Genomic DNA, 57,671 nt, shown 5'->3' on the forward strand with positions numbered 1-57,671 from the left:
GTACCAGCGCACGCTGGCGAAGTGGCACTTCTGGTTGTCGATGATCGGCACCAACGTCACGTTCTTCGCCATGCTGGCGCTCGGGTACCTGGGTATGCCACGCCGGTATGCCTCCTACGAGCTGGATTCGGCGATCGCGCCGCTTTCCAGTATCACGACGCTACACCAGGTGGCCACGCTCGGTGCACTCTTTCTCCTGATCGGTCAGCTGATCTTCGTCTGGAACGTCGTCCAGTCGTGGCTCGAAGGGCCACAGGTCCGTGACGACGATCCGTGGAATCTCCGACAGAACGGCCTGTTTACCCGCGAATTCGACTGGCTCGGAACGAAAATCGACCGACTGCCGGTGACCGACGGCGGAGACGACGAGTCGGAGACGTCCCCACGGAGTGGTCCGGACGATTAGCCGGGCAAAACGAGATTTAGCAGCGCCACCACTAACCCGGCCAGTCCCATCCGGGCGGCCGAGACGTACCACCGCTGGCCCGAGATCGAGCCCATGTAGGCACCGAACGTGCTCAGGACGCCGACGCCGAGGACGACGGCCACGATGGCCGCCTCGAACATCGTCAGGATCGCGTCCGTCCCGGCGACGACGAACGGCGACAGCGGGACGAGCACCCCGATCAGTGGGCCGAGGCCGCTCGACGTGGCGTGGAGCAGGCGCGCCCCTCGCTGTTGGCTCTCGATGCGCGTGTCGTCGAGGTCGGTCAGCATCGCGCGCTCGATGCGCCTGATCTCCGCGCGCGTCTCGGCGCGTTCGATCTCCCAGACGCTCCAGACGGCCGACGTACCCAGGCCCACCGCCGCGCCCAGGCCGATCTTGACGACGGTGAACCCCTCCGTGACGCCGGAGAGGACCGCGCCGATGACGACGCCGATGCACGTCAGGGTGCCGTCGAACCCGTTGGAGACGAAATACCGCCGCGAGATCGACAGTACGTCCTCGTTGCCCAGCAGGCGACGGACACGCTGGCCCAGCTCCACCGCGATCACCCGTCCTGGTGGGTCGGTCGCTCCTCGACGAGCGTGTCGCCACAGCCCACCTCGTCGACGGAGTGGACGGTCCCACCGAGTTCCTCGACGGTCGATTCGAGGTCGTCGAAGTCCAGATCCGTCCCCTCGACGGTGAGCTTGACGTTCTGCACTTCCTGATCGAGTTCGATCAGCGAGCCGGTAGCGCCCTCGACGCTGTCGACGGCGGCGATCTGTTCGGTGAACGCGAGCAACGACGGTTCGTGTGGCTTCAACACGTCGATGACGAGTCTGCGGACGGCGACCATACCCGGACGTGACACCGCGACGTACCTAAATCCCGACCCCGTCGCCGGGCGACGCGGGGACGCGCCGAATCGGGCTACACCTATACGGCTGCCCGTCGATAGGTGAATACGATGTTCGAACGGATCCTGGTGCCGACCGACCGCAGCGACCCGGCGCGGCGGGCGATCGAACAGGCCGCCGACCTGGCGACCCGATACGGCGCGACCGTCACCGTCTTGAACGTCGTCGACACACGCGAACTCGACGGTGACTCCGAGGACGACGAGCGCACACAGGCAGCCCGGACGGAACTGAAAGAGTCCCTCGACGACGCCGACTTCGACATGCCGATCGAGGCGGTCGTCCGGGCCGGCATCCCGAGCGAGGAGATTCTGGACTACGCCGACGAAGCGGGAGCCGACCTGCTCGTGATGGGGACCCACGGTCGGACCGGCGTGCGCCGCTACCTGCTGGGTAGCGTCGCCGAGAAGGTCGTCCGGCTGTCGGACGTGCCGGTCCTCAGCGTCCACCCCGCGGAGGTCGACGTCGGATCGGTTCCCTACGAGCGCATCCTCGTCCCGACCGACGGGAGCGACGGGGCCAGCGTGGCCGTCGACTGCGCGACGGACCTCGCGACGACCTACGGCGCGGAACTACACGCCGTGTCGGTCGTCGACACCGGTGCGATGGCCCCCGACGTGCAGTTCGACGTGATCATGGACCAGCTCCAGAACCGGGCCCAGACCGCCGTCGAGACCGTGACGGCGGCCGCGAGCAAGGCCGGAGTGGAGGACACGCAGACGGCCATGCTGGAGGGCCGAGCGCACGACGCGATCGAGTCCTACGCCGAGGACGAACGGATCGACCTGATCGTGATGGGGACCCACGGCCGGAGCGGGCTGGACCGGTACCTGCTGGGCAGCGTCGCCGAGAAACTCGTCCGGACGGCCTCGGTCCCCGTGCTCACCGTCCGGATGCCCGACGCGGAGTGACCCGGCGGCCGAAACTCCGATTGCCCCCCGCCGCCCAGGGCGGGTATGGTAGGTCGAGACGCGCTCGACGGGCGCGACGAACCGGCACGCGGCCCCGACGACCACGCCGAACTGCTCTCGGAACTGGACTCCCACGACCTGGCCTTCGCCGTCGCCGCCGAGGAGACCGGCGAGAGCGATCCCTTCGAGTTCGACCCCGACGCCGACCCCGACGACACCTTCCCCCAGTCGGTCGCCAGCGGCGGCCCCACGCCGGAGGGTGTCATCTGCTGGACGCGCGTCGCACCGGACAGTTTCGACCCCGACCGCACGCTCGCCCTCGAAGTCGCGACCGATCCCGGGTTCACCGACCCCGTCTACCGCGGCCTGGTCGACGACGCCGAGTCGATCCTCGCCCACGACTACACTGTCAAAGTCGACCTCGACGGCCACCTCGAGCCCGACAGCGAGTACCACTACCGCTTCGTCTACGACGGCGTCGCCAGCCGACCCGGGCGGTGTCAGACCCTACCTGCGCCCGACGCCTCGCCCGACTCGCTCCGGGTCGCCGTCCTCACGTGTCAGAACTACCTCAACGGCTACTTCCCGGCCTACCACTACGTCGCCGAGGCGGACCTGGACTTTCTCGTCCACCTCGGTGACTTCATCTACGAGTCCGGTGCCGGCGAGTTCAAGGGGCTGGGCTCGCCCGAGTTCGAGGGTCGGGACTTCGACCTCCCCAGCGGCTACGACCGTGTGCGAACCCTCGAGGATTACCGCTATCTCTACCGGACCTACCGTGCCGACGACTTCCTGCAGGCGGCCCTGGAATCCCACACGCTGATCGCCGGCTGGGACGACCACGAGATGGTCAACGACATCTACTGGGACGCCGAGACCGACGCGCCGGCCGGCGACCACCCCCGCGGCGACGACCCGGCGTTCATGACCCAGCTCACCGCCGACGCGATGCACGCCTGGTGGGAGTTCATGCCCGCCCGCATCGACTACGATCCCGCTGGCGACTCCCTGCAGGACCGGTTCCAGCTCTGGCGCGATTTCGAGTTCGGCGACCTCGTGACCCTCGTGCTGACCGACGAGCGGCTCTTCCGGGACCCGCCCCGCGAGGCAATCCCCACGCCCGACAACGTCGGGCCCCACCGCGAACCGCCCGGCCGGACCATGCTCGGTGACGAACAGCGCGAGTGGTTGATCGACACCGTCACCGGATCGGAGACCACCTGGACCGTCTGGGCCGACGAAGTCCTGACCGTGCCCTTCCGGATCGGCTCCGGCCCGCTGTCGGTCTATCCCGTCCAGGGCGGCTGGGACGGCTACACCCGCGAGCGTCAGACCATCTCCGAGGCCATCGCGGCGGCCGACGTGGACAACTACGTCACCCTCACCGGCGACATGCACTGCTACGTCGCCGCGTACGTGCAGGCCTCCTATCCGGGCCGGGTCACCGGTGGCACCGGCGTCGCGCAGGGCGAACCTATCGGCGTCGAGTTCATGACGCCCGCGCTGACCTCGCTCAACGCCGCCGAAGCGCTCCACCTCACCGACGGCGTCCGCGGCAAGATTACCGAACCGCTGGTCTCGAACCTCGTCACCGGCATGAACCCACACATCGAGTTCTTCGACAGCCACAACTGGGGCTACTCCGTCGTCGAGTTCACCCCCGAGGAGTGTACCTACGTCGGCTACTCCGTGGACAAGACCGTCGACTCGCCCGACGCCGACCGCGAGGTCGTCGCCGCCTACCGAGTCCCCGAGGGCGTCGTCAACCTCGTCGATGTGACCGACGAGTACCGGTGACGGTCTCCGCCATCGAGCGCGGCGAGTCCGGCCCCCGTCGATCCGGTTTTATTCACACCTGCCCAACCTGGGGCCACATCTCGTTCACTTCCCGAGAACGGCTCTTTTGATTACGCGACGCCCGCTAGCCCGTCGTCCAGTCGGTCCAGCACGTCGGACAGGTCGGCCCCCTCACGCTCGACCCGTCGTAACTCTGCCAGCACGTCCGGATCGAGCGGCGGTCCGCGGCCGAACGCGGCCCCGCCGGTCGCGGTCGCCCGGAGGACCCACCGCGCCAGCGACACGACCGGCGGGAAGCCCACGTCCGTGAGAACCACGGCGACCCGCCAGGCCTGCTCGCGCCCCTCCCTGAGTCCGAGCAGCGAGAGTCGCTCGTCCAGCCGACCGAGCGCGTCGTCCACGTCCGCGACCCCAGCCGCGTACACCCCGGCTAGCGCGGTCTGCTGGGCGTCGACGAGGCGCGACAGCACCTCGTTCACCGCACGGTGGTCCGCCCGCTTCGCCGCCCTGTCGGGATCGATCCCCACGTCCCGGAGCGTGAGCGCCAGGTCGTAGTTGATGTGGGCGTTGATGCCCAGGAAGGCATCCTGCATCACCAGGGCGTCGTCCCGGATCGCAGTCCCGAAGGCGATCCGCCAGGGGTCGGGCACGGCCCCGAGTTCGCCGCGCTCGAAGGCCAGGAACGCCCGCCGGTAGTAGTTCGCGAACGCCGCGGTGTAGGCCCGCATCCACTCGGCGTCCGCGAAGCCGCCACGCTCGATCCGCGCGCGGATGCGCTCGGTCATGCGGGTGTAGATCGTCAGGAAGACCGCTCGGCGGTCGTCGCGGTCCCGGAGCAGTGTTTCGAGTCGGCGCAGGCGCTCGGCGGCGTCCTCGACCGATCCGAAGGCACCCTGCGCGACGGCGACCAGGCCCTCGTCGGGCGTGTCGGGTGGCTCGTACTGCTCGACGTCGTGACGGAGGGCGCGGACCATCCCCCGGATCCGCCGGGCGTCGAGCAGGCGGGCGACGTCGCCGTACGCCGACACCGTGGGAAGCGGCGCGGTCATCGCTGGAACCTCACAGCGACGACTGATAGCTGTGTGGGAGTGTAGACGGCGTCCGCGAGGCCACCGGTGTCAGCGGTCGGACTCGGTCGCCGGGTCGGGGGCAGGACTCGAACCGCCGTCCGTCTCCGCTGCCGGGGCGGTGTCACTGTCGGCTGCGGTCGGTGGTGAATCGGGCTCTCCTGCCGGTCCGACCTGGCCGGTCGCGTCGATCGTGGTCGAGATCGACGATCCATCCTCGTCGTCGTCGGTCGCCGTCGGGGTCGGTGAGCCGTCCTCGTCGTCACCGTCGACCTCGAAGTCGGCCACGTCGTCGTGGAGTTCGTCCGCGAGTTGTGACAGCTGTTCGATGTTCGCCGCCGCCTCGGACAGCGAGGACGCCTGCTCCTCGGACGCGGCGGACACGTTCGTCGCTTCGGCGGCGGTCTGCTGACTGACGTTCGAGACCTCGTCGACCATCGAGACGACCTCTTCGGCCGAGGCCGCCTGATCGTCCGTCGCGTTACCGATCTCCGTGATGCCGCGTTCGGCTTCGTCGACGGCAGTGGCGATCTCCTCGAACATCTGAACGGCGTTCTGGATCGTGTCGGCACCGGTCCGGACCCGCTCGGTCATCTCCTCGATACCCGCGACGGTCTCGTCGGTCGTCCCCTGGATCGTCTCGATCCGGCTCTCGATCCTGGCGGTCGCGTCGCTGGCCTCACCCGCGAGGGTCTTGATCTCGCTGGCGACGACGCCGAAGCCCTCGCCGGCCTCGCCCGCCCGGGCCGCCTCGATCGAAGCGTTCAGCGCCAGGATGTTCGTCTGTTCGGCGATGTCCGCGATCAGGTCGACGACCTCGCCGATCTCGGCCATCTCGTCGTCGAGCGTCTCGACCTTCCGGGTGGCGCGTTCGGCTTGTGACTCGATCGCTTCGATCTCGGCCGTCGCGGTGGCCGCGTGTTCCCGCCCGGTCTCGCCGCGTTCGACGGCCGTTCCCGCCGTCGCCGACACCTCCTCGGCGGAGGAGGCGATCTCCTCGACGGTCGCCGACACGTCGTTCATCTCGTTGGCGACCGTCTGGAGTCGCTCGCTCTGGACGTCGGTACCCTGTGAGATCTCCTCGATCGACTCGGCGACGTCCTCGCTGGCGGCCTCGATCTCCTCGGCACTGGCCGACACCTGCTCGCTCGACCGCGCCACCTCGTCGGCGATTGCCTGGACACTGCCGATGCTGGCCCGCAGCCGCTCGACGCCCTCGGCGAAGTCACCGAGGACCCGCCCGTACTCACCGGGATAGTCGGTATCGATGGTCCGGTCGAGCCGACCCCGCTTCAGGTCGTCACTGGCCCGCGAGATCTGCTCGAAACTCTCGGACAACCGGTCGGTCCCGCGCTCGAAGTCCGCGAGAATCGCCCCGTACCGGCCGGGTCGGTCGGTGTCGACGGACTGGTCGAGCCGGCCCTGCCGGAACGCCTCGCTGGCGGTTTCGATCTCGTCGAAACTCCCGGTGAGCTGGTCGGTCCCGTCGTCCAGACTCGCCATGATGTCACCGTACGTTCCCGGGTAGTCGGTGTCGACGTCCCGTCGTAACGTCCCGGTTTCGAGGCCGCTGCTGACCGTACGCAGGTCCGTGAACACGCCGTCGAGGATGCGCTCCATGTCGCCGAAGGCGCTCACCATCCGTCCGATCTCGTCGTCCATCTCGCGCTCCTGGGTGTCGGTGTCGAGGTTCCCCTCGCTGATGGCCACGGCGGACTCGGCCAAGCGGTCGAGCGGCGGCGTGATGTGGCGGTCGAGGAGGATGCCGATCCCGAGCGCCGTGAGAAAGGCCACGACCGTGAGCGCGAGCAGTTCCAGCTGTGTCGTCTGCGCGGTGCTGTCGGCAGCCGCGATCTGTGCCTCCATGTCCGCCTGGGCCGCGCGTTCGATCGCGTGGGCCTGTGTCTCCATCTCCGTCCGGAGCTGGTCCATCGCGGCCAACTTCTCGTCGGCGAGTTCGTCGTTGCCGGCCGCTTTCGCCTCGAAGAACTCGGCACCGAGCCGATCGTACTCCTCGTGGGTCTGCTGTAACTCGTCGAGCCGTGTCCGTTGCTCCCCATCGACGTCCATGTCCGTCGAGACGTCCTCGAAGTGTGCCGTGGCGTCGTAGAAGTCCGCACGCGCCCTCGAACGATCGAGCCGTGCGGCCTGTACGGCGACCTGCTGTTTCTCGATGGCGACGACCATCATCGCCGCGTGATCCATGTCCTTCCCGTCCTGGCCGACGGCGTGTACTTCCCGGTCGAGCTCACCGACGCTCTGATACCCGAGCAGCCCCGTCACGCCGACGAGCAGTGCGACGAGGAGAAACGCCGCGAGCAACTTCGGCCGGAGATCCAGCCTATCGATCTTCAGTCGTTCCAGTAGACGCATGCTCGAACCCCACCGTCTACTCATGTCAAAGGAGATACTAACAGGTTAACCCCGAACGACTCGGTGGGGGTTACGTGTCTAACCCTGCGTTCTCAGTAGCGAAAACCGTGCTCCGGATCGAGGACCGTCTCCAGCAGTGTCCGGTGGGCGGCCTGCAGGTGATTGTAGACCGCGGGACTGGAGATCTCGAAACTCTCCGCGAGATCTTCGCCCGTCACTTTGCGCGGCGTCTCGTAGTAGCCGCCGTAGTAGGCCGCGTTGAGGATCTCGTGCTGGCGGTCCGTCAGGCGGTCCGTGACGGTCGCGGTGTCGGTCCCCTCCGGGCTCGTGGTCTGTCGCTGTGCGAGCAGGTCGATGTCCGGGTACCGCGACGTGATCGAATCGAGTAGCGGACGTGGGGACGCGGTCGCGGGTAACGCCACGCGGACCGTCGTCCCGTCGGCCGTCGTCGTCGATTCCAGCAGTCGCCCGCCGTGTTTGACCACGTCCGACGGGAGAAACGGCCGCTTGATCCACAGACTCAACTGTCCGTGCTCGACGGTCCCGAACCACTCGGCGTCGACGACGCTCGCGGTCGACCGCGCCCGTTCGAGTACTCGTTCGGCGTCACCGCGCTCGACAGTCACGAGACAGCGCACCGCGTCGCTCGTACTCTCGGCGACCGTGTCGTACCGGATCGCCGCGTCGGCCTCGGTCGCGAGTCGTTGCAGGGGGTACGTCGCGTCGGACAGCGCGAATTCGAGTTCGAGGAACTCCCGGTTCGTGGCCTCGTAGCGATGTTCGAGGATCCGACTGTAGTTCACCACCAGCGACGTGACGTCGGTGAGGAGGTCCTCGTACAGCTGGCCGAACGCGTCTTCGGTCGCCGAGTACGCCGTCAGCACGCCGTAGAGCACCTCGTCGTAGACTAGCGGAATGCACACGACCGACCTGAGCCCGGCGGAGAGCGCTTCTTTCGCCCAGGCGTCGTCGAGGACGTGCTCTGAGACGTTCGAGAGCGTGTACGTCTCGTGACTCGCGGCCGCCCGCTGTGCGGGGACGCGACCGTCCGACTCGTCGGTCCCGACCGAATCGAGATACCCGCCGTCGTCGCCCGCCCACGCCACCGGTTCGAGGTCCGTGTCCCGTCCCCTCGGCCGCCCGATCCAGACGAAATCGATCGGCTCCGTCCGGCGGAGTTCCTCACACACGCCCGCGTCCAGCGCCGCCTGGCTCTCGCTGTCCGCGATCCGCCGCTGGATCCCCTGGATCACGTCGATCACTCCTCGCAACTCGTCGACTTTCGTCTGCTGGGTCGACAGCTCCCGTGTGATCTCGGTCCGCACTCTGTCGCTGTGGTGGCGCTGGAAGGCCGATTCCGCGTTCGCCGCCGCCACCTCGATGAGGTCCAGGTCCACGTCGTCGAACGCTCTCTCACCGGTGGTGCACGCCAGCGTGACCCCGAAGTCACCGATGGGGACGATCAGCGCCTGGTTCAGCGCGGCGTGCGTGCCGTCTCCGATCTCCCCACCGTCGAAGATGCGGGACTCACCGTTCCGGTAGGCCTCCCAGATCGGGTTCTCCCCCGGATCGACGGGGCCCGGCGCGATCGGAGCGTCGACCGACGACGACCTGGCCGCCGGCTGGAGCCGCCCCGTCTCCTCGTCGAACCGCTTGACGCTGACGTATCCGAACCCGAAGGCACGTTCGACGAACTCGACCAGGAAGGTCGCGATCTCCGGGAGCGAACTCGGCGGGTAGAACTCGCGCGTCGCGGTGTGCAGTTCCCGCAGGACGCGCTCCCGTTTCTCGAGTGCCCCCACCCGTCGCTTGCGGTCGGTGACGTCCGTCGTGACCCCGACCATTCGCTGTCCGTCCGTGTCGTCGAGGACCTTCCCCCGAGCGTGGACCCAGCGGTCGCCGCGTCCGGTCCGGACTCTGTACTCCACGTCGAACCGCGCTCCGTCCTCCCGTGCGGCCCGCAGTCCGTCCTCGACGGCCGGTCGGTCCGCCGGGTGAATCCGCTCCATGTACGTCTCGAGGCTGTCGGTCCCCGGATCGACGCCGAACAGATCGGTGATCGTTCCGAAGGGCCTGAGGGTGTCGCCATCCTCGAGTACCCAGACGCCGGTCTCGGTCTCCTCCAGGGCGATGTGCAGGCGCTGTTTCGCCTCGCGCAACTCCCGCTCGCGGCGCTCTTCGGTCGTGATGTCCTGTGACATGCCCATCGCGGCGAAGACCCGACCGTCGTCGCTGCGGACCGGGACGATCCGGAATCGGTAGTCGCGGTCACCGATCGATCCGGTGAACGTCCTGTGTTCTCCGTCGAGTGCGGCGGCGTAATTCGGCACCAACAGCGTGGCGAGGTCCGACGGCAGGGCCGTCTCGACGGACCGTCCCACCAGTTCGGACGGGGTCGTGCTCGCCTCTTCGATCGGTGTCCCGCCGACGGTCGTGTACCGGAGGTCCGCGTCGACCAGCGCGACCGCGCCGTTGGGGACGTTCTCCACGAGCGTCCGGTACCGGTTCCGGGACTCCTCGAGCTTCCGCTCCCGGGTCTTCCGGTCGGTGATGTCCTGGATGGTACCGCGCGCACCGACCAGGCGCCCCTCCTCGTCGGTCCAGGGCTTGCCGATCGACCGGACCCACCGCACTTCGTCGCTGGCGGTCACGATTCGCAACTCCAGATCGTAGCGCTCGCCGTCGCGTGCGAGCGCCTCGTAGGCCCGTTCCATCCGCCCACGGTCCTCGGGGTGGTAGAACGCCAGTCCGCTGTCGACAGACGGCTCGTAGTCCGTCGGCAGGTCGTGGATGCGGTAGACCTCGTCCGTCCAGGTCAGCGTCTCAGACCGGAAGTCGACCTCCCATCCGCCGACGTCGGCGACGGCCTGTACGTCCCTGAGGAACTCCCTGTTCCGCCGGAGTTCCCGTTCCCGAGCTTTCCGGTCGGTGATGTCCTGTGTCACCCCGATCGCCGCACAGACGCTCCCGTCCTCGGTCGACACGGGATGCGTCCGATGGACGAGGACCCGATCCGCCACCGTCGTCTCGGTCGTCACCGACTCGCCAGCGAGCGTTCGGCGGTACGTCTCCACGAACTCCGTCCGGTCACCCGACGTGACGTCGCTCACCTTCGCCCCCTCGACGCTCCGTGGCGTCTCCGGTAGTCCGTCGAACAACTCCCCGCGGGCCAGCCGGTACCGGAGCGACTCGTCGACGAGCGTGACGGCTCCGTTCGGAAAGTGATCGAAGAGCGTCTCGTACCGCTGATCGTCTACGGGACGATCCGAGACGTGCCGCTCCGTCACGTCGACGAACTGGTCGATGCGTCCGCCGGCGAGCGGTCCCGTCGATACCTCGTGGCCGTGATGCCGGACCCATCGCTCCTCGCAGGTTTCTGTCGCCAGTACGTGATAGCAGGTGCCGTCCGGTCCGCACCCGTCGTTCGAGGCGGGGAACCGGGCCGGCGCTTCGAGTCGGGGCCGGATCCACGACTCGAGCACCGCCGTGCGCTCGGTCCCGACGGCCTCCTCGGCGTCGAAGCCGAAGTACTCGCCGACGCGATCGCCGGCCCAGGTCACGGTGTCGTCGGCGTCGGTGACGACGACACCGGTGTCGGCGGCCCCGAACAGCGACCGGACGAGATCCGGGTCACTGGCGAGCGATCGTAGCGGCGACGCGGCGGACTTCTCTCTCGTGTGTTCGTCACTCATTCGTCTCCACTCCAGTCTGTCTCTCGACGCTGCTCTGGTGAGAGACGCGGGTAAAGTACAAAAACCCGTGCCCCGATCCACTGGTCGACAGGCCGGCTCCTGGGTGGGAATCGTACGGTGACGCCGGCACCAGCCGCCGTCGCGAGCCGACTCACGCGTCCTGCTCGTGGACCTTCGCTAGCACCGCCGACGCCGCCACCGAGACGACGCCGGCCGATTCGAGCGTCTCGGCGAACGCCTCGGAGTCGTAGTAGGAGAGCGCCTCGGCCAGTCGGTCGTCGGCGACTTCCTGCAGGACGACGACGGTGTTCTCGTCGTCGGCCGGCCGGAACGCCTGCGTACCCAGCGACCCGTGGGCCGCCCGCCGATCGGCGTTGTCCTCGTGGTGGCGCTCCCACTGCCCGTAGTCCTCGATCTCGTGTTCCGCGTAGATGTACGCCATACCGACCGTGCGAGCGGCAGGGACAAAGGCTGTGGCCTCGCCGACCGGAGCGAGCGCCCGGGTCGGCCGAGAACGTGACACGCGAGCGGAAAGATTGAGGGCGCGGAGCGCGAAAACACGGGTATGGTGACGGATCTGGGTGAGACGGTCGGCTCGGCAACACGGGTCGCGGCCGCAGGAGTGGTGTATCTGGTGACCGTCCTCGTCGCGGTCGTGCTGCCGGTCTCCCTGTTCGCGGCGGCGATCACGTACGCGGGGGTGGCCAACGCCGAACGGGACCTCGGACTGGCCTTCACCGTCGGCTTTTTCATCCTGTTGACGCTGGTAGTGCTGGCCATCCTCGTCCGCCGAAACGGTCCGGGCGTTCGCCGACGGTTGCGGCGGGAGCCCGGGCGGTACCTCGCTGGCCGCCCGCCGGCGACGAACGGTGCCGAAGCGACCGCGGCCGCGACGCTTCGTCGCCTCGCCCAGCAGGTCACCCTCCCGGTGCCGGCGCTGCGCGTCGTCGAGACCGACGCTCCGCTTTGTTACTCGCTCCGGTGGACCGTGTCGGACCCCGAGGCCGTCGACGAGGCCGTCGGTTCGGGGGTGCTCGGCCCACCCGCCGACGGTCACGGAGACGACGACTGGGACGTGGCGGTTTTCGACACCGTGGATCCCGTGCCGCTGCTGGACGACGGCGGTCCGGGGCTCCCGGCACCGCTCGCGGCCGAGACCGTGATCGTCGTTTCGACCGGTTCGCTGGACGCCCTCGACGAGACGGAGACGCGGGCCGTGCTGGCCCACGAAGTCGCCCACCTCCGGAACGGCGATCCGGGGCTGGTCGCCCGGCTCCTGTGGCCGCTGTTCTGGACGCGCAACCTCGTTGCGGGCACGCAGTCACACCCTGAGATCGACGCCGGTATCGACCGGCCCGACCTCGACGTGGCGCTGTTGCGCGTCCTCGCCGCGGTGGTCCGGCCGCTGGGTTGGCTCGCCGTCGTGATCGTCACGCGGGACCGGGAGCGCCGCGCCGACGACGGTGCCGCCGCCATCACCGGCGACCCGGCCGCGCTGGCCAGCGCGCTCGAAACCCTCTCGGACCCGTCACGACCGACCGTCGACCTCCGTGCCGCCTCGGCGCTGAACGTCCTCCCGCAGACCCGCCCCGACGCCGGACGCCTCGCCCGGGCGTCCCACCCGGCCACGACGGCGCGAATCGAGCGACTGCGGGCGATGGCGGCGGCCGCCTGAGACCGGGAACCCGTCGGTGTTAACCCGACGCGCGTTCGAGTTCGAAGCCGTCGTAGTCGTCGCGGGCGACCCGGGCACAGATCTCCCGGTAATTGTCGAGGCCGCCGGGGAAGGGGGTGAACACCTGCGTCTTCCCGGGGACGTTCGCGCCGCGGTACCAGGACTTGGCCTGGGAGAACAGCATGTTCTCGGCCAGCATGTTGGTGTTCTGGACCCACTGGTCTTCGGATTCCCGACGCGCCTCGATGCGGTCGTAGCCGTGCTCGTCCATGTACCTGATGCAGTCGGCGATCCACTCGACGTGTTGCTCGATGGACAGCGGCATGTTCGTCAGCACGGACGGGCTCTGTGGCCCGGTGATCGTGAACAGGTTCGGGAACCCGCTGGTCATGAGGCCGAGGTAGGTCCGCGGTCCGGCCTCCCACTTCTCTTCGATGGTCTGGTCGTTCTTCCCCTCGATGTCCATCGCGAGGATCGCGCCGGTCATCGCGTCGAACCCGGTCGCGAACACGAGCACGTCGAGGGGGTAGTGATCGGCCGTGGTCCGGATTCCGTCGGCCGTCACCCGTTCGATGGGGTGCTCGTCCACGTCCACGAGGGACACGTCGTCGCGGTTGTAGGTCCCGTAGTAGTCGTTGTAATCCATCGGCGGGCGCTTCGAGCCGTAGGGGTGGTCCGTCGGGACGAGTTTCTCGGCGGTCTCGGGGTCGTCGACTTTCCCGCGGATCTTCTCGCGGATGAACGCCGAGACCACCTCGTTCAACTCGGGGTTCGACAGGATCGACCCCGGCTCGAAACTGTGGAGAAAGCGGAAGCCGCCTTGCTGCCAGCGCTCCTCGAGAACGTCCCGGATCTCGTCCTCGGAGAGCCCGTAGTCGGTCTCGTGTTCGTGGTCGAACGGCATGCCCAGGCGGGAGTCCCGGGCCTGCTCCCAGATGTCGTCGTAGTTCTCGCGGATCTCGTCGTACTCGTCGTCCTCCAGCGGCCGGTTCCGGGCCGGCACCGCGTAGTTGGGCGTCCGCTGGAAGACGGTCAGGTGGTCGGCCTGGCCGCCGACCTCCGAGATGAACTGGATGCCGGTCGAGCCGGTGCCGATCACGCCGACGTGGTCGTCGCCGAAGTCGATCTCCCCGTCGGGCCACCGCGCCGTGTGGTACCACTCGCCCTCGAACGCGTCGAGCCCGTCGAAGTCCGGCAGGAACGGCTCGGAGAGACACCCGACCGCGGTGACGAAGTATCGGGTCGTGACACGCTCGCCGTCGGCCAGCTCGACGCTCCAGGTCGCCGTCTCGTCGTCGTAGGTCGCCGACGTGACCTCCCGCTCGAACGCGATATTTCGGTGCAGATCCAGCCGGTCGGCCACCCACTGCAGGTAGTCGAGGATCTCGGGCTGTTCCGGGTAGCGCTCGCTCCACTCCCACTCCCGGTGCAGACCCTCGTCGAAGGAGAAGCAATAGATGTGGCTCTCACTGTCACAGCGGGCACCCGGGTACGTGTTCCAGTACCACGTCCCGCCGACTTCCGCGCCTTTCTCGTAGACGCGGACGTCCAGCCCCTGTTCGCGCAGTTTGTGCAACATGTAGAGCCCGGAGAAACCCGCGCCGATCACGACGGCGTCGACGTCGACGTTCCCGTCCCCCCCGTCCGTGTCTGTCTCAGCGGCTGACACTGTGTATCACTGCCCATATCCAATGGCTGGCACCAATTAAAGCCACTCCACCAGAACATCGGACGTATATCAGTGGGCGGCGAGCGGACCGGCCATCCCACCCGCCTCGCGAGACGCCGCCGGCACGCTTCAGTCGTCGTCCCCGTCGAGTTCCGCTTGCCACTCCTGGACTCTCGTCATCAACTCGACCGGTGGCGTCTCGTTCACGTCGAGGTCCCGCAACTGGTCGAGCACCGCCTCGACCTCGGGGTCGAGCGCCGAATCGTCTGCACTCTCGCCGGCCGCTTCCCCGCCGTCGGCCGTCGCTCGTTCGTCCGCGGCCGCCGCTCCCTCGAAACTCCCCGACGAGAGATCGAAGACGGCCTGGACCGGTTCGCCGCCGCCGCTGCCTTTCGCCTCGATGGCCTCCTCCTCGCGGAGCCGCTCCAGCACGTCCCGCGAGCGCTCGACGACCGGGTCGGGGACGCCGGCCAGGTCCGCGACGTGAATCCCGTAGGACCGGTCGGTCGGGCCGTCCCGCACGGTCCGCAGGAAGGTCACGTCGCCGTCCGACTCGTCTGCAGCCACGTGGACGTTGGCCACTCGCTCCAGGTGGTCGGCCAGCCCCGTGAGTTCGTGGTAGTGGGTCGCGAAGAGGGTCTTCGCACGGACCTGGTTGTGGATGTACTCCGTCGCGGCCCACGCGATAGAGATGCCGTCGTAGGTCGCGGTTCCGCGGCCCACCTCGTCGAGGATCACCAGCGATTCGTCGGTCGCCGAGTGCAGGATGTTGCTCAACTCCTGCATCTCGACCATGAACGTCGAGCGGCCCTGGGCCAACTCGTCTAGCGCGCCCACGCGGGTGAAGATCCCGTCGACCAGCCCGACCCGTGCCGACTCCGCGGGGACGAAACTCCCGACCTGTGCGAGCAGGGTGATCAGCGCCGCCTGGCGCATGTAAGTGGACTTCCCGCTCATGTTCGGCCCCGTAACGATCAAGAAGCGCCGGTCGTCGTCCATCGCGAGGTCGTTGGGGACGAACGAGGTGGTCTGTTCGACGACGGGGTGGCGACCCTGCCGGATGTCCAGGTCCCGGCCCTCGACCAGTTCCGGCCGGGTCCAGTCGTTGCGGACGGCGTGGGCTGCGAGACTCCCGAGTGCGTCGAGTTCCGCCAGCGCCCGCCCCACGTCCTGCAGGAGCGTCGCCCGGTCGGCCACCCGTTCCCGGAGGTCCTGGAACAGTTCGTACTCCAGGTCTCCCCGTTGCTCCTCCAGGCGCAGGATCTCCCGTTCTTTCGCCTCCAGTTCGGGAATCGTGAACCGCTCGGAGTTTTTCAGCGTCTTGATCGCCTCGTACGCGTCGGGCACGTCGTCGGCCTCGCTCTTGCCGACCTGGATGTAGTATCCATCAGTTTTGTTCCGGTCGACCTGCAGGTGGGTGATGCCGTGACGCTGTTTCTCCCGCCGATCGAGCGTCTCGATCCACTCTTTGGCGGCCTCGTGTCGCTCGATGATCTCGTCGAGTTCGTCGTCGTACCCCTGCTGGAACAGGCCGCCCTGCGTGACCGTACCGGGCGGATCGTCGGTCAGGGCCTCGTCCAGTTCGGCGGCGAGGTCGGCGGCGGCATCCCGGTCGGCCCCGGCGACGATGTCGCTCAGCGGCGATTCCGCCAACCGTTCGGTCCCGTCGATCACCTCGGCCGCCCGGGGCAGGAGTGCGAGCGTCTCGGCGACCCGCAGGAGGTCGCCCGCGTCGGCGCTCCTCGAGGCCGCCCGGCTGGCCAGCCGTTCGAGGTCGTACGCGCCGCCGAGGACTTCCCGGAGTTCCTCGCGGGCCATGGCGGCCTCGGTGAGGGCCGCGACCGCGGACTGCCGTCGCTCCAGTTCCCGGCGGGACCGCCGCGGTCTGACGAGCCACTGCTGGAGGAGCCGCCCACCCGCGCTGGTGACGGTGTGGTCGACGGTCGCGAACAGGGAGCCCGACCGGTCGCCCTGCATAGTTTCGGTGAGTTCGAGGTTGCGCTGGGTCGTCGCGTCCAGTTCGACGTGGTCGCTCCCGCTGTAGGTCTGCAGGCGTGTTACCGAGGCCAGCGCGCCCTGGCCGGTCTCTTCGACGTAGGCAAGCACCGCGCCGGCCGCCCGGATCGCCGCCGTGTCGTCGTCGATGCCGACGCTCTCGGTGGTATCGTCGCCGAACTGCTCGCGGACAGTGTGACGAGCCCGTCCCGGTGCGAACGACTCCGCCGCGTGCAGGGTCAGCGTCGCCGTCGTCCGCTCGCGGACCCGGTCCAGCAGAGCCTCGTCGGCCCGCACGTCCGGGCCGGGCAGCACCTCCGCGGGGTCGAACTTGTACAGTTCCGTCAGGAGCGCCCCCTCACTGTCCTCGCCGTCGACGCTGGTCACGAAGAACTGTCCCGTCGTCACGTCCGCGGCGGCGACGCCGTAGCCGTCGTCCTCGCGGACGACGGCGGCGAGATACTGGGCGTCGTCGTCGGTCGTCTCGATCAGCGTCCCCGGCGTCACGACGCGGGTGATCGCCCGCTCGTGGCCGTCCGCTGTCTCGTGCTGGTCCGCGACCGCCACCCGGTAGCCGCGCTCGACCAGCGCCGTCAGGTAGGGCGTGAGGTCGTCGACCGGAACGCCAGCCATGGGATAAGACGACCCGTGCGAGGACTTCTGTGACACCTTGAGATCCAGTTCGTCGGCCACGGTCTCGGCGTCCTCGCCGAAGAACTCGTAGAAGTCGCCACACTGCATCGCCAGCAGATCCGCCTCCGTCTCCTCTTTGAGGGCGAGAAACTCCCCGACGATACCCGTCGCCTCGGTCATACCTCTCCGTGGGAGCGACACCGGATAAAACGCTGTGGGTCCGGCCGCGGGCGCAGTATAATTTCAACAACGAAAAAACGTAATAAATAAACTCCCTACCGGGTCGAGGGGCCGGGGCGCCACCGGATCGCCTTCGAGTACCCGCCGCTCCAGCAGTCCCTCTCGGCCGGCGACACGCTCGATCTGCGGATCTACATCTCCGACTGGATCTACCTGGATGCCGAGGGCCGCGGCGAGGTCACGATCGACCCCGCCGCCTCACGGATTACGATCCCACAGCGTCCCCGGTAGCCCATCCCGGCCCCGCGGACCCCCACTGGTCCGTTCGGGTCCGGTCGGCACGCTCCGCCTGCGGTCGCGCTGTCTCGACCTCGACGCTCTTCTCGGACGACTCGACGCCAGCCATCGACGCGACGCTCGATATCGACCGGCTGTGATCGAGAAAATTTCACCTAATCGCATATAAAATGCCGAAAATAGCAGGCAGATATAAACACTTAATTGGATTCGTTTTTGAACGTTGTCGATGGGTATCATGGGAGCGGATCGCAATGCGGACGAACGGGGTACAGATGCGGGGCGGGTGAACCGACGACGGTTCCTCGGGGCCTCGGGGGCGGCCCTGACGGCGCTCGCGACCGGTGTGGGGACGGCGACGGCGTCGTTCGGGTCGGGCGTCACCACCGAGGACTACACCATCGACTCGTGGGACGGGACGGAACTGGAGGCGACGCTGTACACGCCCGACGCGAACGAGCCACAGCCGGCGGTCCTGATGACCCACGGGTGGGGTGCGTTCCGTGAATCACCGCTGACGGCACCCAAGGCGAAATACCACGCCAAGCGGGGGTACAACGTCCTGACCTACGACTCGCGCGGGTTCGGGAGTTCACAGGGGACCGTCGGCCTCGACGGGCCCAACGAGATCAAGGACGCCCAGCGGCTGGTCGACTGGCTGGCCAACCGGCCGGAGGTGGCACTCGACGCCACCGACGACCCGAAGGTCGGCATGGACGGCGTCTCCTACGCCGGTGGCATCCAGCTGTCGGCGGCGGCGGCCGACGACCGGATCGACGCGGTCGTCCCGCGGATCACCTGGAACGACCTGCAGTACTCGCTGGCACCCAACGGCGTCATCAAGATCGGCTGGCTGTCGATCCTGCTCGGGCTCGGAGGGCTCAGCTCGAACCTGATCGGGCCGGACACCAATATCGACCCGCGGCTGTACGACTGGTACGAGCAGGCGCTGCAGACCAACGACCTGCCGCCAGGCATCCTCGAAGCCAACGAACTCCGGTCGTTCCCCTACTTCGAGAACTACGACACGCCGACCTTCCTCGTGCAGGCGTGGGACGACTCGCTGTTCAAGCCCATCGAGGCCGTCCGGACCTACCGGGCCCTGCAGGACCGGGGCGTCGAGTCCCGGTTGGCCTTCTACGAGGGCGGCCACGCCCCCGAAGAGATCTTCGTGCCGTTCGACCAGCGCGGGTACATGAACGGCCTCGCCAACACGTGGTTCGACCGCCACCTCCGGGGAGAGAGCACCGACATCGCGCAGTCGAACACCTACCTCAAACAGCGTGAGGAGTTCCGGACCGAAGACCAGTTCCCGCCGTCCGATACCGAGTTCGTCACGTACGACCTCGGCAACGCGGAGGCGAACGGCGACGACCGGATCGAGCAGTGGAGTTTCTGGTACGACTCGAACGTCACCTACACCTGGGACGTGCGCGACCGCGCCGAGTGGTACGGCACGCCACAGATCGACCTGTCGCTGGACGTGCACGGCCCCGAGGCTCGCATCTTCGTCAACGTGCTCCGGAACGGCGATCCGATCAACGGCATCGGGGAGGCCTACCGGGTCGAGGGCTCGGGCGTCTCCCGAATCAACTTCGAGTTCCCGACCCTCCAGCGGTTCGTCTCGACGAGTGACCGGCTGGGCCTCCAGATCGAGGTCTCCAGTCCGTACTACCTGGACTCCCGCGAGTCCGAGGGCGTCACGATTCGGCCCGGCGAGTCCAGCGTTCGCCTGCCACAGCGCCCGCGGTAGCGGCCCGGCAGCGTTCTTCCGGGTTCACTGCTCGCGGACAGTGACGCCGGTAACCTCGAAGCGTGCGCCCGAGCGGTCCGCGCCGTCGGCGACGCGAATCCGCCAGCCGTGGGCGTCCACGATGTCCTCGACGATGGCCAGTCCCAGCCCCATCCCACCGTCGCTTCCGGCGGTCCCGTACTCGAAGAGGTGGTCGCGCTGGTCGACGGGAATCCCGGGCCCGTCGTCTTCGACGTAGAAGCCGTCGGGCTGTCCGTCGTCGTAGAGCAGGCCGACGCGAACGGAGACGGTCGGGGCCGAGGCGTCGTCGCGGTCGCCGTGTTCCACGGCGTCATCGGACTCTGTCCGATGGCCTGCCGAGGTCTCCTCGGCAACGTCACCGGAACTCTGCGAGTTCCGGTTGCCTGTCGAGCCATGCTCGACAGCGTCCTGACGAGCCTGCGAGTCAGGGCTCGTGGAGCCGTGCTCCACGGCGTTGCGAAAGCAGTTCTCGAACAGCTGCTGGAGGCGGCTCCCGTCGGCGCGGACGGGGCAGTCGCTCGCGACCGTCAGCGTGGCGTCGCCCGTCTCGACGACCTCCCAGGCGGCGCGGGCGGTCCGGTCGAGTCGGACCAGTTGGGTGTCCTGCACCGCGGTCCCCTGGCGGGCCAGCGCGAGCAGGTCGTCGACGATGGTCTCCATCCGGTCGAGGGCACCGTCGACGTGTTCGAGGTGGCGATCGTCACCGTGCTCCTGGGCGAGTTCCAGCCGACCGCGTGCGACTTCGAGCGGGTTCCGGAGGTCGTGGGAGACGACGCTGGCGAACCGTTCGAGCCGCTCGTTCTGCCGTTCGAGTTCCGCCTCCCGGCGCGTCCGTTCGGTGATGTCGCGCATGACGCCGACGGTGCCGTGGAACTCCCCGTCGACCGACCGGAGCGTGACGTGGACCTCGTAGGTCCGGTCCCGTCCGTCGGGTGTCGTCAGCGTGACCTCGAACCGCCCCGGCGCGTCGGTGTCGGAATCGAGGAGCCGGGCGACCGTCTCCAGGTAGCGGTTGACCGCCTCCCAGCCGAACACCTCCGCGTCGAGCAGCTCGGCGTAGGACCGCCCGATCAGGTCCGCCCGGTCGATCCCGAACACCTCCGTGGCGCGCTCGTTGGTCGTCTCGACGATCCCGTCGGCATCGAACACGAAGAGCACGTCGGGGACGGTCTCGAAGATCCGCTTGTAGCGTTCGAGTTCCCGTTTGCGGGTCCGCCGGTTGATGTCGCGGACGACGCCGACCGACCCGGCGAACGCCCCATCGTCGTCCCGGATGGGCGCGAGCGACACCTCGCAGGGCACTCGCTCGTCGGCCGCGGTGACCAGGTCGATCTCGACGGTCTCGTGTGTCCCGCCGCCGTTCGCGAACAGGCGCTGCAGGGCCGCGTCGGCGGTCGCCACCGAGTCCGGCGTCGTGAACCGTTCGACGCTCGAACCCACGAGGTCCCCGCTCTCGTAGCCCACCCGCTCGGCCATGGCCCCGTTGTACATCTGGAGGGTCCCGTCCGCGTCGAGCACGTACATCGGATCGCCGGCGGTCTCGACGAGCGTTCGGTAGTGGTCGATCCGTGCCTGTTCGGCGTCGGAACCGTTCCCCGTGGGACCGTCCCCGGACCCGCGCTCGACGGCCGCCTCGACCGCCGCCGCGAGCCGACCGCCCGGATCCGACTCCGCCGCGAGGTTGACGTACGCGGCCACGTCGGCCTCGACCGCCGCGGCCGCCAGCCGCTCGCTTCCGTCCGACGCGACCAGGACGACGGGAAGCGCCGGTTCGACGGCGCAGACGGCGGCCACGCCGCGTCGCCACGCGCCGTTCGGCCCGTCGCAGGTCACGACGACGCAGTCGGGTCTGGTGTCCGCCACTACCCGACGGAGCGCCGCGACCGTCGCTACCCGTTCGACCGCGTACCCGTTCAGTAGATCCCCGAGGTCGGGCACGGCGCCCGCGAGGTCGGCAGCTACCACTGCCGGAGCTGTATCGTCTGTCGTCACCAGTCTTGCTTGCCAGTCTTGCCGACCCCGTTGAATGTTTTCCGGATTCGACTGCGCGAAAAAATGCCGGAGGTATCAGCCTACTCGGTGGTCAGGTCGTCCCGTACCGCCAGCGTCCGCTCCGCCACCCTCGTGGCGTCGTCGGCCAGCAGTCTCACCGTCGGTTCACGACCGACGCCACCCCGGTCGACGACCGCGACGGGCGACCCGTCGGCCCGCTCGAACGCCGTCCCGGCCAGCCACCGCTGGATCGACCCCGGCGCGTCGGGCGCGTCGTCGCTCTCGACCGTGACGACTTCGCCGTCCAGGTCGGCCAGCGCCGCCGCCACGTCGTCGTCGAACCGGCAGTTCACCGCGAACCGCCTGGCGGCGTCGAACTCCCGGCAGGCGATCAAAAAGTGCGCGACGTGACTCGACGCGCCGAAACGAACCCCCCGGTTGGGCCGGACACCCGAGAGCGTCCGCGTGATCTTGCCTTCGACAGCAGCCGTCTCGTCGGGGCGTTCGGCGTAAGGGGTCGCACCGACGACGTTCATCCCGACCTCGGGCACCAACCGTGACACGTCGCGGTCGACGAACCGCTCGACGACCTCGGTGACGCGCTCGGCCGTCGATTCGCGGGCGGCGCGGTCCCGGGACTCGACCATGTGGTGGACGCTGCCCGGGCCTTCGCCCACGTCCAGCGGGTAGCGCACGGCTCGCGCGAGCAGGTCGACGCCGGCCTCGACGGCCGTCGTGAGATCATCGCCACGGGACAGACGGGCCGCGATGGCGCTGGAGAGGGTACAGCCCGACCCGTGGGTCGCGTCGGTCTCGACGCGTGGATGTCGGAACGTCTCGACGGTCTCGTCGGTTACCAGCACGTCGACGACCTCCTCGCGGTCGCCGATCTCGACGTGGCCGCCCTTGACAAGCGCGGCAGTTGCGCCGAGGTCACACAGTTGCTCGCCCACTGTCCGCATGTCGTCCTCGGTCTCGGGGTCGATACCCGTCAGAACTGCCGCCTCGTCGGCGTTGGGCGTCACGAGTGTCGCCGCACCGATCAGGTCCTCGTACGCTGACTCCGCCTCGGGTTCGAGCAGGCGGTCGCCCGAGGCCGCGACCATCACCGGGTCGACCACGAGATTCGGGAGGCGGTCGGCGTACCCCTCGACCGTCTCGACGACTTCGGCGGTCCCGAGCATCCCCGTCTTCACCGCGTGCACGTCGAAGTCGTCGAGGACTGCCTCGATCTGGGCCTCGAGCTCCGCGACCGGCAGCAGGTGTGTCCCCTCGACGCCGCGGGTGTTCTGTGCCGTAACGCTCGTGATCGCACTGGTCCCGAACGCCCCGCAGGCTTCCATCGTCTTCAGGTCCGCCTGGATGCCCGCGCCACCGCCGGAGTCGCTGCCGGCGACGGTCATCGCGACCGGCCGAGACTCCGGTGCCGCTCGTCGTTTCATACCCCGACATCCGGCCGGCACGCACTAAGTTGCTAGCGGTAGCCACCGTCGATGGCTGGCGAGCGTCGCCACCTTATGCATCCTAGTATGCTAACAATATTCCATACAACATTCAGCACAATGCTTATATTTGACAACGGCTCCCATACGGGTAAGGCGCGATGGCCGGAGTGTGGTGACACACGTCGACCGCGCGTGAACACAACAATGGCAGAACCAGCAGAACGGATCGACACCGAGATCGACGAGAAGTACGGCGAGTTCGAGACCGACGACGGCGACCTGATCGTCTACGACCGCGACGACAAGTCGGCCTGGGTCCAATCAAACACAGTCACGCCGGTCGAGCAGTAATCACTCCAGTTTCCCGGCGTACTCCTCCATGGCCGCCCAGAAGGGGTCCCGCCCGGGGTGGTCTTTGTCTTCCCCGTCGACGGCCAGTCCCGACCCCGCGACGACCTCGCCCACGTCGGCGGCCGGAATCCCCTCGTCCTCCAGTGCCGCGAGCACGTCGTCGACGCCCGACGGGTCGACCGTCGTCAGGAGCGTCCCTTCGCTGATCGAGATCCAGGGATCGATCTCGAAGAACTCACAGGCCTCGACGACGCCGGGCTGGACCGGCACCGCGTCCCGCTCGATCTCGATGCGGACGTCCGCCGCCCGCGCCATCTCGAACAGGCCGCCGTAGATCCCACACTCCGTAGCGTCGTGCATCGCCGTCACCGGCCCCGCGGCGGCGGCCGTCAACGCGTCCCTGACGGGACTCATGTCGTAGAAGCGGTCCTGTGCGGCCTGCAGCGTGTCGGCGTCGACGGCCTCGGCCAGCAGTGGTTCGTACTGGATCGAGAGGAGTCCTGTGGCCTCGATGGCCGGCCCCTTCGTGGCGATCACACGGTCGCCCTCGCGGGCCCCGTCGGGCCGGACGAGGTCGTCGGGGTCGCCGACGGCCAGCGGCGTCGCGCCGCCGACCATCGGGTAGTTACAGCCGGCGTATCGGCCGGTGTGGCCCGTGACGATGGAGACGCCCAACTCCTTGGCTTCCTCGTCGAAGGTCGTCCAGACGGTCTCGAACTCGTCGTCGGTGATCTCCGGCGGGAGGTTGAAGTCGACGCTGAGGTGGGTCGGCGGGATCCCCGAGACAGCCACGTCGCTCATGAGGATGTGAAAGGCGAACCAGGCCGCCCGCTCGAAGCCCAGCGAGGGCATGACGAACACGGGGTCGGTCGCCATCGCGACGACCTGCTCGCCGATCCGGATGGCCCCGAAGTCCACGCCGTGTTGCGGGCCGAGGATCTCGTCGTCGCGGTCGGCTCCCAGGTGCGGGTAGATGTGTGCGTCGAAAAACTCCCGGTCGACCTTGCCCAGGTCTGTCATACAGAGTGGTACAACCCGGTGGACTTAGCGATGACGGTGGTCCCGGTCACAGCGCGGTCGCGGCGGAACTACTATGTCGAACCCTGAATCAGGGAACAGGTAGTAGCGATGTCACGTTACTTCGAGTTCTCCTCGTACACGGACGACATCGCACCGGATTACGACGGCAAAGTCGCCGTCGTGATCGTCGGCCTGTCGCTGGTGCCGGCACTGGGGGCCGTCGCGATCGCGGCCGGTATCGACCTGCTGACGGGCGATTTCGTCGACGCGATCTGGTACGGCGGCGTCGGCCGCGCGCGGGCGCGCGCTCGTCCTCCTCCCGCTCGCGGGGCTGCTCCCGGCGACCGTCGCCCGACGGATCGCGGTCCCCGTGGTCGACACAGGTGCGTGGAACAAGGCCGCGCCACTGGTGGGTGCGTTCGCCGTTCTCTCGGGAATTTTCCTGGGATCGTTCCTGGAACTGCTGGGCGCGACGAGGCTGTCGACCTACCTCGTCGTCGGCGGCGCAGTCGTGGTCCTCGTGCTCTTCGTGAACGCGCTGGTCCTCGGAACTGGGATCGACTTCTCGTGGGTCGGGACCGTCGCCGCGGTCGTCGCGACCGTCGCCGCCATCGTCCTGCTCGCGCTCCCGATCACCTGGTGGTCCTCGGCCGACGGCTCGATCTGGGCGCTGTACCAGACGCTCGTCCGTGTGTTCTTCCAGGGCCTGCTCCCACTCGTGTTCCTGACCTCCTACCTGTACGACGTGTGGCGCAACGCCGAGGCCGGGATGACGCCCGCGGTCAACGCCATGGCCGGCTTCGTGTCGCTCGTCACGGTCGCCCCGGTCGCGCTCGAACGGGTCGTCGTCAGGCTCGGGACGGTGTTGAAATTCTTCACCGAGGAGAGCGAATCGAGTGCCTGACCCCGCGGCCCCGTCGCCGTCGCGGCCGCCTCCCACCGAATCGCGCCCTTTTCCCGTTCCCGGACCCTGGCACGGCTATGTCCGACACCACCGGCGACGAGCGGATCACCGTCTACTCCGACTACGTCTGTCCCTTCTGCTATCTCGGTCGGCACTCCCTGATCGAGTATCAGGACGAGCGCGACGTCGACCTCGTGATCGACTGGCACCCCTTCGACCTCCGGGCCGGCAAGCGCAACCCCGACGGGAGCATCGACCACGACGTCGACGACGGCAAAGACGAGGACTACTACGAGCAGGCCAAAGAGAACGTCCGCCGCCTGCAGGACGAGTACGACGTGGAGATGGACCTCGCCCTCTCCCGCGACATCGACTCGCTCGCCGCTCAGCTCGCCTCGGTTCGCGTCCGCGACGAGCACGACTACGACACGTGGCTCGACTTCGACTGGGCGATCTTCGAGGCGCTCTGGACCGAGGGCCGGGACATCGGTGAGCCCGACGTGCTGGCCGACCTCGCCGAGGACACTGGCGTCGATCCCGAAACGGTCCGTGCGGCCCTCGACGACGAGGCCCTCCGCGAGCGCGTCCGCTCGCTGTTCGACGACGCGAAACGGCAGGGCGTCAGCGGCGTGCCGACCTTCGCATACGACGGATACGCCGCCCGCGGCGCGGTCCCGCCCGAACAGCTGCGACGGCTGGTCGAGGGGACCTGAACCACGACGACCGGCAGGTGCCACGTGACCGGCAGCGTCCGTGGATGCCAACATGTTGGGCAAACGCTGACTCCCGGGGCGGCCGTTCGTTTCGTATGGAACTCGAGGAGAGAATCCCAATCGATCTTCCGGACCACACGAAGCTGACGCCGCTGTTTTACCTGTTCGTCGCGATTCCGACGGTGCTGGGGCTTGCCCACCACGTCGACCACGTCGTCCGGGGGAACCACGTCGGCTGGCCGCTCACCGCGCAGGTGAACCCGTTCACGTACAGCCTCGCCATCTACCCGCTCCTGGGAATCAGTCTGTACCTGTCACTGACCGACCGCGTCGACGCCCGGTACTGGGCGGGCTTCTTCGCGTTCAGTGCCGGCATGCTCGCGTACTTTCACGTCAGTCCGTGGGCGGTCGAACCGCCACAGGACGTGATGGTGCCGTACGAGAACCCGCTTCTGGGGTATCTCGCGTTCGGCATCGTCCTCGCACTCATCGCCTCGGTCTGTCTCGGGTCGGTGTACGGGGCACTCCTGTGGTACCGGGGCGATTCGTGACGCCGACCGTCCGCGTGTCGCCCTCGCGACACCACGACGGTTGCGGCCGAAGTCGGGCTCAACGCTTTTGCCTACCTGGACCCACCTATGGCCGTGATCCGCGCACGCTTTCGCATCGTCCTTCCCGCGGATATCTGGGTCGCGGACGTGTCGACGTCGTTTCCCGACGCGACCCTCCGGTTGCTCACGGGCGTTCCCAGAGGCGACCATGCCCTGGAACTGGGGGAGATACGGGCCGAAAACCCCGGTGTCGTCGCCGACGCGATCCGGAACCATCCCGACATCTCGAACTACGAGGCAGTGTTCGCGGACGACCGGCGCGCCATCGGCCAGTACGAGGCCGTCGAGCAGGGGCTCTACGAGTTCCTCTGGGCGTCCTCGCTCCCGCCGGAGTTCCCGGTCGTCGTCGAGGACGGCGAGATGGAGTTCGACCTGACCGCGACCCGGGACCAGTTCGACGCCTTCGGGGCGGTACTGGACGACAGCGGTCGCGAGTACGACCTCCTGACGGTCGTCCACACCGAAGACGACGGCGACCTGCTCACCGAGCGCCAGCAGGAGTTCCTGCGCGGCGCACAGCGTCTGGGCTACTTCGAGGTACCGCGCGAGTGTACGCTGGCGGAACTGGCCACCGAACTCGGTGTCGACAAGTCGACGGCGAGCGAGACGATCCGCCGTGGAACCGCTCGTGTCGTCGCACAGTACCTGTTCGGACGCGACTGACGAGCGAGTCGGGAGGTGACGTCCCGTGACGCCGGGGGCTCCCTGGCGACGGCGGACCCACAGACTCGTCCATCTCCTGTTCGCGGTCGCACTCGGCACGTTCGTCTACTCACCGCTCCGAACGGTGGCGGTGGCGGTCCTCGTCGTCCAACTGCTCGTGTTTCCGGGGCTGTTGCTCTCCGGCATACTCCTGTGGAAGGGCCCACGGATTCGGCAGTGGTACCGTGACCGGTGAGCGGCGAGGACACGTGGCCGCCCGGTGGCGACGGTCCGCTCTACAGCTCCTCGTCCTCGGAGCGAAGCGGCTCGCTCAGCCGGTCCTCGGTCTCCTCCTCCAGCTTGTACCGCTGGACCTTCTGGGTGGCGCTCCGTGGCAGTTCCTCCACGAAGAACACCCGACGAGGGTGGGCGTAGGTCGGGACGTAATCCAGTGTGAACTCCCGGAGTTCCCCCTCGCTCACGTCCGCGTCCTCCGAGAGGACGACGTACGCGACGGGCGCCTCGCCTTTCACCTCGTGGGGTGCGCCGACGACGGCGGCCTCCTCCACGTCGGGGTGTTCGTAGAGGGCGTCCTCGACCTCCGCGGGGTAGATGTTCTCCCCGCCGGCGATGATCATGTCGTCGGCGCGGTCGACGATCCAGAAGTAGCCGTCCCGATCGACGCGGGCGATGTCTTTCGTGTAGAAGTAGCCCTCGTCGTCGAACACCTGCTCGTTCTTCTGGGGGCGGTCGTAGTATCCCTCGAAGACGTTTGGACCGCGGATCGCGATCTCGCCGGTGACGCTCGCTTCGTCCTCGAAGTCGAGGTCGTCGTCCGGGAACGGCTCCAGTTGGTCGGTCGTCACCTTCGTCTCTCTCGTGTCGGGGTCGACGAGCTTGATCTCCACGCCGTCGAGGACGGGCCCGACACAGCCGGCGGCCTTCCGGACGCCACGCGAGGGTTCGACCGTGCCGGCGGGACTGGTCTCGGTCATCCCCCAGCCCTCGACCATCGGCACGTCCCACTCCGCCATGATCTCCCGGCGGGTGGCGTCCGCCAGGGGCGCGGCCGCGCAGGTCACTGTCTCCAGACTGGAGAGGTCGTACTGCTCGGGGTTCTCGCGGTACTCCCGGAACATCATCGTGTACATCGCGGGGACGCCCGCGAACTGGGTCACGTCGTTGTCCTGAATACCGTTCAACATCGGTTCGGGTTCGGGCTGTGCGACCAGTACCATCGTCGACCCGCTGTAGAGCCCGGAGCCCAGCAGGGCGTTCAGCCCGTAGATGTGGAACAGCGGCAGGACGAGCAGGAAGGTGTCGTCCGGATCGAGCGGGAGGCCGCCGTTGTCGTACGCTTCGACGGTCGACAGCAGGTTCTCGTGTGTGAGCTGGACGCCTTTGGGCTTGCCCGTCGTCCCGCTAGTGTAGGGCTGGACCGCCACGTCCTCGAACTCGCGGTCGACGCCTTCGGCCTCGCGGTCGAACGTCTCCGCGTGGTCGGCGATGGCGTGGGAGTAGTTGACCACGCCGTCGTCGGAGACGCCCGGCAGGAACAGCGTCCCGACCTCTGCGGCCGCCGCCAGGCTCTGGACCTCGTCGGCCAGGAAGGGTGAGCCAAAGAGGACGTCGATGCCCGCATCCTGGATGACGAAGGTCAGCGTCTCGGGGTCCATCCGGAGGTTCAGCGGGACCGGGATCGCGCCGGCCTTGATCGTCCCGAAGTAGCTCTTGGGGAATCGTGGTGTGTTCGGGATGAAGAGGCCCACCCGGTCGCCCGCCTCGACGCCGTGGTCGACGAGCATGTTCGCGACCTGATTGGCCTCCGCCTCCAGTTCGTCGAAACTCGTCTCTAGCCCCTGGAAGACGAACGCTGTTTGCTCCCCGTACCTGTCCGCCGCCATCGACGGCAGGTCGCCCATGTGTGCCAGTTGGTCACCATTGTAATACTCCATGCCTGTCATCATCTCTCTCACACACCATAAGCGAGGGGGCCCACTCACACGGTCGAGGCTCACTGCTCCAGGTCGGCGGCCGCCGCCCGGAGGTCCTCGCGCGTGTTGACGTTCCGGAGCGACTCCAGCGTGGCGTGGGCCTCGATTTCGGCTTCCGGGACGAACACCCAGTCGAGGTCGTTCAGTGCGGCGAAGACCGCCCGCTGGTCCCTGACGAGTGCGGCTTCACACGCGGCGACGGTCGCGTCGGTCCGGTAGACCGCCTGCAGGGGTTGATCGCGCCCGTCGACGCGCGGGACCGCGGCGTCGTGATCCTGGGCCCGATCGAGGAGGTGCGCGACCAGCGCGGGCGCGACGAAGGGCATGTCACAGGCCACGACGACCGCGAACTCGGTGTCGACCGCCCGCAGGCCAGTCAGGATGCCCGTCATCGGCCCTCGGTCGGGCTCGTCGTCCTCGGCGAGGGTCACGGGGTGGTCGTAGCCCGCCAGCGCGTCCGCGATGGCGGGCCGCTGGTCGAGGCGGCAGTTGACGACCAGTCGGTCGATCACGGGCGCGAGGCGGTCGGCGACCCGGCGGAGCATAGGGGTGCCCGCGAGGTCGGCGACGGCCTTGTCGCCGTCCCCGAACCGCGTGGAGTACCCGCCCGCGACGACCAGCCCCGTTCGCATGGCCGGCGGTACGAACCCGGTCCACAAGAAGGCCGCCCCGAACGGTCGACCGCGACCCGCTGGCCATCCGGAGGGCATATGCCGTCCGCGACACTGCGGTCGTCCATGGACGCGGCGCTTGGCCCACCCGAGACGATGACGGACCGGGCCGACGAGCTGACGCCGATGATGTCGCAGTACTTCGAGCTGTGTTCGGCGTACGAGGACTCCCTGGTCCTCTTTCAGGTGGGGGATTTCTACGAAGCCTTCTGTGACGCGGCCGAACGCGTCTCGCGACTCTGTGAGATTACACTCACGAAGCGGGAGGATTCGACCGGCGAGTACCCGATGGCCGGCATCCCCATCGACAACGCCGAGAGTTATATCGAGACTCTGCTGGACGCAGGGTATCGCGTGGCCGTCGCCGACCAGGTGCAAGACCCCGACGAAACCACCGGCGTCGTCGACCGCGCGGTCACTCGCATCGTTACCCCTGGGACGCTCACCGAAGACGAACTCCTCCGGACCGACGACAACAACTTCGTCGCCTGTCTCGCCCGCTCGGTGGACCGATTCGGCCTCGCCCTGCTGGACGTGTCGACGGGCGACTTCTACGTCACCAGCACGACAGACGAGTCCGCCGTCGCCGACGAACTCGGCCGTTTCTCCCCCGCCGAGGCGGTCGTCGGTCCCGACGCCCCGACCGACCCCTTCGATTCGGACTGCATGGTGACGCCCCACGACCGCTCTGCCTTCGAGGGAGACAGTCCCGAACGGCTGGTCGAGTCGTACTTCGGCGACCCCGGGACGGTCCTCGGGAACGCGGCCGAAGTTCGAGCCTGCGGCGCGTTGCTGGATTACGCCGAGTACACACGGGGGAGCGAGGGCGACGACACCGACGGCGAGCGCGGCCAGCTGGACTACCTCAACCACGTCACCCGCTACGACCCGCGCGAGTACATGTTGCTGGACCGGGTGGCCCTGGAGAGCCTGGAACTGTTCGATCGCCGGGCGGTCCACGGCCGCGCGGGCGCGACGCTCGTGGCAGTGCTGGACGAGACCGCCTGTGCGCTGGGGAGCCGCGAGTTGAACGACTGGCTCCGACGGCCGCTGATCGAACGCGACCGCATCGAGGCCCGCCACGACGCGGTCGAGGAACTCGCCGGCGACGTGCGGACCCGCGAGCGCCTCCACGATCTCCTGCGGGACGTGTACGACGTGGAGCGACTGATCTCGCGGGTCTCGCGTGCCCGCGCCAACGCCCGCGACCTCCGTTCGCTGAAAGATACCCTCGACGTGGTGCCCGAGATCGAGGCCGCACTCGACGACGCCGACTGTACCACGCTCCGGGAAAGCCGGTCCGACCTCGATCCGCTGGAGGATATCCGGGATCTGATCGGACGTGCGATCCGTGTGGAACCGCCCATCGAAGTCACCGAGGGCGGCGTCATCGCCGAGGGGTACGACGAGCGCCTCGACGAGTTGCGCGAGACCGAACGCTCCGGCAAGGAGTGGATCGACTCGCTGGAAGCCCAGGAACGGGAACGGACCGGCATCGACTCGCTGAACGTGGGCCACAACTCCGTCCACGGCTACTACATCGAAGTCACGAACGCCAACCTCGACGCGGTGCCCGACGACTACACGCGCCGGCAGACGCTGAAAAATTCCGAACGGTTCTACACGCCCGAACTCAAGGCCCGCGAGGACGAGATCATCCAGGCTGAACAGCGGGCCGACGACCTCGAATACGACCTGTTCCGGGAGGTCCGGGACACCGTCGCGGCGGAGTCCGAACGCGTGCAGGCGCTGGCCGACACCCTCGCGCGCCTGGACGTGCTGGTTTCTTTTGCCACCGTCGCCGCCGAGTACGACTACGCCCGCCCCACGTTCGTCGACGACCCGAAACGAACCGAGATCGAGGGTGGCCGCCATCCGGTCGTCGAGCGCACCCAGCCATCTTTCGTCCCGAACGACACCCGCCTCGACGCCGAGAACTTCTTCGCCGTCATCACTGGCCCCAACATGAGCGGGAAGTCCACCTACATGCGGCAGGTGGCGCTGATTCAACTCCTGGCCCAGGCCGGCAGTTTCGTCCCCGCCGCCGACGCTTCCCTCTCGCTGGTCGACCGGGTGTTCACCCGGGTCGGTGCCAGCGACGACATCGCCGGCGGGAAGTCGACGTTCATGGTCGAGATGACCGAACTCGCCGAGATCCTGGCAGACGCCACCGACCGCTCGCTCGTCCTCCTGGACGAGGTGGGGCGGGGGACCAGCACCACCGACGGTCTCGCCATCGCCCGCGCGGTAACCGAGTACGTTCACGACGAGATCGGCGCGCGAACGCTCTTCGCCACCCACCATCACGAACTCACCGACGCCGCCGACACACTGGATGGGGTGTCCAACCTGCACTTTGCAGCGGACCAGGACGGACGGGACGTGGTCTTCGACCACGAGATCCGCGACGGACCTGCCGCCGCCTCCTACGGCGTCGAGGTCGCCCGCGAGGCCGGAGTCCCGGACGCCGTCGTGGAGCGCTCCCGGGAACTGCTCGACGCGGCCGACTCGAACGATACCCACGACGGAACGAAGGCGACGAACGGCCATCGACCGGCCGCTGCGAACGGCGTGAGTGGTGGCGAGGCGAGTCCGGACGACGTGGACGGCGGTCTGTCCGAGACGATTCGCGAGCAGAACCTCGCCACGACGACACCGATGGAGGCGCTGGCGCTGTTACAGGACCTCCAGGAGCGGGTCGGTGAGGAGTGAAGATCGGCGTTCGACGCGGCACCGCTGGCCCGGACCGGACGCGGGGGCCTTCGGACTGGCCGTGACGGGTCAGACGGCCGGACTGCCGGAGGTTCCGTCGTCGGTCGTCGCGTCACCGGCGTCGACGGCGTCCGGACCCGTCTCGAACGCCTGGGTGTTCTGCCAGACGAAGTAGAGATAGGGAGTCTTCGCCACCACGTCGAGGTACGCGACGACCAGGCTGAGGCCCACGCCCGACATGAGGCCGAAGCCGGCCGGCCCGATCAGCCAGACGTTCGGGTACGCGAGCCAGAGGAGACCGACGTGGTTCTGGAGGAGTTTGAACAGCCCCTTGCGTTTCGGGTCGTCCGGGACGAACCGGGGCAACACGGCGTAGAGGACGAGCAACAGCGACGCGTGGCCGAATCCCGACAGACCGAGGAACACCCACTTCGTGAGGCCGGTCGTCACCGTCGCGACCGCGCCCATCAGGATCATCACGCCGTCGGCCGCCGCCAGGCCGACGATCCACCGGCGGGGTGCGCTGGCGACGTGTCCGATGTACCCGACGAGTATCGGCGTCGTGAGCAGCCAGTCGACGTACCGGGGCAAGACGATGCTCTGCTCCCCGATCGTGAGCGTCCCGACGTCGAAGAACATCACCACGTAGGACACCCCGGCGATGGTCGGGATGGCGAGGAGGTACTTGAACGCGCCCCGCTCGGCGAGGTCGGGGTCGTCGGTGAGCAGTCGCCACCCGATCCAGATGCCGACGCCGAACCCGAGGACGGCGATCGCGTAGAAGACGGCCACCGGATCGACGGGGAGCGCGACCATCATCGCTCACCTCCGTCGGTGACGGCGGCACTGTGACGGCGTCTGGTGTCGCCCGTCAGGTCGAAGCGATCGATCTCGGCGATCAACTCGTTCGCGGTCGTCTCGAAGCCACTCATCGTGTCCGTGATCTCGTCGACAGCACTCGCCTGGTTCGTGACGGCATCCGCGATGGACTCGGCCGACGTCTCCGTCTCACGGCTGCGCTCGGTCACCTCGTTGATCCCTGCCGCGGTCGTCTCGACGGTCTGTGCCTGGTCGTCGGTGGCGTCGCTGATCTCGAACACACCATCGTTGATGTCCTCTATCGAGTCGGCGATCGCCTCCAGTTCGCTGAGCGCATCCTCGACGGTCTCGACCCCGTCCTGGACGCGGGCTCTGGTCGTCCGGACCGACGCGGCGGCTTCGTCCGTCTCCGTCTGGACCTGTTCGACCATCGCCGCGATCTCGTCGGCCCGTTGCTGGGTCTCCTCGGCCAGTTGTTTCACCTCGTCGGCGACGACGGCGAATCCGTCACCGGCCCCGTCGCCGGTGCCACCTTCGCCGGCACGGGCCGCCTCGATCGAGGCGTTCAGCGCCAGGATGTTCGTCTGTTCGGCGATGTCGCGGATGATCGCCACGATGTCGGTGATCTCGTCGGCACTGTCGGCCAGCGTCTCGATCTGTGCGACCGTCTCGGCGGTCTCCTGCTGAATCCGCTCCATCTCCTCGATCGCGCCGGTCGCGGCCGTCCGCGCCTGATCGCTGGCCGCGGTCGCCTCCTCGCTCCGGCCCGCGAGGTCGTCCGCGGTCGCTGCGATCTCTTCGGCGGCGGCCGACATGGTGTCGATGTCCCCGGCCGTCGCCTCCAGTTTCTCCCGCTGTGCCCGTGCCTCGTCGGTGATCCCGGCCGCCGTCCCGGCGGCGTCGTCGACGTTCCGCTCGATCCGCCCGGCCACCTCGGCCACCGTCCGCGCCTCGTCCTGAATCTCGGTGGCGAACGACTGCACGTCTTCGAACGCGGCGGTGAGGTCGTCCATCGTCGCGTTGAACTCGCGGCCGATCGTGGCCAGCGCCTCGTGATCGGTCTCGACGTCGATCCGACGCGTCAGGTCGCCGTCCGCCACCGCCTGCATCGTCTCGGCGTACTGCTCGGCCGCCGTCTTGTACTCGGTCGCCAGTTCGGCCGCCTCTTCACGGGCCTGCTCTGCCTCCCGGCGGGCCGCGTTCGCCTCCTGCTCCGCGGACTCTGACTCCCGTTTTGCCGCTTCCAGGTCGCCGATCCGGGTCGCCAGTGATCCACGCATCTCGTCGAGTGCCACGTACAACTCGCCGATCTCGTCCACCCGTTCGGTCTCGACTCGTGCCTCGAAGTCCCCGTTCGCGATCTCGCCCGCCTGCTCCTCCAGTTCGGACACGGCCGCGATCGTCGCCGTCCCAGTCACGGATCCCAGCGCCAACAGCCCGGAGAGGCCGGCCGTGACCGTCGCCGCGAGGTTTCCCGTACTCACGGCGACGACGACGATCAACAACCCCGTTATTCCGTACCCGAGAAACAGCTTCAGCCCGAAACTCCGACGGATTCGTTCAAACATGGCTGACTGTTGGCTTCCCACATCTTATGCTTCCGCCCGTGATTATCACGAACTATTATAGCTCCGCGATACGGACAAAATCAAACCCGGCCGTCCGTGGGCGAAACGGGTCGTCTACGGACCGATCAGTCGGTACGGGTGCTCGGCGACGGCTCCAGCGCGACGAACTCCATGCCCTGCTCGGCGAGCAGTTGCCGCGCCCGGTCGGTCACCGAGGGCGCGACCAGAATCCCACGAACGTCGGCGTCGGCGTGGAGGTCCCGCTCCAGCGCGTCGACGTACCGGCCGAGTTGGCCCACGGCGTCCGGGCCGACCCGCCTGCGTTTCAACTCCACGACGACCCGCCGACCCTGTGTGTCCTCGCCGAAGATGTCCACCGCGCCCGCGGGCGTCTCCCGCTCGGTCGCCAGCGGGGTGAACCCCGCCTCGACGAGGCCGGGGTCGTCGAGGATGCGCTCGCGGAGGTCCGCCTCGGTGCCCTCCAGCGCGAGTTCCCGCTCGTCGGTCACGTCGTAGGCGGTGACCTGCAGGATCTCCTCGAAGCGGACCAGCAACTCCTCTTCGGGCGTCGAGCGCAGGCTGTGGAGTTCGAGGCGGCCGTCGGTCAGCCGGCCCTCCTGGGTCGAACCCGGCGGTTGCCAGTTCACGGGCTGGTGGCCCTCGTCGGTGTGGACCAGCGTCGTCCCGTCGGGCTTGCAGACGACGAGGCGGTCGCCCGGGCCGAGGTGGCTCGACGCCCGTCCGTCGTACTCCACAGTACAGGTACCGAAGACCGACACCACGTCCTCGCGCTCGAAGGCCGCCGCGACCGCCTCCCGAGCGTCGGCGGGCGTCGGACTCGCGAGTGTTACCACTCCGGCCGCGTCCCCGGCCTCGGCACTCCCGTCACCCTGTTCGGTCACTGCCCGTCCGTAGTCGCGGTCGGCGGATAAGCGCGTCGAGACCGACTCCCGTCAGTCGTCCCACCCCTCCGGATCGACGTCGGGCCCGAGGTGGACCGTCCGTCCCTCGGCGTGCCAAGACCGGACCTCGCTGGCGAGGAACGACCGGGCCGTGGGGGGTGAGAGGCGGTCGTCGCGGACCATCGCCAGCGCGGCGGCTTTCAGCCCGGCGACGCGGCCGCGCAGGAACTCCCCGTCGGGCTCCACACGGTCGGGATCGACGCCCACCAGCGCGCCGTCTCGGGGACGCACCGTGTCCCGCCCTGGCAGGCCGAACCAGGCCGCGAGGTACGGCTGGACGGTCCCGTCGACCGCGACGACGTAGCAGGCGTCGTAGGTCTGCCAGTCGACGTGCGTGGCGAGCAGGTGGTCGAAGGATCGGTCGGTCGCCAGCGGGTCCGGATCGACACCGGTTAGCGAACCGGTGCCGGCGGTGGGATCGAACCGGCTCCCCGGTCGGATCGCGGCGAGTGAGGCCGCCAGGAGCCACTCGTGGGCACCCCAGTGTGCGTAGTGGAGGTCGTACCGGCCGTTCGTCCGTTCGTAGGCGACGAGTGCGCGCTGTCCCACGGTGGTCACGACCCGGGCTGGTCCCGTTCTCGGATAAAAGGGTCAGGGCTCGACCAGTTCGAGGTCGGCGACGGCGTCGCGGGCGCGCTCGCGGAGGTCGTCGGGTTCGCGCTCGCGGAGTCGGTCCAGTCGCGCGCTGGTCTCGGCCTGGGCCGGGGCGAAGCGGTTACAGCCCGCGGGGATCGTCGAGTCGATGAACGTCCCGATCGCTCTGGCCCGTTCGGTGATGTCGTTCTTGTCCATCGTGAGGAGGGGGCGGAACACGGGCAGGTCGGTGATCGGGTCGGTGGCGCTCAGGTTCTGGGTGGTCTGACTCGACTTCTGACCGATGGCCTCGCCGGTGACGATGCCGGCCGCACCCACGTCGAGGGCGACCTCCTCGGCCACCGCGAGACAGAACCGGCGGAAGGCCAGCATCCGTCCCTGTTCGAGGCTGTCGGCCAGCAGTTCGACCGTCTCACCGCCGGGGACCACTCGAAGGGGTTCCCGGAAGTTTGGCGCGTACGAGCCCAGCGTCCGAACCGTCTCGACGGCGCGGGCGCGGTGGTCCTGGCCGCCGTACTCTCCGAGATCGACGTACACCGGGACGACGGGACAGCCCTTCCGCATGATCTCGTAGACCGCGACCGGCGAGTCGATGCCCCCGCTGACCAGCGCGACGACCGGCCGTTGGCTGCCCAGCGGGAGACCACCTGGTCCCGGAAACTCCGTCAGGTACAGGAACGCGGCGTCCTCGCGGACTTCGACGTTGACCGTGAAGTCGGGGTCGTCCAGGTCCACTTCGGGCTCGAAGTCGCCCTCGACGGCGTCCCAGATCGCCTGCCCGCCCTCGCGGCCGAGGTCTTCGCTGTCCATCGGAAAGGTGTCACCCGCGCGACGCGCGTCGACGGCGAAGCTCCCGCCGTCGTAGTGGGTCCGGGCGGTCTCGGCCATCGCGTCGACGATGGCCTCCGGCTCGGCCGGGAGCGTCCGAGCAGGGCTGGCCGAGACGACGCCGAACGCGTCGGCGGCCACCTCGGCGGCCGCCGTGGGCTCGTCGGTCCACACGAGCGGTCTGGTCGGTCGTCGCTCCACGTCGCCGTCCACGCCGCGGTCGGCGAGCAGCGCCTCGATGTTCTCGACCAGGCGCTCTTCCATGCCGCGACGGACGCGACTGCTCTTCGTACTCATGTCCCCGTAGCGGACGACGACCGTCTCAGCGCCCGGCGGCTCCATGTCCGGGCAGAGACGGTTGGGAGTTAAATTCCTGTTGTCGTCGGTGCGGGCCGTAGCCGTGTCGGCGGGCGTCAGCGCAACGCCGCGTAGACGACGCCGAGGACGCCGCCGTACACGACGTGCCAGACGAGACTCGGCACCGCGAAGTTCGGCAACGGCGGTGCCTTCGGGAACCCGACCGCGCCCAGCCACACCGGCATCACCAGCGCCGCGAGCAGAACCCACGTCAGGACGCCCCAGGCCAGGCCCGTCCCGACGACGGCGGTCGCCGAGTCCTCCGGGATCGGTGCGAACCGCAGGATCGCCGCGAACACGACGCCCAGCACTGCGCCGTGTGCGACGTGGACGGCGATGCCCGCCACGCCGCCCGAGAGTCCGTACAGTGCCGGGATCGCAGCCGTGATCGTCGGCGGGTTCATCGCGACGACCAGCGCCGCCATCACCGCCGCACCGACGATGCCACCCGCGACGCCGGCCTGCCAGTCTGCCACACCCGTTCCACGCTCCGTGATCGTGTCTGTTTCGGTCGCCATCGCGTCCGGAACGTCGACGGGGGAGTACGTAACGCCACCCCGCGTCTGTGCCTGTGTTACAGTCGCGCACGAGCGGAAAAATACGCCCGTACCCGGCGACGACGAACCACGCACGGACGCTGGCGGGAATCTAGCCTCGGTCGCCCGTTGGTACCCCGTCGTCGGCCGGTCGCGTCCCGATCGACACGGACGCAGCGCACCGTTGACCGCCCGGCTGTCGATCGATTCTTGCTGATCCCCTTCGAAGCTATGGCAGGTTTTGGCTTATCAGCGTCTCTACGCGACGAGCCCAACTGGTTGGGCAAGGATGTTTTAACTATCTAAACCTAATTATACTATGCATCATGCCACAACCTGGTCCGGAGAGCATTTGGCTGTGGATTGGCACCGCACTGATGGCGTTGGGTACGCTGGCCTTCATCGGTATGGGCTGGAACGAGAAAGACGCACAGAAGCAGGAATACTATATCATCACGATATTCATCCCGGCCATCGCGGCCACGTCGTACTTCTCGATGGCCATGGGATTCGGGCTCACGGAGGTGACGGTCGCCGGTGAGGTTCTGGACATCTACTGGGCCCGGTACGCGGACTGGCTGTTCACCACGCCGTTGCTGCTGCTCGACCTGGCGCTGCTCGCCGGGGCAGACCGCAACACCATTTCGACGCTCGTCGGGCTGGACGTCGGAATGATCATCACGGGCCTGGTTGCCGCGCTGACCACCGCGAGCGTCGCGATGCGCATCGCCTGGTGGGGCATCAGCTGTGGCTTCTTCCTGGTCCTGCTGTACGTCCTCGTCAGCCGGCTGACCGCGCAGGCGGCCGAGCGGCCTGGCGACGTGGGTAACCTGTTCAGCACGCTCAGGAACGTGGTGATCCTGCTGTGGCTCGCCTACCCGATCGTGTGGATCGTCGGGACCGAAGGCCTCGGCCTCGTCCCGCTCTACACCGAGACGGCCGCGTTCATGGTGCTCGACGTGCTGGCCAAGGTCGGATTCGGCTTCCTGCTGCTCCGCAGCCGGAGCGTCCTCGACCAGGCCACCACTGACGCACCCGAAGCGACTGCCGCCGACTAACCACCGACCACGTGCGGTTTTTTGATACCCGGAACCCGCCGATACCACACCAACCACTAACCACCCCGCCCTGGATACCACTACTATGATCGAATCCGACATTCGCGCTCCCGGGGAGGCCCGCCCCGATGAGTGACGGGGTCGCCCTCGTCGCGCTCACCTATCTGGAGTTTCACCTCCTGTTCGTCCTGCCACCGATCGCCGCCTTGCTCGTCCTCGCCGGACCCGTCGAGCGGCCCTACGCCGGCCCGTTCGGCGTGGCACTGCTCTCGGTAGTCGCCGTCGTCTACACGACGCCGTGGGACAACCACCTCATCGCCACCGGCGTCTGGGCTTACGGCGAGGGGACCGTCCGCTTCCGGATCTGGCACGCGCCCATCGAGGAGTACCTCTTTTTCGTCCTCCAGCCCGTGCTGACGAGTCTCTGGCTCGCGCGCCTCCGGACCCGCAGTGACCACGAGTTCGGGATCTCCGTCCCACAGCGCGCGCTGGGCCTGCTCGGCGGCGGCCTCGTCGCCGCGCTGGGCCTGTTCTTCTTCGCCGAATCGACCTACTACCTCGGAACCCTGCTGCTGTGGGCCAGCCCGGTTCTGACCGTCCAGTGGGCCTTCGGCTGGCCCGTCCTCTGGGAACGTCGCCGCACGCTCGCACTCGGCATCGGTATCCCCACCGCCTACCTCGCGGCCATCGACCGCATCGCCATCGAACTCGGCATCTGGACCTTCGACGAGGCGTTCATGACCGGGCTCGCCGTCTTCGGGCTCCCCATCGAGGAACTGCTCTTCTTCGCGCTGACGAACGTCTTCCTCGTCCAGGGCCTGCTGCTGTTCTGGTGGGTGACCGACCGCTGGGAACAGGTCCGGACGGTCTGGAACCGCCGAACACCGACCGGCTCATGATCCGAACCGTACCCGGCCTCGACCTCGACGGCTCGATTCGGGACACGCTGACCCGGGGCGTCCTCTGGCCGTCGTGGGTCGTCACTGCCGCCCTCGTCGTGCCCTTTCTCTTCGGCGTCACCGTCCCGCCGGTCGTCCAGTACGTCCCGCTGGTCGCCAGCGTCCTCGTCCTCGGGTTGCCCCACGGCGCGATCGACCATCTCGCGCTCCCCCGCGTCCGGGGCGACGACCCTACGCTCCGCGCCATCGCCGGCGTGTTCGCCCTCTACGGCGTCCTCGGGGTCGCCTACGCCGCCGTCTGGTTTTTCCTCCCCGCGGCCGCGTTCGTCTTCTTCATCCTGCTGACCTGGGCCCACTGGGGGCAGGGCGACCTCTACGCACTGCTGGCCGTCGCCGACGTGGACTACCTCGACACTCGCCTCCGGCGCGCGCTCGCGGTCGTCGTCCGCGGCGGGTTGCCGATGCTCGTCCCGCTCGTCTTCTTCCCGGGCTGGTATCGCCGGGTCGCGGACGCCCTCGTCTCGCTGTTCGCACTCGCTTCGACGGCGCAACTGGAGTGGGCCTTCCAGTTCGAGACGCGACTGGTGCTCGGCGCCGTCTACGGCCTGGTCGTGTTCGGGTATCTGACGATGGGCTATCTCGGGTCCACCGTCGGGCGCTCGACCTGGGCCGTCGACGCGGCCGAGACGCTGCTTTTGATCACCTTCTTCGCCGTCGTTCCCCCCGTGCTCGCCGTCGGCGTCTACTTCTGCGTCTGGCACGCCTACCGCCACATCGCCCGCCTGCTCCCGCTCGAACCGAACTCCCGGGCCGCGCTCGACGACCACCGGCTCCGCCCCGCACTGGCTCGCTTCGCTCGGGAAGCCACGCCGCTGACGCTGGCCTCGATCGTCCTGCTCGCCGGGTTCTCCCTGCTGGTCCCGAACCCGCCCGCCGATCTTCTCGGGTGGATCGGGCTCTATCTGGTCCTCATCGCCGTGCTGACCCTGCCACACGTCGCCGTCGTGACGCTCATGGACCGCGAGCAAGGGGTGTGGACTACCGGTCGGTGACCGCCCGCAACTGCGCCCGCGCGTACTGCTGTGATGCGTTCAGCGGAACCGCCCCGGTCACCTGCACGTAGACGTTCGACTGCTGGGCGTCGACGGCCGTCTCGGTCAGCGACGTGGTCGCGAACGCCCGGTCCCCGACGCTGGCGTTCGTCGTGTTGATCCCGTCTCCCTCGTATGTCTCGCGCTGGGCGGCCAGGAACGCTCGGGCGTCTGCGGGCGACTCGAACACCAGCAGCGCGATCTGGAGGTTCGCACTCCCGTTTTGCAGTTCCAACACGCGTCCCGACTCCATCCCTGCGGGTGCGGCACCCGGCGCGCGCGTGCCGTTTGCTTCCCAGTTGGTGAACTGCTCCGCCGACAACAGGGACTCGCTCGCCGGTTCGTGGTACTCCGTCGTGCTCGGCGTCCCGTCGCCTGGCGACCCGCTACACCCTGCCAGCACGAGGAGGACGGCCACGGCACCGACCACTACGACCGATCGACTGCCACTCTCCATGGGCTACCCGTAGCCGCCCACCTCGTAAAAACGTGGTCGCCGTTTCGCTCGCCGTGGCACCGCTCCCGCCCCCGCGTCACTCCCGCCACAGTCGACCGGCGATACCGCCGGCGACTCCCGCCAGCGCCGCGAGGACCCCCAGTCCCGGCCCCGTTCCCGCCGTCGTACTCGGTGCCGCGTCGGTCGTCGACGCCGGGGTCTCTGCTCGCGTCACCGTCTCGACCGCCGTCGTGGTCCCGACCGACTCCGAGGCCGTGAGCGCGAACGTCCCGACGACGCCGGCGTGGTCCGAGGGCCAGACCTGCACCGCCTCTCCGCCCGTCCGGTAGGCGACTCGATCCGCTGGCCGGTGGCCGACGCGACCCGCGCCCGTCGTGGACACGTCGCCACGGACGAGGAGGCAGTCGACGCGACTGTCAAGCCGTGAATCGGCATTCTGGAGACTCGCGTTCTGACAGCAGGTGAACCCGTCCCGCTCGGGGTTCCGTGCCGCGTACGCGTCTGTCAGTTCCGCCGTCAACCGCTCGTAGGCCGCGGTCTCCGCGCCGGGGCCGCTGTTGAAGTCGCCGCCGACGATCACCGGCCGGTCGGTCGGCAACTGCGCGAGCAACTCCGTGGCCTGCTGGCGACGCAGCGACTTCGAGACCGACGACAGGTGCGTCGAGACGACGGTGACCGTCTCGCCGCCCACCGTCACGTCCGCGGCACAGAACCCGCGCTGGACCGAGAGGCTCCCGAGGCCCGGAATCGGGATCGGGACGCCGAAGGCCGCCTCGTACGTCGTCGTCGCGGTCGCCGTGGCGTCGCGGTCGCTCCGGACCAGCACGGCGTCCCGGTCGGTGAGGCGCACGTCGACCTCGCCGTCGTCGGTCTCCGCGGGGAGTTCCACGTCAGTCGTCACCGCCGACGCGGCCACCTCGTAGTCCAGCCCCCGCTCTGCCAGCGCCGACTGGACCGCCGCAAGCAGGTCGACGACGACAGTTTCGGCCTGCTCCGGCGAGTCCGTCCCGAAGTCGCTCGGGCGCTGGACCCTGAGCGTGGCGGCCTCCTGGAGCGCCACGGCGTCCGCACCGCTGGCTTCGATCTCGGCCGCGATGGCCTCGGCCCGCGTCGTGACGAGGGCGGGATCGACCTCGCCAAGGAGCTCACCGGCGATCCGCCGGACGTCGTCGAGCGAGCGCGCGTCGAACAGGGCGAAGAGGTCGACGCCGAGGTAGACGTTCCTTGTCAGGACCGTCAGTCCGGGAGTCTGGGACGCTGACCGGGCTGATGCCCCGCCCGTAGCGACCGCACCTGCGCCCAGTCCGACGATGCCGCCCAGCACTGTGCGTCGGCTGACCGACCTGTCGTCTGCCGGTGGTACCATTACCGACAGGTTCGGTTCCCGTCACACCTGAAGGTACTGGCTGGATCGTCCGCCGTAGACTCGCCGCCGGCCCGGCCGGATTCGCGGATTTCGATGGTGTGTCAACTGTTAAGCCGACTCCGTGACACCTGTCCCCGATGGATCGGCGCAGCGTCCTGCGCTCGCTCACAGTTGCAGGTCTGGGTGGACTCGCCGGCTGTTTCGGACTCGGCGGTGACGGCGACGAGCCGATCGGCCGTCGCGTACAGAACCGCAAGGCGGCCGAGCCACGCGGCTATCGCGTGGACTTCCACGACCAGGCCGACACGCTCGGGCAGGTGGCTCGCTCGGGGACGACCGGCCGGTCGTTCGATACGGTCACCAACAGCCGGTCCGAGACCGAGTGGGACCGCATGAAGCGTAACGATATGGAGTACACCCGGCAGTTGATGGACGAGAACCGGACCAGCGTGACGAAGTTGCGCCCCTACGTCGAGCGCACGCTGGCGTCGGACGACCCGAAGACCGAGCCATGGCCCCACGCCATCGCCTGGGGCATCGGGAACGGTCTGAACGATCACTCCGGGGTTGCCAGCAGTTACGACGCGGCGCTGATCACCGTTCCGCTGGTCGATCACTTCGCGGACCTGCTGTTCGACCGCCGCGACCGGATCGAGACCTGGACCGTCGCCGCGGCCGAACCGCCCACGCTCGGCGAGTTCAGACATCTCGCCGCCGCGATGGCCTACGAGACCGACGACGGGTCGTGGACGGTCAGGTACCTGGAGCCGACGCTTGGCTGTCTCGGCGACGTGTGTAGCACCCCCGACTTTTTCGAGTCGTCGTTGCGCCCGCCCGACGAGAGCCTCTACGCCCGGCGGGGGGCGACCGACTTCGTGACCGGCCCGGAGTTCCGGAAAGCCCAGCGGCTGGCCGACCGCAGGTACATCCAGGAGGACGACGAAGCCAGCCGTGGCGACTGGAACCAGAAGGCCATCTCCGGGGCCGTCTGTTCGTCGATGACGAACCTCGTCGACACCGCCGGGAACGACATGGACATGGGCGAAGCGCCGCCGGCCGGCATCGAGACCGTCACGTCCCGCTCGTTCGGCCGGTCGCTGGAAGACGACTTCGACAGCTTCGACTACGACACCATGCGCCGGATGGAGTTCGTCGGCCGCGCGATCACCCTGACCTTCGAACAACGGCGGTGGTACCAGCCCCTCGGGCTCGACGGCACCCTCGACGACCCCGAACTCTACGTCCTCAACGAGGACGAGGTCCGGTACGCCTGGAACAACTACGACCAGTGGGACCACGTCCCCGAGGTCGTCGAGGCGGCGAGCGAGGCGGCCTGAGGGCTACGACCGGCCAAAACAGGCGGCCAGCGGTGCTGTGCGGTCGCTGTGCCGGAGCGGTTGGAGTTGCCGTGCGGGGCGGCGGCTGTGGCGGATGCCGTGCGGAAAGAAACGAGCGCAGCAGCCGCGAGCGCGCCACGCGCGCTCGCGGCAGTTTTTCCCCAAGTTTTTGCGCAGGGGGTCGCCAGCGGCGACTCCCTGACGGAAAAAGTGGGCGTTAAAAAGTGGGGGCCTACTTAGCGCGTCCGCGGCCGCCGTTGTTGCTCGGGCGGTTGTGTTCGGTGCCCTTGCCCTTCTTGTCGAGCCCACGGTTGGACTGCCCGGCGTTGGTCAGGCCGCGGTAGGCCCGGCCGCGCTGGGAGTCGTCACAGATCCAGTTGAGGTCGTCGTCGTTCTCGATGGCGGGGTGGTGCGGGTCGAGCAGGATCACTTCGAACCACTTCTGCCGGCCGTCCTGGCCGACGGAGTAGGAGTTGAGCACGCGCAGGTTGCGGTACTTGCGGGTGGCACGCTCCTCGGCGACGCGCTGGAGGTTCTTTCGGCGGGTGATCCGGGTCACACCCTGGCGCTTCGAGCGCCGGCCGGCGGTGAAGCGCTGCTTGCGTGCGCCGCCTTTGCGGATGCTGGCGCGCACGACGACCACGCCCTGCTTGGCCTTGTAGCCGAGCGAGCGAGCCTTGTCCAGTCGGGTCGGGCGCTCGATGCGTTCGAGTGCGCCCTGGTCGCGCCACTCCTGCTGGCGCTGCCACTGTAGGTCTGCGAGCTGTCCGTCGTCGGGGTCTTCCCACGCCTCTCGGATGTGGGAGTAGAAGCTCCGTGTCATGGGCTATCACCACGGGCGTCGAGTGGTTCAATTCCCCTCTGGGGAATCACATCCCGTCCTGTGGATCGGCGGGAACCGTGTCCCCGCGCGACGCGGCAGGTGCCCGCTGGTGCCCGTCGTCCAGCGAGTTACCCCGTTCTTCCCCACTGCCGGGGTTAAACACTTCGAACTCCGTCGACGGGGTTGCACGTGCCGGCAGTCCGTTCTTGCCCGCGCTGGGCCAACGTCCGGCGAATGGCTACCGACCGCACCGATCCGTCGCCGACCTCCTACCGGGAGATTCTCCGTATCGAGATTCAGGAGGGACTGAGCGAACTCAACCGGTCGTCGGTCGGGCTGGCGCTCTCGGGACTGTCGGCCGGCCTCGACATCGGCTTCGGCCCGTTCCTGATGGTCGCGCTGATCAGCACCGCCGAGGGGACGTTCTCGGCGGCGACGATCCACATTCTGACCGCCAACGCCTACGCCGTCGGGTTCATCATCGTCGTCCTCGGCCGCTCCGAACTGTTCACCGAACACACGACGCTGGCGGTGATCCCCGTCCTCCACGGCGAGGCGTCCCTCGCGGAACTGACCCGGCTCTGGGGGATCGTCTACGTCGCGAACATCGTCGGTGCGACGCTGTTCGCCGGCTTCGTCGTCCTCGTCGGTCCCGACCTCGGGGCCGTCGAGCCGTCCGCTTTCGGTGCGCTGGCCGAGAACCTCGTCGCCCGTCCGTCGGTGACGCTCGCGGGCGGCGTCCTCGCGGGCTGGCTCATGGGGCTGCTGACCTGGCTGGTCGCCGCCGGCCACAACACGATGAGTCAGATCGTCTTCGTCTGGCTCGTGGCGCTGACCATCGGCATGGGGTATCTGCCCCACTCCATCGCCGGCACCGTGGAGGTCCTCTTCGCCGTCTTCGCCGGGCAGGGGGCGACGCTCGCCGACTTCGGTGGCTTCCTGCTCTGGAGTACCGTCGGGAACGCCCTCGGCGGCTCGGTGTTCGTCGCCCTCCTCAAGTACGGCCACGGGATCAAGGGGGGCAAGGAACCCGAAGCCTACGACGACGAGGCCGACGTTGGCGAGTCCTGAGTCGGTCAGGCCTGCGGCGTCGGCGCGTCGGTCACGTTCGCCTCGCCGCGGTGGCGCCCCAGCCAGTCCTCGTAGGCCGACGGCGAGACGACGACCACCTCGGTCCGCATCGTCGAGTGGCCCGACCCGCACAGTTCGGCGCAGTACCCCCGGTAGGTCCCCCGTTCGGTCACGCGGGTCCGGACCCTCGTGTACTTGCCGGGGAAGGCGTCCTTCTTGATGCCCAACTGCGGGACGAAAAGCGAGTGGAGCACGTCGGCCGACGAGAGCCTGATCGACACCGGTCGCTCGGCCGGGAGCACGAGCAGGCTCCGGGTCGTCACGTTCGCTCCAGGGTACCGGAACTGCCAGTCGTACTGGTAGCTCAGGCCGCGAACCGTCGCGCGCTCGCCGTCGGCCGCGCTCTCGTTTGCCGGATCGCTGACGGCTCCGGGCGAGAAGTACGGTGTCGTGAGGACCACGTACGCGGAGACGCCGACGAACAGCAGGATGATGGCGGTCGCGAGCGTCCAGGTGATCTCCAGGTTCGGCGAGTCGATGGTCGGCCGGGGGTCGGGGTTGTCCCGAAAGCGGAGCACGGCGTAGATCAGGATGACCTCGACGAACACCGCGAGCGGGAGCGCCACGTACAGCAACTGGGTGTTGAGCTCCCGGATCAGGTTCCGGTTGACCGACTGCGCGGCCGCGGGCGTCGAACACACCACAGCGAGGCCGGCGAGTGCGAGGAGCGTGCCCGCGGCCGCTCGGCCGGGTCGGGACTCCATCGTCTCCACCCTCCACGTCGAGTCACAAAAGCGTCCCTCGACCTCTCGAAATCGGCAGAGGTCAGCCCGACGACGGGTCTGTAGCTTTTTGCCCGTGTCCGTGGACGGGTCGCCAATGCCAGCCCGCCCAGTCCCCACCTCTCCCCGCCACCGATGAACCGGGCCGTCGTGGAGTTCGGTGCGCTGTGTGCACTCGCCGTCCTCGTCGTCGGCTTCGTCGCCTACGCTCGCCGGTGCGGTAGCCCGCGCGCCGACGGCGGCTACCGGGAGCGCCCGCTGTTCCACCCGAGCGTTCTCCGCGAGGGACTGGTCCGCTGGACGACCACGACCGATCACAAGGACGTCGGCCTGCTCTACATCGCGTTCGGCACGGTGGCCGCGCTGTGGGGCGGCGTCGACGCCATGATGTTGCGGACGGAACTGCTCACGCCCGCGGCCGACGTGTGGTCGGAAGCCACCTACAACGCCCTCTTCACGACCCACGGCGTCACGATGCTGTTTTTCTTCGTCACGCCCGTCTTCTTCGGCATCGGGAACTACTTCGTCCCGCTGCTGATCGGGGCCGACGACATGGCCTTTCCCCGGATCAACGCCATCGGCTTCTGGCTGTTACCGCCCGCGCTCCTCATCGCGCGGGCCGGCCTCCCCTCACAGGTCGCCGCCCAGGTTCTGGGCGCGCTCACGTCGGGGCCGCTGGTCGACTTCTTCGCCGCGCTCGAGGAACCCGGGATCGGCTGGACGCTCTACCCGCCGCTGTCGACCACGACCGCCAGCCCGCAGATCGACCTGCTCCTGCTGGGCCTGCACCTCTCGGGCATCGCCACGACGCTGGGCGCGATCAACTTCATCGTCACCATCTTCCACGAGCGCGGCGAGGGCAACTCCTGGGCCACTCTCGACATCTTCTCCTGGAGCATGCTCACGACCAGCGGGATCGTCCTCTTCGCCTTCCCCCTGCTGGGCAGCGCCCTGCTCATGCTGCTGGCCGACCGCAACCTCGGAACGACATTCTACGCGATCACTGGCGGCGGACCGATCCTCTGGCAACACCTGTTCTGGTTCTTCGGCCACCCGGAGGTCTACATCCTCTTTCTCCCAGCGACGGGACTCATGAGTCAGATCCTGCCCAAGTTCGTCGGGCGGAAGCTGTTCGGCTTTCGCTTCATCGTCTACTCGACGCTGGCCATCGGCGTCCTGAGCTTCGGCGTCTGGGCCCACCACATGTTCGTGACGAGCATGAACCCCAGACTGAGCGCCTCGTTCATGGCCGTCTCGGTCGCCATCGCGGTCCCCTCGGCGATCAAGGTGTTCAACTGGATCACGACGATCTGGGACGGCCGCATTCGACTCGCCGCGCCGGGCCTGCTCTGTATCGGCTCCATCGGAACCTTCGTGATCGGCGGCGTCACCGGAGTCTTCCTGGCGGCCGTCCCCGTCGACGTGTTCTACCACGGCACCTACTACGTCGTGGGTCACTTCCACCTCATCACCGTCGGGATCATTCCGATGATGATGATCGCGGCTTCGTACTACTGGTACCCGCTCATCACCGGCCGGTGGTACGACCGGCGGCTCGCGCGGTTCCAGGTCGGCCTGCTGATCGTCGGGAGCGTCGTCACCTTCGGTATCCTGCTGGCGCTGGGGTTCCAGGCGCTCCCGCGCCGGTACGCCAACTACCCCGCGGAGTTCGCCCCGCTCCAGCAGGTCGCGACGGTCGGCGGCTACCTGATCGGTCTCTCGGCGATCCTGTGGCTCTACAACATGATCTGGTCGTACTGGAACGGCGACCGGATCGCGGACGCCGACGTGTGGGACCTCAAAGAGAGCGACCAGTTCACCCCCGAGTGGCAGTGGCTGGAGGACCGACTCGAACGCAAATACGACGTGGAACCGACCGAACCCGAGACAGTCAGAGCGTCCTACACGACCGATCCCGAACAGGGGAGTCCCCACGTCCTCACGGACCCCGAGCGGTTGGTCAGATCCGTGGTCGGGGACACGCTCTACGGGGCGCTCGGGGGACTCATCGGGACGCTCGCGATGTCCGGTGTCCTGTTCACCGGGTCGTTCATCGGCGTGTTCGACGTGTCGGCGTTCGCCGAACTCGGCGGCCTCGTCGGCCTGGGCGAGGACGCCCGCGCCGGCTACCTGCTGTTCATCCTCGGTGGGGTCACGACTTGGGCGATCCTCTTCCGGGCCATCGCGGAGTTCCTCCCCGGCCGCCTGCTCGTCGTGACCGGGCTCTCCTACGCGACGATCATGTCGACGGGGTTCACGGTGGCGTTCTACACCGGGCAGACGGGGCTCGAACTCGTCGGCTACCTCGTCTTCGCGCTGGTCGCCCACTGGCTCTACGGGCTCGGGCTGGCGGGGACGATCCGCTACGCCGAGTACCGCCGGACGGTGGGTGAGTGAGCGTGGCCCGCGAGTGGCTCCTGACCTACGGCGTCCCCTTCGTGGGCTCGGTCCTGCTCGCGGTCGGCATCGTCGGCGGTGTCATGGGTGGTTACGCGCTGGTCCAGCCCGCGGCCGGTCTCTGTGGCGAGCCGAAGATCACGGTGGCGAGCGCGGGGGATACCGAACGCCTGCGCGAGGGGTACGCGCCGGCCGGCGGTCCCGACCTCGACCGGCTTCGGATGGAGGACCTCTCGCCGGCCGAACGCCGCGCGGTCAGGGCCGGGATCGAGGACCCCGGCGGGGAGATTCCGGTCGAGGGCGACACACCCCACCTGGCGGCGTTCCGACGGGGCGTCCTCGTCGTCGCCGACGGGCAGGCCCACTACGTGACGCTGGCGACCGAGAACGACTGCACGCAGGTGAGTCCGCTCCTCCTGCCGCTGGGGCTGGCCGCCGGTCTGCTGGGGGTCGTCGGCGTCGTCACGCCGCCGCTCTACCGCCGGTATCTCGCCTTCGAGCGCCGTCAGCGCGGGGATTCCGAGAGGTAGTCACAGCGTCACGACCGCACCGACGTACAGTACGGTCACCAGCAGAATCCAGACGGCGTCGACGAAGTGCCAGTACAGCGAGGCGGTCGTCACCGACGTGTCCCGCTCGGGCCCGCACGCGCCCCCGAGTGCGCGGCCGAACACGACCGCCAGCGTCACCACGCCGAGGAAGACGTGGAAGCCGTGGAGCCCGGTCAGGCCGTAGAACGCGCTCCCGAACACGCCACTCTGCAGGCCGAACCCTTCCACGACGAGCAGTTCGTAGTACTCGTAGACCTGCCCGGCCAGGAAGACGACGCCCAGCGCGACCGTGACGCCGAGCAACGCGCGGAACCGACGCTGGTACCCGCCGTTCAGCGCGTGGTGTGCGTAGTGGAGCGTGACGCTGCTGGCCAGCAGGACGGCGGTGTTCACGAGGACGAGCGAGCCGAGCAGGGCCGGCAGTTCGGTCGGCGGCCACGCACCAGCCCGGACGAACAGATAGTAAACGAAGCCCGCGCCGAACGTCGCCACGTCCGTCCCGAGAAAGCAGATCGTCGCCAGCCGGTAGAGCCGCTGGCGGCGGCCGCTGACTGGTGCACCGAAAAAGCCCTCGACGACCCAGCCGGTCAGTCCGACACAGAGCCCGACCGTCCCGAGGAGTGCGACGGCGGCCGCGACCGCGGTCGGGACGACGCCCGCGGCCGTCGCCAGCACCGTGAGTCCGAGCCCGGCGTACAGCGCGCCCGCACCGACCGCCGCCACGAACGGCCAGCGGCTCCGGTGTTCGCCCTCGTGGTGTGTCCCGTGTGCTGTCTCGGTCATGCCCCGCCTTCCACGTCTCGCCTGAAAACCGTCGGGTCCGTCGCCGAGCTTGTAGATCTCCCGTAACATTTCTCGCCGCCCACGCCCGAATTTTGTATAGCGACATACGATTTATCGCGTGGTTGCACGGCAGCCGCTGCCGAGGTGGTGTCTCCGTCGATACAGGGCGTTACGGGTCGCCTACTGGGAGAAACGCGCCGATATCGGCGATCACTCGCGGTGCTCGTCGACGGTTTCGAAGCGGCTCTCGGCGACGGCGGCCGTGACGGCGTCGGTGACCACGTCGTCGACGTGTTTCGGGTACTTCCGGCGGACGTAGCCGACGATGTTCTCCACGTCGCGGGCGAGGAGTTCGCGGCTGTTCTCGTGGTCGGTCGGGACCGCCTGGGGCCAATCGAAGACGGTCACGCCCTCGCTCCCGACGAAGACGTTGTACTCGCTCATGTCGGCGTGGACGTAGCCCTCGTCGTACGCTGTCGCGAGCTCCGCGAGGATCAGGTCCAGGATCGGCACGACCTGTTCGGGTTCGAGTCGCGTCCGGGAGAGTTCGGTGGCGTCGATCTTCTCCATCACGATGGCGTGGCGGTTCTGATCGATCGGGCGCGGGACGCTCACGTCGGGATAGAGGGTTTCGAGGGCGTCGTACTCCCGTTCGGCCGCTTTGCGGGCGGTGTACTGCCAGGAGACGTGGTCGCGGTCCGACGTGTAGTCGCGCTCTTTCATCACTTCCCGGAAGTTCGTGTACCCCTCGCGGTGGTACTTCAGGGCCAGGGGCTTGTAGGAGCGGACCTCGTACACGTCGCTTTCCTTGCCAACGCCCAGCGGCGCGCCGAACTCCTCGACGCTGTCGCGTTCGATGAAGGTGTGCAAGGCGAGGGCGTCGTAGCCCTCGAAGGTGAGCTTGAACCCCTGGTACTGGATCGTCTTTCGCTCGATCAACCCCCGATCCTCACACCGGTCGAGCCGGTAGTCGACGTTCTCCGGCGAGAGTCGCGAGAACTCGGGCAACTTTCCCCGTGCCACCCACTCCGAGAACCGCATCCCCTGCTCGATTCCCGAGAGCAGGTGGAAATCCTCGGGTTCGAGCTCCCGCATCAGCGGCGCGACGTTTTCGACCATTAGCCGTCCGTAGCGGGCCGGTCGGTAAAAGCCCGACGCGTCCGCCCGCTGGCGGCCGTAAATTCCATTCCGCTATATCGAATTCCGGCTGTGCCCCTCGCGAGTCACAGGGGCATTCGAGAGGGCTCCGCTGTGCCGGTACCCGCCCGTGGAATCGCCACAGCCGGGGTCACGATACGGTCCTGCGGTCGGGCGACGATCCCTGCAGTCGAGAAAACAGTCAGCCAGGCCGCTGCTCCGCCGCGAGTGGGGGTTCAGTCGTCCGCCGAGATCGGTCGTCCGTTCTCGTCGGTCGGCGCGGGGCTCTCGCCCTCGTCGAAGGGGTACCACGACTGCTTGGCGTCGCCCAGGCACGGGTCCTCGTACCCCTCGACCTCTTCGGGTTCGGCGAGGTCGACGATGGTCTCGTGACCGGTGGCGTCGACCCACTCGCTGAAGGTCTGTCCCTCGGAGCGCAGCGTCGCGTAGGCCTCGACCAGGTTGGCGATCATGCCGGGAACCTCGTCGGCCGGGACGCGCTGGCGCACCCAGTCGATGAAGCTGGGTTCCTCGCCGATCCCACCGCCGACGCCCACGTCCATCGCCTCGACCATTTCGCCGTCCTTCCGGGCACGCATCCCCTGGAGGCCGATGTCGGCGGTCATGGCCTGTCCACAGTCGGCCGTACAGCCGGAGAAGTGCATCTTGATGCGGTCCACGTCGTCGGGGACGTCGACGTTGTCCCCGAGCCACCGCAACATGCGGGCCATCCGGGCTTTCGTCTCCGTGAGCGCGAGCGAGCAGAACTCCGTTCCCGTACAGGCCATCGCACCCTGAGTGAACGGGTTCGGCTTCGGCGAGTACGTGTCGAGGAACGGCTCGTCGAGCAGGCTCTCCAAGGCGTCGTCGGGCACGTCCATGACGAGCGGGTTCTGCCGGCGCGTCAGCCGGACTTCCCCGGAGCCGTACTCGTCGGCGAGGTCGGCCAGTTCGATGGTGGCCGCGGCCGGGAGCCGACCGACCGGCACCGAGAGCCCGACGTAGTTTCGACCGTCGGCCTGGTCGTAGACGCCCACGTGGTCGTGTGCGCCGAGTTCGGTGCTCTTCCCGGCGTTGTAGGTGTACTCGCCGCGGAAGTCCGTCCCGGCGGTCTCGAACTCGAAGTCCAGTCGGTCGGCCAGTTCCTCGCGGATCTCGTCGGTGCCGAGGTCGTCGACGAAAAAGCGGCCGCGGTTCTTCGAGCGGTTCGTCCGGTCACCCGCCTGGTGGTAGAACTCGACGAACGCCCGGACCGTCTCGACGGCGTGTGCGGGCCGGACGAACAGGTCGAGCGGGCGCGCCCGGCGTGGCTCCCGGCCGCCCAGTCCGCCGCCGACCCGGACGTTGAACCCCGTGGTCGGTTCGCCGTCGATAATCTTGCGGGCGGGTTCGAGTCCGATGTCGTTGATGGCGTCCTGTGCACACCCCTGCCGACAGCCCGAGACGGAGATGTTGAACTTCCGGGGCATGTTACAGAGGTCGTCGTCGTCCCGGATGGTTTCTTGAATCTCGTCGAGAATCGGGCGGGACTCGACGACTTCCTCGCCCTTCCCGGCGACCGGACAGCCGGAGATGTTGCGCATCGTGTCGCCGCCGGCCGACCGGGAGGAGACGCCGACCGACTCCAGCTTGTCCCAGATCTCGGGCACGTCTTCGAGTTTGATCCAGTGAAGCTGGACGGACTGGCGAGTCGTGAAGTCGACCCACCCGTTGCCGAATTCCGGATTGGCGACCGGCCCCTCGGCGTAGTCGCGGGCCACCTCACCGATGGCTCGCAGCTGTCCCGGCTCTAGGACGCCTCCGCAGTTGGTCAGGCGCATCATGAAGTACGACTCCTGTCCGTCACGCTGGTGGAACACACCCCAGAACTTGAACCGCGAGAACCACTCCTCGCGTTCGTCCTCGGGAATCGAGTCCCACCCCCGCTCCGCGAACTCGAGGAGCTTCTCGCGTACCTCGTCGCCGTACAGCTCGTCTTTGATTTCCTCTTTTCTGTTACCCATCGGTCGCCCTCACCGTGGTTCCACTTTGTTTAGTTATCGGGCCAAAGTTGGTCAGATCGTCACGCATTTCTCGATATATTCTCATACTACGAATTCAATAAGCCTATTCGTTAACGAATGGCCACTCTATCCGGATTGCGATGACAAACAGCCAGTCGGGCGTTCGAGCCCGGTTCGTTCGAGGCCGGATTCGGTATCTTCCAGCGGCGGGCCGGCCTGGCCGACATTCGTCCACCGTGTCGCGCGGTCGGTCAGACACGCCACAGTCTCCCCGTGGATGGACGGCTATACCGACAGAGGGAACGGCGACGGGTGTTGTCGACGACGCGAGAAAGAGTGAGACTCGGCGCTCGGCGCGTCCGTACGCGTCAGTCGTCGGCCGTGGCGGTGCTCTCGCTCTCGCTGATTCCCGTGAACCCGGCCGTGTTCGCGACCGTCGCGATCTCGGGTCTGAACACCCACGCGGACAGCACCACGATCGGGATCATGGTGAGCGCGGCGACGGAGTACCCCAGATGGAGGTTCGCCAGCCACGGCGCGGAGTAGAACAGCGGGTAGACGATACCGCCGACGGTCCCGACGCCGCCGACGACGCCCGCGACCGCCCCGGAACTGTTCGGGAACATCGCGGGCACCTGCGCGAAGATGGCGCCCTCGGCCCAGGCACACCCCGCCCCGACGAGGAAGCCGACGACGACCGCGTTCAGCAGGACGCCGGAGAGGCCAGCCAGCGTCATCACGAACATCATCACGACGATGAAACAGAGCCCGAGGAACGTCCACTGGCCCCGGTACTGGCCCTCGAAGAAGGGCAGGATGTTCTTCTCTTTCCGTGCCAGCACGTCGCTGATGTAGCCACCGAACGGACGGAGCAGTCCCGCCGCGATCGAGAACGTGGCGGCGAAGGTGCTCGCGATCACGAGGTTGTTCTGGTTGAACGCCTCGCGGTAGTACGTCGCGAGCCAGCCGTTCATCGAGAGCTCGAGGCCGAAGGACATGATGTAGGCGGCCGCGAGCACGACCGTCCCGTAGCGGGTGGCCGTGTAGATCCACCCTTTCAGGCTGGCGTTCTGTTTGGTCGCCTCGCGTTTCTCGTCGCTCTTTGCGGCCTCGCCGAGCGCGTAGTAGGCGATCGCGAGGAAGATCGAGACGATACCGGTGTAGAAGAAGGCCGCTCGCCAGTTCGTCGAGAACAGCGGTCCGCTCCACCCTTCACCGAACACGCGCGGGAGGATCAGCGCACCGCCGGCTGCCCCGGCGTTGCCGACCCCAGCGTAGATGCCTTCGGCCAGTCCGAGGTTCTCCTCCTCGAACCACTCGGCGACGTGCTGGATGCCGATGACGAACGTGATCCCGGCCGTCGCGACGATGAGCCGGGTCACGAAGAAGACCGAGTAGTCCTGCGCGAACGCGGAGGCTATCGAGAACACGCCGACGTACGCTAGGACGATGGCGAAGATGGCCGGCGCGCCGAACTTGTCCGAGAGCCAACCGGTCAGGATGCGACCGAACGGTGCCATCCAGATCGCCGAACTGGCGAGGATGCCGATTTCGGCCGTCGTGAGCCCGAACTCTTCGGCCATCCCACCCGTGAACGGCGCGAATGAAAACCAGATGAGAAAGGAAAAGTTGAATCCGATGGTCGCGAGCAGTAGCGTCCGGTACTTCGTCATCTTGATCAGTCCCATACTATCCCCTCCACGAACAGCGACGAACCACGCCCGCCCGACAAAACGGATTGCGTTTCGTGGACTTTGAATCTATTTTGTGCCATGTATGGCCACATTGCTACGGAATTCCATTAAGAACAGATGGTTATAGTCGTAACCATTTAGAAATCAGCAATTTTGATTCGTCTGGTCCACGACTGGACAATGTGGCCGTCTCTCGCCCGGTCTCGGCGTCGATTTTTTTCAATCTCGAAAAGTCGTCTCGACTGCCGTCCGTTCGTCAATCCGGAGCCGGGACACACCGCCACGTCCCGGTGAGGACGGGGCTCGACCCGGCAGTGCGTCGAAACCGACCCGGTGCCCGCGGTGCTCGAAACAAGAATAAATGTTCGTTCACGGCACTCTCTTATTTTCGCCAATCAAAAGACTTAGTGCGGAGATAATGCGACTATATTCTAACGCGGGCTGAAATTATGTACGAAAATCCACTCCCAACCGTCGCCTGTTCCGCCGTTCCGGGGTCGTGCGTCCACGAACCCGTCGAGACCGGGGGGCAACGCCGGTCGCCACTCAGCCGGGGTGCGGAACGACGATGACTCGATGGAAGCCCACGACGTGCATGCGGTGTGCCGTCGGCTGTGGACAGCTCCAGCGGGGTACGGACACGGGGTACGGTGTCGGTGACGTGCAGGGTGATCACCGACATCCGACGGCCGAGGGCCTCTCCTGTGAACGCGGGATCCGGGAGACGAAGGACCCGCGGGGGGAGTGGCTGACGGAGCCGCTCGTTCGGCGGGGCGACGAGCTCGTGCCCACGACGTGGGACATCGCGCTGGGGACGGTTTCGGCCGAACTGCTCAAAGCGACGGCCGACGACCCCGACAGCGTCGCCGTCCTCGGCAGTGGCCAACAGACCAACGAGGCCGCCTACGCCCTCGGGAAAGTCGCTCGCGGCGCTATCGGGACCCAGTACTTCGACGCCAACACGACGCTGTGCATGGCGTCGGCGGTGACGGCGTACTACCGGGCGTTCGGGAGCGACGCACCGCCGTGTACCTACGACGATATCCCCGAGGCCGAGACACACGTCGTCTGGGGTGCGAACCCGGCGGTCGCACACCCCGTGCTGTACCGCTGGATCCTCGACAGCGCGGCGGACGCGGGCAGTCGGCTCGTGGTGATCGATCCCGTCGAGAGCGAGACCTCCGCCGACGCCGACCGCCACGTCCAGCCCGAGCCGGGCACCGACCTCGTGCTCGCCCGTGCGGTGCTGGCACAGGTGATCGAGGACGGTGCCGTCGACCGCGAGTTCGTCGACGAGTACACCGAGGGCTTCGATCGGTTGGTCGAATCGCTGCCGGACGTCGACACGGCCGCGGAGACCGCCGGCGTCGCGCGCGCGACCGTCGAGGAACTGGCGGCGGCCTTCGACGCGCGGACGCTCCTGTACTGGGGCATGGGTATCAACCAGAGCACCCACGGGACCGACGCCGCACAGATGCTGCTCAATCTCTGTCTGACCACGGGGAACGTGGGACCCGGTACCGGCCCCTTCTCGCTGACCGGCCAGGCGAACTCGATGGGGACCCGCGTCTGCTCGTCGAAGGGGACCTGGCCCGGGCACCGGGACTTTACCGACGCGGACAACCGCGAACGCGTCGCCGAGGCGTGGGGCGTTCCGGTCGACACGCTCCCGTCCTCGACCGGCAAAGGGCCCGTCGGTATCGTCGACGAGATCAACAGGGGCCACGTCGACGTCTGCTGGACGGTCGCGACCAACCCCGTCGCCGGAATGCCCAACGCCACCAACGTCGAGCGGGCGCTCGACGACGTCTTCCTCGTCGTGCAGGACGCGTTCCGGTCGGAAACCGTCGAGTGTGCGGACGTCGTCCTCCCGGCGGCGACCTGGGGGGAGACCGAGGGGACGGTGATGAACATGGAACGTCGCATCTCACGAGTCACCGCCGTGAGCGACGTCGTCGACACCGTCCGGCAGGATCTCGACATCATCGCGGCGATCGGGAACCGCCTCGTCCCGGGGCTGTTCGACGACCCGCCGCTGGACCCGGAGGGAGTCTTCGACGAGATCCGCGACCTGACGGCCGGGACGCCGGCCGACG

47 protein-coding genes (1 of these 47 running past the window's edge) are annotated in these 57,671 nt (G+C 67.9%); 20 read left to right on the top strand and 27 right to left on the bottom strand.

The features are described 5' to 3' along the window. On the top strand, nucleotides 1-406 hold a 406-nt coding region (locus EAF64_RS17130; RefSeq protein WP_193767739.1), incomplete at its 5' end, for a cbb3-type cytochrome c oxidase subunit I. On the opposite strand, the gene EAF64_RS17135 is transcribed toward EAF64_RS17130, so the two are convergent. Next, nucleotides 403-987, bottom strand: coding sequence for a VIT1/CCC1 transporter family protein (locus EAF64_RS17135; protein ID WP_227739051.1), 585 nt, complete (start codon nucleotides 985-987; stop codon nucleotides 403-405). The two genes, EAF64_RS17130 and EAF64_RS17135, sit on opposite strands and share 4 nt — an antisense overlap. A gap of 5 nt (nucleotides 988-992) precedes the next feature. Beyond that, nucleotides 993-1,283 carry a DUF211 domain-containing protein gene (locus EAF64_RS17140; protein WP_129070206.1) on the bottom strand — a complete coding sequence of 97 codons (291 nt, stop codon included), beginning with the start codon at nucleotides 1,281-1,283 and terminating at the stop codon, nucleotides 993-995. Nucleotides 1,284-1,394: 111 nt separating this feature from the next. On the opposite strand from EAF64_RS17140, the gene EAF64_RS17145 reads away from it, so the two are divergent. After that, the gene (locus tag EAF64_RS17145; protein WP_129070207.1) at nucleotides 1,395-2,255 is read left to right on the top strand and encodes a universal stress protein; all 861 of its coding nucleotides are present in this window, start codon (nucleotides 1,395-1,397) and stop codon (nucleotides 2,253-2,255) included. Nucleotides 2,256-2,300: 45 nt separating this feature from the next. Next, nucleotides 2,301-4,052 (top strand): alkaline phosphatase D family protein, encoded by a 1,752-nt coding sequence (locus EAF64_RS17150; protein WP_129070208.1) that lies wholly within the window; start codon nucleotides 2,301-2,303, stop codon nucleotides 4,050-4,052. Between the two features lie 110 nt (nucleotides 4,053-4,162). Here the strand turns inward: EAF64_RS17150 and EAF64_RS17155 are convergent, their stop codons facing one another. The 4 genes from EAF64_RS17155 to EAF64_RS17170 form a co-directional block, all read right to left on the bottom strand. Further along, nucleotides 4,163-5,101, bottom strand: coding sequence for a DUF5995 family protein (locus EAF64_RS17155; protein WP_129070209.1), 939 nt, complete (start codon nucleotides 5,099-5,101; stop codon nucleotides 4,163-4,165). A gap of 69 nt (nucleotides 5,102-5,170) precedes the next feature. Beyond that, complete coding sequence (locus EAF64_RS17160; protein ID WP_193767740.1) at nucleotides 5,171-7,492, bottom strand: methyl-accepting chemotaxis protein; 2,322 nt, start codon at nucleotides 7,490-7,492, stop codon at nucleotides 5,171-5,173. A gap of 92 nt (nucleotides 7,493-7,584) precedes the next feature. Next, complete coding sequence (locus tag EAF64_RS17165; RefSeq protein ID WP_129070211.1) at nucleotides 7,585-11,184, bottom strand: PAS domain-containing protein; 3,600 nt, start codon at nucleotides 11,182-11,184, stop codon at nucleotides 7,585-7,587. Nucleotides 11,185-11,335: 151 nt separating this feature from the next. Beyond that, nucleotides 11,336-11,626 carry a cyclase gene (locus tag EAF64_RS17170; protein WP_129070212.1) on the bottom strand — a complete coding sequence of 97 codons (291 nt, stop codon included), beginning with the start codon at nucleotides 11,624-11,626 and terminating at the stop codon, nucleotides 11,336-11,338. A 123-nt stretch (nucleotides 11,627-11,749) separates the two neighbouring features. Between EAF64_RS17170 and EAF64_RS17175 the strand changes: the two genes are divergently transcribed. Continuing rightward, nucleotides 11,750-12,859 (top strand): M48 family metallopeptidase, encoded by a 1,110-nt coding sequence (locus EAF64_RS17175; RefSeq protein ID WP_129070213.1) that lies wholly within the window; start codon nucleotides 11,750-11,752, stop codon nucleotides 12,857-12,859. Between the two features lie 19 nt (nucleotides 12,860-12,878). Here the strand turns inward: EAF64_RS17175 and EAF64_RS17180 are convergent, their stop codons facing one another. Both EAF64_RS17180 and mutS (EAF64_RS17185) read right to left on the bottom strand, forming a co-directional pair. Further along, nucleotides 12,879-14,528, bottom strand: a complete 1,650-nt coding sequence (locus EAF64_RS17180) for a flavin-containing monooxygenase (RefSeq protein WP_227739036.1) — start codon at nucleotides 14,526-14,528, stop codon at nucleotides 12,879-12,881. 129 nt (nucleotides 14,529-14,657) lie between these two features. Next, nucleotides 14,658-17,336, bottom strand: a complete 2,679-nt coding sequence (gene mutS / locus EAF64_RS17185) for a DNA mismatch repair protein MutS (RefSeq protein WP_129070214.1) — start codon at nucleotides 17,334-17,336, stop codon at nucleotides 14,658-14,660. 526 nt (nucleotides 17,337-17,862) lie between these two features. On the opposite strand from mutS (EAF64_RS17185), the gene EAF64_RS17190 reads away from it, so the two are divergent. Continuing rightward, complete coding sequence (locus EAF64_RS17190) at nucleotides 17,863-19,386, top strand: alpha/beta hydrolase family protein (protein ID WP_129070215.1); 1,524 nt, start codon at nucleotides 17,863-17,865, stop codon at nucleotides 19,384-19,386. 24 nt (nucleotides 19,387-19,410) lie between these two features. Here EAF64_RS17190 and EAF64_RS17195 read toward each other — a convergent pair whose 3' ends face one another. Together EAF64_RS17195 and thiD are read right to left on the bottom strand one after the other, a co-directional pair. Next, nucleotides 19,411-21,372: a PAS domain S-box protein gene (locus tag EAF64_RS17195; protein WP_129070216.1), complete on the bottom strand. Its 1,962-nt coding sequence runs from the start codon at nucleotides 21,370-21,372 to the stop codon at nucleotides 19,411-19,413. 107 nt (nucleotides 21,373-21,479) lie between these two features. Then, the gene (gene thiD, locus EAF64_RS17200; RefSeq protein WP_129070217.1) at nucleotides 21,480-22,841 is read right to left on the bottom strand and encodes a bifunctional hydroxymethylpyrimidine kinase/phosphomethylpyrimidine kinase; all 1,362 of its coding nucleotides are present in this window, start codon (nucleotides 22,839-22,841) and stop codon (nucleotides 21,480-21,482) included. A 207-nt stretch (nucleotides 22,842-23,048) separates the two neighbouring features. Here thiD and EAF64_RS21145 point away from each other — a divergent pair, with 207 nt between their 5' ends. Next, nucleotides 23,049-23,195 (top strand): DUF7331 family protein, encoded by a 147-nt coding sequence (locus EAF64_RS21145; RefSeq protein ID WP_193767741.1) that lies wholly within the window; start codon nucleotides 23,049-23,051, stop codon nucleotides 23,193-23,195. Here EAF64_RS21145 and EAF64_RS17205 read toward each other — a convergent pair whose 3' ends face one another. Next, nucleotides 23,196-24,215, bottom strand: a complete 1,020-nt coding sequence (locus EAF64_RS17205; RefSeq protein WP_129070218.1) for an AIR synthase family protein — start codon at nucleotides 24,213-24,215, stop codon at nucleotides 23,196-23,198. It abuts the gene before it with no gap. Between the two features lie 370 nt (nucleotides 24,216-24,585). On the opposite strand from EAF64_RS17205, the gene EAF64_RS17210 reads away from it, so the two are divergent. The 5 genes from EAF64_RS17210 (at nucleotide 24,586) to EAF64_RS17230 (ending at nucleotide 27,341) form a co-directional block, all read left to right on the top strand. After that, nucleotides 24,586-25,119 (top strand): hypothetical protein, encoded by a 534-nt coding sequence (locus EAF64_RS17210; RefSeq protein WP_129070219.1) that lies wholly within the window; start codon nucleotides 24,586-24,588, stop codon nucleotides 25,117-25,119. Nucleotides 25,120-25,196: 77 nt separating this feature from the next. Then, nucleotides 25,197-25,832, top strand: a complete 636-nt coding sequence (locus tag EAF64_RS17215; protein ID WP_129070220.1) for a DsbA family oxidoreductase — start codon at nucleotides 25,197-25,199, stop codon at nucleotides 25,830-25,832. Nucleotides 25,833-25,927: 95 nt separating this feature from the next. Then, nucleotides 25,928-26,383: a hypothetical protein gene (locus tag EAF64_RS17220; protein ID WP_129070221.1), complete on the top strand. Its 456-nt coding sequence runs from the start codon at nucleotides 25,928-25,930 to the stop codon at nucleotides 26,381-26,383. Between the two features lie 93 nt (nucleotides 26,384-26,476). Next, on the top strand, nucleotides 26,477-27,106 hold the full coding sequence (locus EAF64_RS17225; protein WP_129070222.1) for a helix-turn-helix domain-containing protein: 630 nt from the start codon (nucleotides 26,477-26,479) through the stop codon (nucleotides 27,104-27,106). Between the two features lie 25 nt (nucleotides 27,107-27,131). After that, nucleotides 27,132-27,341: a hypothetical protein gene (locus tag EAF64_RS17230; RefSeq protein ID WP_129070223.1), complete on the top strand. Its 210-nt coding sequence runs from the start codon at nucleotides 27,132-27,134 to the stop codon at nucleotides 27,339-27,341. A 40-nt stretch (nucleotides 27,342-27,381) separates the two neighbouring features. Here the strand turns inward: EAF64_RS17230 and EAF64_RS17235 are convergent, their stop codons facing one another. Together EAF64_RS17235 and mobA are read right to left on the bottom strand one after the other, a co-directional pair. Beyond that, nucleotides 27,382-29,040: a class I adenylate-forming enzyme family protein gene (locus tag EAF64_RS17235; protein WP_129070224.1), complete on the bottom strand. Its 1,659-nt coding sequence runs from the start codon at nucleotides 29,038-29,040 to the stop codon at nucleotides 27,382-27,384. A gap of 59 nt (nucleotides 29,041-29,099) precedes the next feature. After that, nucleotides 29,100-29,711 carry a molybdenum cofactor guanylyltransferase gene (gene mobA / locus EAF64_RS17240; RefSeq protein ID WP_129070225.1) on the bottom strand — a complete coding sequence of 204 codons (612 nt, stop codon included), beginning with the start codon at nucleotides 29,709-29,711 and terminating at the stop codon, nucleotides 29,100-29,102. Nucleotides 29,712-29,816: 105 nt separating this feature from the next. Here mobA and mutS (EAF64_RS17245) point away from each other — a divergent pair, with 105 nt between their 5' ends. Next, on the top strand, nucleotides 29,817-32,462 hold the full coding sequence (gene mutS / locus EAF64_RS17245; protein ID WP_129070226.1) for a DNA mismatch repair protein MutS: 2,646 nt from the start codon (nucleotides 29,817-29,819) through the stop codon (nucleotides 32,460-32,462). Between the two features lie 69 nt (nucleotides 32,463-32,531). Here the strand turns inward: mutS (EAF64_RS17245) and EAF64_RS17250 are convergent, their stop codons facing one another. The 6 genes from EAF64_RS17250 to EAF64_RS17275 form a co-directional block, all read right to left on the bottom strand. Next, a complete protein-coding gene (locus EAF64_RS17250; protein WP_129070227.1) occupies nucleotides 32,532-33,281 on the bottom strand; it encodes a bacteriorhodopsin in 750 nt (249 codons plus the stop codon). Next, nucleotides 33,278-34,849 (bottom strand): methyl-accepting chemotaxis protein, encoded by a 1,572-nt coding sequence (locus EAF64_RS17255; protein WP_129070228.1) that lies wholly within the window; start codon nucleotides 34,847-34,849, stop codon nucleotides 33,278-33,280. The genes EAF64_RS17250 and EAF64_RS17255 overlap by 4 nt, the downstream gene beginning before the upstream one ends. Nucleotides 34,850-34,974: 125 nt before the next feature. Beyond that, nucleotides 34,975-35,751, bottom strand: a complete 777-nt coding sequence (gene nucS, locus EAF64_RS17260; RefSeq protein ID WP_394345756.1) for an endonuclease NucS — start codon at nucleotides 35,749-35,751, stop codon at nucleotides 34,975-34,977. A 51-nt stretch (nucleotides 35,752-35,802) separates the two neighbouring features. Continuing rightward, complete coding sequence (locus EAF64_RS17265; protein ID WP_129070229.1) at nucleotides 35,803-36,369, bottom strand: DUF6735 family protein; 567 nt, start codon at nucleotides 36,367-36,369, stop codon at nucleotides 35,803-35,805. Nucleotides 36,370-36,402: 33 nt separating this feature from the next. Then, nucleotides 36,403-37,575, bottom strand: a complete 1,173-nt coding sequence (locus EAF64_RS17270; protein ID WP_129070230.1) for a tRNA sulfurtransferase — start codon at nucleotides 37,573-37,575, stop codon at nucleotides 36,403-36,405. A gap of 71 nt (nucleotides 37,576-37,646) precedes the next feature. Further along, nucleotides 37,647-38,108, bottom strand: a complete 462-nt coding sequence (locus EAF64_RS17275; protein ID WP_129070231.1) for a DUF6789 family protein — start codon at nucleotides 38,106-38,108, stop codon at nucleotides 37,647-37,649. A 344-nt stretch (nucleotides 38,109-38,452) separates the two neighbouring features. Here EAF64_RS17275 and EAF64_RS17280 point away from each other — a divergent pair, with 344 nt between their 5' ends. The 3 genes from EAF64_RS17280 (at nucleotide 38,453) to EAF64_RS17290 (ending at nucleotide 41,135) form a co-directional block, all read left to right on the top strand. Further along, a complete protein-coding gene (locus EAF64_RS17280; RefSeq protein ID WP_129070232.1) occupies nucleotides 38,453-39,184 on the top strand; it encodes a bacteriorhodopsin in 732 nt (243 codons plus the stop codon). 128 nt (nucleotides 39,185-39,312) lie between these two features. Beyond that, the gene (locus tag EAF64_RS17285; RefSeq protein ID WP_129070233.1) at nucleotides 39,313-40,083 is read left to right on the top strand and encodes a lycopene cyclase domain-containing protein; all 771 of its coding nucleotides are present in this window, start codon (nucleotides 39,313-39,315) and stop codon (nucleotides 40,081-40,083) included. Next, nucleotides 40,017-41,135, top strand: coding sequence for a Brp/Blh family beta-carotene 15,15'-dioxygenase (locus EAF64_RS17290; protein WP_227739037.1), 1,119 nt, complete (start codon nucleotides 40,017-40,019; stop codon nucleotides 41,133-41,135). The genes EAF64_RS17285 and EAF64_RS17290 overlap by 67 nt, the downstream gene beginning before the upstream one ends. On the opposite strand, the gene EAF64_RS17295 is transcribed toward EAF64_RS17290, so the two are convergent. Together EAF64_RS17295 and EAF64_RS17300 are read right to left on the bottom strand one after the other, a co-directional pair. Continuing rightward, a complete protein-coding gene (locus tag EAF64_RS17295; protein ID WP_129070235.1) occupies nucleotides 41,122-41,631 on the bottom strand; it encodes a hypothetical protein in 510 nt (169 codons plus the stop codon). The genes EAF64_RS17290 and EAF64_RS17295 overlap by 14 nt on opposite strands. Nucleotides 41,632-41,707: 76 nt before the next feature. Further along, nucleotides 41,708-42,997, bottom strand: a complete 1,290-nt coding sequence (locus EAF64_RS17300) for an endonuclease/exonuclease/phosphatase family protein (protein WP_129070236.1) — start codon at nucleotides 42,995-42,997, stop codon at nucleotides 41,708-41,710. A gap of 137 nt (nucleotides 42,998-43,134) precedes the next feature. Here EAF64_RS17300 and EAF64_RS17305 point away from each other — a divergent pair, with 137 nt between their 5' ends. Continuing rightward, the gene (locus EAF64_RS17305; RefSeq protein WP_129070237.1) at nucleotides 43,135-44,334 is read left to right on the top strand and encodes a hypothetical protein; all 1,200 of its coding nucleotides are present in this window, start codon (nucleotides 43,135-43,137) and stop codon (nucleotides 44,332-44,334) included. 232 nt (nucleotides 44,335-44,566) lie between these two features. Here EAF64_RS17305 and EAF64_RS17310 read toward each other — a convergent pair whose 3' ends face one another. Next, nucleotides 44,567-45,157: a 50S ribosomal protein L15e gene (locus EAF64_RS17310; protein WP_129070238.1), complete on the bottom strand. Its 591-nt coding sequence runs from the start codon at nucleotides 45,155-45,157 to the stop codon at nucleotides 44,567-44,569. 234 nt (nucleotides 45,158-45,391) lie between these two features. On the opposite strand from EAF64_RS17310, the gene EAF64_RS17315 reads away from it, so the two are divergent. Next, on the top strand, nucleotides 45,392-46,228 hold the full coding sequence (locus EAF64_RS17315; RefSeq protein ID WP_129070239.1) for a formate/nitrite transporter family protein: 837 nt from the start codon (nucleotides 45,392-45,394) through the stop codon (nucleotides 46,226-46,228). A 5-nt stretch (nucleotides 46,229-46,233) separates the two neighbouring features. On the opposite strand, the gene coxB is transcribed toward EAF64_RS17315, so the two are convergent. Further along, nucleotides 46,234-46,992 (bottom strand): cytochrome c oxidase subunit II, encoded by a 759-nt coding sequence (gene coxB, locus EAF64_RS17320; RefSeq protein WP_129070240.1) that lies wholly within the window; start codon nucleotides 46,990-46,992, stop codon nucleotides 46,234-46,236. Between the two features lie 153 nt (nucleotides 46,993-47,145). On the opposite strand from coxB, the gene EAF64_RS17325 reads away from it, so the two are divergent. Together EAF64_RS17325 and EAF64_RS17330 are read left to right on the top strand one after the other, a co-directional pair. Then, nucleotides 47,146-49,407, top strand: a complete 2,262-nt coding sequence (locus EAF64_RS17325) for a DUF6789 family protein (protein ID WP_129070241.1) — start codon at nucleotides 47,146-47,148, stop codon at nucleotides 49,405-49,407. After that, a complete protein-coding gene (locus EAF64_RS17330) occupies nucleotides 49,404-49,937 on the top strand; it encodes a hypothetical protein (RefSeq protein WP_129070242.1) in 534 nt (177 codons plus the stop codon). The genes EAF64_RS17325 and EAF64_RS17330 overlap by 4 nt, the downstream gene beginning before the upstream one ends. On the opposite strand, the gene EAF64_RS17335 is transcribed toward EAF64_RS17330, so the two are convergent. The 4 genes from EAF64_RS17335 to EAF64_RS17350 all read right to left on the bottom strand — a co-directional run bounded on the left by EAF64_RS17335 (nucleotide 49,938) and on the right by EAF64_RS17350 (nucleotide 55,569). After that, nucleotides 49,938-50,741, bottom strand: coding sequence for a cytochrome c oxidase subunit 3 (locus EAF64_RS17335; protein ID WP_129070243.1), 804 nt, complete (start codon nucleotides 50,739-50,741; stop codon nucleotides 49,938-49,940). A gap of 210 nt (nucleotides 50,742-50,951) precedes the next feature. Further along, nucleotides 50,952-51,860 (bottom strand): serine/threonine-protein kinase RIO2, encoded by a 909-nt coding sequence (locus EAF64_RS17340; RefSeq protein WP_129070244.1) that lies wholly within the window; start codon nucleotides 51,858-51,860, stop codon nucleotides 50,952-50,954. Between the two features lie 254 nt (nucleotides 51,861-52,114). Beyond that, nucleotides 52,115-53,881: a nitrite/sulfite reductase gene (locus EAF64_RS17345; protein ID WP_129070245.1), complete on the bottom strand. Its 1,767-nt coding sequence runs from the start codon at nucleotides 53,879-53,881 to the stop codon at nucleotides 52,115-52,117. Nucleotides 53,882-54,249: 368 nt separating this feature from the next. Then, on the bottom strand, nucleotides 54,250-55,569 hold the full coding sequence (locus tag EAF64_RS17350) for an MFS transporter (protein WP_129070246.1): 1,320 nt from the start codon (nucleotides 55,567-55,569) through the stop codon (nucleotides 54,250-54,252). A 574-nt stretch (nucleotides 55,570-56,143) separates the two neighbouring features. Here EAF64_RS17350 and nasA point away from each other — a divergent pair. Continuing rightward, a protein-coding gene (nasA, locus tag EAF64_RS17355) for an assimilatory nitrate reductase NasA (protein WP_129070247.1) crosses the window boundary here: on the top strand, nucleotides 56,144-57,671 show its 5' portion. The gene runs 569 nt beyond the window's last position; 1,528 of the gene's 2,097 nt are visible here — the first part of the coding sequence; it begins with the start codon at nucleotides 56,144-56,146; its stop codon lies off the right edge, out of view.

Origin of the sequence: Halorientalis pallida (assembly GCF_004118325.1) — an archaeon.
Taxonomy (GTDB): Archaea; Halobacteriota; Halobacteria; order Halobacteriales; family Haloarculaceae; genus Halorientalis; species Halorientalis pallida.

Bases quoted from the DNA above. Each gene is read 5' to 3' on its own strand.
- EAF64_RS17170 (WP_129070212.1), bottom strand. From the start codon at position 11,626: ATGGCGTACATCTACGCGGAACACGAGATCGAGGACTACGGGCAGTGG.
- EAF64_RS17215 (WP_129070220.1), top strand. From the start codon at position 25,197: ATGTCCGACACCACCGGCGACGAGCGGATCACCGTCTACTCCGACTAC.
- EAF64_RS17205 (WP_129070218.1), bottom strand. From the start codon at position 24,215: ATGACAGACCTGGGCAAGGTCGACCGGGAGTTTTTCGACGCACACATC.
- EAF64_RS17255 (WP_129070228.1), bottom strand. From the start codon at position 34,849: ATGTTTGAACGAATCCGTCGGAGTTTCGGGCTGAAGCTGTTTCTCGGG.
- EAF64_RS17300 (WP_129070236.1), bottom strand. From the start codon at position 42,997: ATGGTACCACCGGCAGACGACAGGTCGGTCAGCCGACGCACAGTGCTG.
- EAF64_RS17235 (WP_129070224.1), bottom strand. From the start codon at position 29,040: ATGGAGTATTACAATGGTGACCAACTGGCACACATGGGCGACCTGCCG.
- EAF64_RS17175 (WP_129070213.1), top strand. From the start codon at position 11,750: ATGGTGACGGATCTGGGTGAGACGGTCGGCTCGGCAACACGGGTCGCG.
- EAF64_RS17335 (WP_129070243.1), bottom strand. From the start codon at position 50,741: ATGACCGAGACAGCACACGGGACACACCACGAGGGCGAACACCGGAGC.
- EAF64_RS17150 (WP_129070208.1), top strand. From the start codon at position 2,301: ATGGTAGGTCGAGACGCGCTCGACGGGCGCGACGAACCGGCACGCGGC.
- mutS (WP_129070226.1), top strand. From the start codon at position 29,817: ATGGACGCGGCGCTTGGCCCACCCGAGACGATGACGGACCGGGCCGAC.
- EAF64_RS17285 (WP_129070233.1), top strand. From the start codon at position 39,313: ATGAGTGACGGGGTCGCCCTCGTCGCGCTCACCTATCTGGAGTTTCAC.
- EAF64_RS17280 (WP_129070232.1), top strand. From the start codon at position 38,453: ATGCCACAACCTGGTCCGGAGAGCATTTGGCTGTGGATTGGCACCGCA.
- EAF64_RS17160 (WP_193767740.1), bottom strand. From the start codon at position 7,492: ATGCGTCTACTGGAACGACTGAAGATCGATAGGCTGGATCTCCGGCCG.
- EAF64_RS17190 (WP_129070215.1), top strand. From the start codon at position 17,863: ATGGGTATCATGGGAGCGGATCGCAATGCGGACGAACGGGGTACAGAT.
- EAF64_RS17275 (WP_129070231.1), bottom strand. From the start codon at position 38,108: ATGGCGACCGAAACAGACACGATCACGGAGCGTGGAACGGGTGTGGCA.
- mobA (WP_129070225.1), bottom strand. From the start codon at position 29,711: ATGCGAACGGGGCTGGTCGTCGCGGGCGGGTACTCCACGCGGTTCGGG.
- EAF64_RS17145 (WP_129070207.1), top strand. From the start codon at position 1,395: ATGTTCGAACGGATCCTGGTGCCGACCGACCGCAGCGACCCGGCGCGG.
- EAF64_RS17315 (WP_129070239.1), top strand. From the start codon at position 45,392: ATGGCTACCGACCGCACCGATCCGTCGCCGACCTCCTACCGGGAGATT.
- EAF64_RS17305 (WP_129070237.1), top strand. From the start codon at position 43,135: ATGGATCGGCGCAGCGTCCTGCGCTCGCTCACAGTTGCAGGTCTGGGT.
- EAF64_RS17220 (WP_129070221.1), top strand. From the start codon at position 25,928: ATGGAACTCGAGGAGAGAATCCCAATCGATCTTCCGGACCACACGAAG.
- EAF64_RS17340 (WP_129070244.1), bottom strand. From the start codon at position 51,860: ATGGTCGAAAACGTCGCGCCGCTGATGCGGGAGCTCGAACCCGAGGAT.
- mutS (WP_129070214.1), bottom strand. From the start codon at position 17,336: ATGACCGAGGCGACGGGTATCGTCGGGGAGTTTCTCGCCCTCAAAGAG.
- EAF64_RS17155 (WP_129070209.1), bottom strand. From the start codon at position 5,101: ATGACCGCGCCGCTTCCCACGGTGTCGGCGTACGGCGACGTCGCCCGC.
- EAF64_RS17310 (WP_129070238.1), bottom strand. From the start codon at position 45,157: ATGACACGGAGCTTCTACTCCCACATCCGAGAGGCGTGGGAAGACCCC.
- EAF64_RS17270 (WP_129070230.1), bottom strand. From the start codon at position 37,575: ATGGAGCCGCCGGGCGCTGAGACGGTCGTCGTCCGCTACGGGGACATG.
- EAF64_RS17165 (WP_129070211.1), bottom strand. From the start codon at position 11,184: ATGAGTGACGAACACACGAGAGAGAAGTCCGCCGCGTCGCCGCTACGA.
- coxB (WP_129070240.1), bottom strand. From the start codon at position 46,992: ATGGAGTCCCGACCCGGCCGAGCGGCCGCGGGCACGCTCCTCGCACTC.
- EAF64_RS17250 (WP_129070227.1), bottom strand. From the start codon at position 33,281: ATGATGGTCGCGCTCCCCGTCGATCCGGTGGCCGTCTTCTACGCGATC.
- EAF64_RS17350 (WP_129070246.1), bottom strand. From the start codon at position 55,569: ATGGGACTGATCAAGATGACGAAGTACCGGACGCTACTGCTCGCGACC.
- EAF64_RS21145 (WP_193767741.1), top strand. From the start codon at position 23,049: ATGGCAGAACCAGCAGAACGGATCGACACCGAGATCGACGAGAAGTAC.
- EAF64_RS17345 (WP_129070245.1), bottom strand. From the start codon at position 53,881: ATGGGTAACAGAAAAGAGGAAATCAAAGACGAGCTGTACGGCGACGAG.
- EAF64_RS17140 (WP_129070206.1), bottom strand. From the start codon at position 1,283: ATGGTCGCCGTCCGCAGACTCGTCATCGACGTGTTGAAGCCACACGAA.
- EAF64_RS17295 (WP_129070235.1), bottom strand. From the start codon at position 41,631: ATGGAGAGTGGCAGTCGATCGGTCGTAGTGGTCGGTGCCGTGGCCGTC.
- EAF64_RS17325 (WP_129070241.1), top strand. From the start codon at position 47,146: ATGAACCGGGCCGTCGTGGAGTTCGGTGCGCTGTGTGCACTCGCCGTC.
- thiD (WP_129070217.1), bottom strand. From the start codon at position 22,841: ATGAAACGACGAGCGGCACCGGAGTCTCGGCCGGTCGCGATGACCGTC.